This window comes from Clostridiaceae bacterium (assembly GCA_012840395.1).
GTDB lineage: Bacteria > Bacillota > Clostridia > Acetivibrionales > DULL01 > DULL01.
Map to the genome: position 1 here is coordinate 1 of DULL01000057.1, position 51,124 is coordinate 51,124.

The following is a 51,124-nucleotide window of genomic DNA, read 5'->3' on the forward strand; positions in this document are numbered from 1 at the left end:
TACATAGAAGATGATCTCCTTTTCTGTTATTTTTTGTTGAGAACTATATTTTAACAGGATTTCATCTTCTTTTCTATTTATTTGGAACTATATTCCAATTTATCCCTACAGTAATTTTACTCTATGCAACCAAATTAATACATGCCGTTGGCAATTAAATAAATTTGATTTAATATTATTGATACATTATCATATATAGTCAAATAGTATAATGAATATATTATGAAATCCAAGGAAAAAGATTTGATGGATGAGGCATCAAATGTTTGGAAGGAGGAGATTTCATGGCTGATAAATTCAAAATCGGAGATATTGTAGAACTGAAAAAGGAACATCCTTGTGGCAGCAAACAATGGGAAATAACAAGAACAGGAGTGGATTTTAAAATAAAATGCCTGGGCTGCTCTCATTTAGTAATGCTTCCCAGGACTAAATTTGAAAAAAGTGTAAAGAAAATAGTAAAACCTTATATGTGAGACTTTGTATCTTTTACTCATTTTTTGAAATAATAAGTATGAATGCTTAAGTATAAATACTATAAGTAAAAATACTTATTATGAAGGATGGTAAAATGTACGAAAGAAAAAGAAGATACAATTTTTTAGGGATATTAATTACCTCTCTTGTAACTTCATTTATTACGAGTATACTCGTTTTTTATTTTGTATCAGGCTACTACCAGAGACGGGACTATTCTCCCGATAATAGCAGCCGTAATACTGTGGATATGCCTCAACCTCAGCAAATGGCAGTTCAGACACAGGTTGATGAGCATGTAATTGCAACAGTGGCAAAAATGGCTACTCCTGGAGTAGTGGGAATATCAGTATTAAGGGTGGACGGAAATAGTATATTTGAGCAAAATGCCGCTGAAAAATGGGGAGTAGGTTCAGGGGTTATTATAAGCTCTGACGGCTATATTCTGACAAACAATCACGTTGTTGGCGGAAAAAGCAAACGAATTATCGTTTCTTTAGCAGATGGCAGAGAGGTTGAGGGAGTAGTTTTATGGACTGAGCCAGTATTGGATCTGGCAGTGATAAAAATTAATCTTACGGGACTGACTCCAATTCCTTTTGGAGACTCGAACGAATTACAGGTGGGTGAACCTGCAATAGCCATAGGTAATCCGCTGGGACTTATTTTCCAGAGAACTGTTACATCAGGTATTATCAGTGCTCTAAACAGGACAATTAAAATCGATACCGAACAGGGTCCTAATTATATGGAGGATTTAATTCAAACAGATGCAAGCATAAACCCCGGAAACAGCGGAGGCCCGCTTCTTAATTCAAAAGGCCAGGTAATAGGTATCAATACTATTAAAGTTACCAGCGCAGAAGCAATTGGTTTTGCAATACCAATAAATGTAGCAATTCCAGTGATTAAGCAGTTTATAGAAAGAGGAGAGTTTATAGAGCCTTATCTGGGTATTTTTGCATATGATAAAGAAATTATACCTTATGTTAATAAAAATATCAGTGTAGATAATGGTATATACGTTGCAAATGTAGATAAAAATGGTCCCGCCTTCCAAAAGGGTATTGACGTGGGCTGCATAATTAGACAGGTAGATGGTAGGGATATTAATACAATGATCCAATTAAGAACATATTTATACTCAAAGAGACCAGGAGATGTGATAAACGTTACTCATATCTCCAAAAAAGATGGAAAAATAGTTACAGTGCCCATAAGACTTGCTGCCAAAGAGAGAGATGGGCTGATCACCAGATAATACTTGCTGCTTTGGGCAAAAGGGCTTGTCTGCTGATTTTATAGCAATAAACATTATAAAAAAATATATTAAATGAGCAAGAAACATATAAAAATTAGCTTGACACTGGTTTTGAAGCTTTGATACAATATTAGTCAATTACACAAAAATTTGACTCTGAATTAAACTTTGCGGGAATCATATATACAAATAGTTTATGAGAATTAAATAACTGGGTATTTAGTAATGAAGGAGAAAAGATGCATCCAAAGTGTACAAGAGAGCCGGTGGATGGTGTAAACCGGTACACGGGATTGCATGTATAGCTCACTCCGGAACTCTACCATTGAAAGCTTTAACTTGTTAAGGCAGATAGATGATAGCGGTGACTACGTTATAGTCGAGTACTGACTGTACTACTGAGAATACACAAGCAATTGTGTGTTTAAGTAGGGTGGTACCACGTAGAGGATCTATTCCCTTCGTCCCTGCATCATATTCTGCAAGGATGAAGGGTTTTTTACTATACAAAGGGGTAGGATTATGAAGATAACAGGTGCGGAAGCAATTCTGAGGTCGTTGGAAAAAGAAAATATTGAAGTAATATTCGGATATCCTGGTGCTGCAATATGTCCATTTTATAATTATTTGATAGACAGCAAAATAAAACATATATTAACAAGACATGAGCAAGGAGCTGTACATGCTGCAAGCGGTTATGCAAGAATTACAGGTAAAACGGGAGTATGCGTGGCTACATCGGGTCCTGGGGCAACCAATCTGATTACAGGTATTGCAACAGCTTATATGGATTCTATTCCTATTGTGGCTATTACAGGTCAGGTTCCCACAGACCAGATAGGGAAAGATGTTTTCCAGGAAGCAGATATAACTGGAGCCACTGCTCCTTTTTGCAAGCATAATTATCTTGTAAGCAGTGCAAATGATTTGCCCAGGATTTTAAAGGAGGCTTTCCATATTGCTTCTACAGGAAGGCCGGGACCAGTGCTGATTGATGTTCCTATTGATATCCAGGAAAGCATGATTGATTACGAATATCCTCAAAGCCTTGATATGAAAGGTTATAAGCCAACTTATAAAGGTCATGTGCTTCAGATAAGAAAAATATCCGAGGCTATTGAAAAGGCAAAAGCGCCGGTAATTTGCGCCGGTGGAGGAATAATAAACGCTGATGCATCTGATCTGCTTATAAGGCTTGCAGAGAAGTGCAGGATTCCTGTAACTACAACTTTAATGGGAATAGGTGCTATTCCTTCCTGTCATGAATTAAACCTGGGTATGATAGGTTCCCATGGCAGCTATATAGCAAACTATGCAGTAAACAACTGTGATTTATTAATAATCATAGGTGCCAGGGTTGGCGACAGGGCAATGGGATCGGCCAGCAGGATAGCTAAAAAGGCTAAGATTGTTCATATCGATATTGATCCGGCAGAAATTGGGAAAAACGTAGAGGTTTCTATACCAGTAGTGGGAGATGCCAGGTATATACTTGAAGAACTATTGGAGATAGTTGAAAAAGGTGATACTGAACATTGGGAAACAATAATTGCAGAGAAAAAACGGGAGCATCCTTTGTCAAAGGGTAGCTTTTCCCATAAAAATCAAGAACAGTCTGAAACTATAGATCCGAGATACTTAATTGATTTGCTTTCTGACATGGCCGGAGATAATGGGGTTATTACAACAGAAGTAGGACAGAACCAGATATGGGCGGCGAATTATTTTAAAATAAAGAAACCAAGGACATTTGTTACCTCAGGTGGAATGGGTACTATGGGATACGGACTTCCTGCAGCCATAGGAGTAAAAATAGGAAGCCCCGAATCAAAAGTAATAACCATAAGCGGAGATGGAAGTTTCCAGATGTCCATGCAGGAGCTGGGAACCATAAAGCAATATAAGCTTGGAATTAAACTGGTTATTTTAAATAATTCCAGGTTAGGTATGGTCAGAGAGGTACAAAAAAAGAAATATTGCGGACGTTATTCCCAGGTTTTTCTGGATGATAACCCTGATTTCATAAAACTGGCAGAGGCATACGGTTTCAGGGGCCAGAGAATTAACAGCAACCATCAGGTTCCTGAAACGCTGGAAAAAATGCTATCTGACGATAAACCCTTTATTCTGGAATGTATCGTGGATCCAGAAGAACCAACTCTTTAGGTCAAATAGAGATACTATCACATGACCGAAGTAAAGACGACAACATAGCGGAAATGGAGGAAAAGACATTGAGTGGATTAAATAATTCTAAAGGGGGTAGCAAAGTGGGAAAGCATACCTTGTCAGTATTGGTTGAAAACAATGCTGGAGTACTTTCAAGAGTATCCGGCTTATTTAGCAGAAGAGGTTTTAACATTGACAGTCTTGCTGTTGGAGTTACAGAAAATCCGGAAATATCAAGGATGACAATAGTAGTCAATGGAGATAACCACGTTGTTGAACAGGTTTGCAAACAGCTTAATAAACTTATAAATGTCATAAAGGTAAAAGAATTAAACGAAGCAGATTCAGTAAGCAGAGAACTTGCCCTTATTAAAGTTTCTGCAAATGCTGCCACAAGGTCTGAGATTATTCAGATAGTTGAAATATTCAGGGCTAAAATTGTAGATGTATCAAAGACAACTTTGACCATTGAAGCTTCAGGAAGCAATGAGAAAGTAGCTGCACTGGAAGATATGCTTAAACAGTTTGGCATAAAAGAAATAGTTAGAACCGGTACAATAGCAATTGATAGAGGTAATAAACAAATAAAAGCAACAAATAATGAGGAGGAATGATTTTAATGGCAAGATTGTACTATGATAGAGACGGAGATTTAGGATTAATAAAGGATAAAACTATTGCAATAATAGGCTACGGGAGCCAAGGTCATGCACATGCCCAGAACCTGAGGGATTCCGGCATGAATGTAGTGGTTGGTTTAACACCTTCTTCAAGAAGAAGAACCCAGGCTGAAAAAGATGGATTGAAAGTTCTTGATACTGCTGAAGCTGCAAAAGTTGCAGATATAATAATGATTCTTATTCCTGATGAGCTCCAGGCGGGAGTTTATAAGGAAAGCATAGAGCCTTATCTGGAAGAAGGAAATGTACTGGCCTTTGCACATGGTTTTAACATCCATTTCAATCAAATAATACCTCCTGAAAATATTGATGTAATAATGATAGCTCCTAAAGGCCCTGGCCATACAGTAAGAAGCCAGTATGTTGAAGGAAAAGGTGTTCCCTCATTAATAGCAGTGCACCAGGATGCATCCGGAAAAGCAAAGCAGTATGCTCTTGCTTATGCTATCGCAATAGGTGCAGGTAGGGCAGGGATACTTGAAACTACCTTTAAAGAAGAGACAGAAACCGACCTTTTCGGAGAACAGGCAGTACTTTGCGGAGGGGTAACCGAGTTGATGAAAGCAGGTTTTGAGACATTAGTAGAAGCAGGATACCAACCTGAAAGCGCTTATTTCGAATGCATACATGAAATGAAGCTGATTGTAGACCTGATAAATCAGGGCGGATTTTCCTATATGAGATACTCTATAAGTGATACGGCTGAGTATGGAGATTATATGACCGGAAAGAGAATTATAACAGAAGAGACAAGGAAAGAAATGAAGAAAATTCTTAAAGAAATACAAAATGGTACTTTTGCATCAAAATGGATAGCTGAGAACAGAGCAGGTGGCAGGGCGGAGTTCCTGGCTACAAGAAGGAAAGAATCCCAGCACCAGCTTGAAAAGGTAGGAGCAGAACTGAGAAAAATGATGGGATGGCTGAAGTAATTGGTTTTAACCTAAAAGCTCATTACATGTCAGCATATTGAATTTTGTAACACTTCATCTTACATTTTATGGGCCCGTGCTGATTCAACATCGTGTTTCAACAGCACTTTCTACGCCATCCGTGGCGTTTCAACCCTTAAAATACTGCGATTTCAGTGACAAATTTTGCAATATGCTTCCAATTTCATTCGCTTTTAGATCAAACCTGACTTAATGGAGAAATTTATCTTGTATGGAAGAGGAGGTCTTATATGCCTGCAAAAATAAAAATATTCGATACTACATTAAGAGATGGGGAACAAACTCCGGGTGTTAACCTTAATATACATGAGAAATTAGAAATCGCAAGACAGCTTGCCCGACTGGGAGTTGATATTATAGAAGCGGGCTTTGCCATAGCCTCTCCTGGAGATTTTGAGGCTGTAAAAACCATAGCACAAAATGTGAAGGGAGTTGTTGTTGCAAGCCTAAGCAGAGCTGTTCAAAAAGATATAGACAGGGCTTGGGAAGCTCTGCAATATGCAGAGAATCCAAGAATACACACATTTATAGCAACATCTGATATTCATATGAAATATAAGCTTAAAATGTCAGAAGAAGAAGTACTGGACAGAGCTGTAGCTATGGTCAAATATGCCAGGAAATACTGCAGTGATGTAGAATTTTCAGCTGAAGATGCCAGCAGGACAAGGGAAGAGTTCCTTTACAGAGTATTTGAAGCTGTTATCAATGCCGGGGCAACAGTTATTAATATACCGGATACGGTAGGTTATGCTGCACCCAAAGAGTTTGGAAGACTTATTAGGAATATTAAAGAAAACGTTTCTAATATTCATAGGGCAGAAATAAGTGTTCACTGCCATAATGATTTAGGACTCGCTGTGGCAAACACTCTTGCAGCTATGGAAAATGGAGCAACCCAGTTGGAGTGTACGATTAACGGCCTTGGAGAAAGAGCTGGAAATGCTGCTCTAGAAGAAATAGTTATGGGAATTGAAACAAGAAAGGATTATTACAATGTCACTCATAGTATAGATACCACTCAAATATATAGAACCAGTAAGCTAATCAGCAGCTATACAGGAATTAATGTACAGCCCAATAAGGCAATTGTAGGAGCAAATGCATTTGCCCATGAATCGGGTATTCATCAGCATGGTCTGCTGGCAGAAAAGTCAACTTATGAGATAATGAGACCAGAATCGATCGGTCTTCCCAAAAATAAAATGGTATTAGGCAAGCTTTCTGGAAGACATGCTTTTGAGGAGAAAGTAAAGGAAATGGGTTACGTTCTGACAGAAGAAAAGTTGAAAGATGCATTTGAAAAGTTTAAAAATCTGGCCGACAGGAAGAAGGAAGTTACTGACCGGGATATTGAAGCATTAATAGGTGAGAAATAATTTGAAGTTCCTGAAATCTTTGAACTGGAAAGTTTCCAAATAAGCAGCGGTAATAGAGTTGTAGCTACTTCCACAATATCTATTAAAAGAGAAGGCAAAACCATTACTGAGGCAGCCACCGGTTCAGGTCCCGTTGATGCCGCATTTAATGCTTTGGACAGAGCCGTAGGAATTAGCTTTAAATTGGAAGAATACAGGATTAGAGCTGTTACAGAAGGAAAAGATGCCCTGGGTGAGGTCACTGTAAGAATTTCTAAAAATGATGAGAATTTTCTTGGGAAAGGTGTAAGTACCGATATTATTGAGGCAAGCGTAAGGGCTTATTTGAATGCAATTAATAAAGCTATCAGTGAATTTGGAGAAGAAATAATAGGAACAAACGGAAATGAGAATGGTGGCAGAAATGACAATAGTGTTGCACAGGCAATCAACTAAATAGGAAGGGGTGATTCCTATGAAAAAAATAGTTATATATGATACAACATTAAGAGACGGAGCTCAAGCTCAGGGAGTATCCTTTACCGTTGAAGATAAGCTGAAAATTGCCAAGGCATTAGATAGGTTGGGAATAAGCTATATTGAAGCCGGTAACCCAGGTTCAAATCCTAAGGACTTGGAGTTTTTTGAAAGAGTTAAAAAGATGAATTTTAAAAATGCAAAAATTATTGCTTTTGGAAGCACCAGGAGAGTAAATATAAATGTAAAAGATGATGAAAACGTAAAATCCTTGCTTAAAGCTGGTACAGATGCCGTGGCAATATTTGGAAAGTCCTGGGATTTTCAGGTTACCGAGATACTAAAGACTACTCTGGAAGAAAATTTAAACATGATATATGATACCATTAAGTACTTTAAAGATCTTGGAAAAGAAGTTGTATATGACGCTGAGCATTTCTTCGACGGATATAGGGCAAATCCTGAATATACAATGAAAACTTTGGAATATGCCGCAAAAGCCGGAGCTGACAGCATATGTCTTTGTGACACAAAAGGAGGCTCACTGCCTCTTGAGATATATAATATTACCAAGATGGTTGTTGAGAAATTTCCGATACCAATTGGCATACATTGTCACAATGATAATGGCATGGGAGTGGCTGGATCTATAATTGGTGTAGAAGCCGGAGCTACTCAAGTCCAGGGTACTATCAATGGTTATGGTGAAAGATGCGGAAATGCTAATTTATGTACAATAATTCCTACTTTGCAATTACAAATGGGATATAACTGCATACCTGAAGAAAATATGAAGACACTGACACCATTTGCCAGATATATTAGCGAAATAGCAAATATAATTCATGATGAAAGAGCACCTTTTGTAGGGAACGCAGCTTTTGCCCATAAAGCTGGTATGCATGCTGACGCTGTAAACAAAAACACTTTTGCCTATGAGTTAATAGATCCTGAAGCTGTGGGCAATAAGAGAATTTTCCTTATGTCAGAGGTAGCAGGCCGCAGTGCAGTTCTGCATACTTTAAATGAAGTTGATCCGGATATTAAAAAGGATTCACCTGAGACAAAAGCCGTGATTGAAAAACTTAAAGAAATGGAATTTAAAGGATATCAGTATGAAGGGGCTGAAGGATCATTTAAACTTCTTGCAAGAAAAATTTTGGGCAAATATATACCTTCTTTCGAATTAAAGGAGTTTAAAGTTATTGTTAACATGCCTTCTGTAGGTAAATACAGTTCCTCAGCAATGATAAAGATAAAGGTTGGAGACCAGGAGGAAATAACCGCCGCAGAGGGAGAAGGTCCGGTTAACGCACTGGATTATGCTGTGAGAAAAGCTCTGGGCAAATTCTATCCTCAGATTCAGAATATGAAATTAACGGATTACAAGGTTAGAGTATTAGATTCAGAGGCAGCCACAGCAGCAAAGGTAAGGGTATTAATTGAATCAACAAATGGCAAAGAAGTATGGAGTACCATAGGTGTATCTACAGACATTATTAATGCCAGCTGGATAGCCCTGGTAGATTCAATAGAATATATGCTGAGTGCCGAGAGAAAAAATGGCGCAAACGGTATGAATGGCGCAAACGGTATGTTTGAATAAAGTCAAAACATTTTTACCAAGCGTCAAGAAGTCTCTCGCTTCTGTAAGCGGAAACTAAGCGGGAACTGAATTAATGTAAATTATATAATAAAAACCTTTTTCAGTGGAAACTGCAAGACCCCCACTGAATCCCGGGAGAAGCGAGTCTGCTGAAGAAGGAATATAATGTCAGATTATTTGAAGGTAGTCTGCTGGTTTGGCTATTCCAGACCGGGGACTACTTTTATGTTTTCAATATTCTGTTTAAATAAATACTATTAATGTAAAACTCTATTGAGTCAAGCTTCTATGTTTTATAGAGTAATGTGCTTATTGCATTTTTTCACTCCAATAGGAAACTTGTACTCTGGAAACATTGCTTTCTATATGGTAATATGTAATGAGCTATAGAGTTTAAAAATAATATTGGCCTTCTAATATTATTCTAAAGTTTAGTAATATGCAGGGAGGTAAAAAATGTCCAAGCATGAGAAGATAGAAGATTTCGCTGTGAATCTAAGGAAAGTTTTTCACTATCCTAAAATAAATGAAAACCGCTATGAACGCCGGACTACTTCAACAGTGGATTCTGAAGGTAACATCTGGAGTTTAATAAGTTTTGAAGAAGAGGGACAACGTAAGTTATTACTTAGATATACAACTGATAGTAAAGGCTTGGAAAGTACATGCAAGATACTTGCTGACAAGTTTTTACCTTCCAGACCTTTCATTATTGCCAGGGATAAGGGAAGGATATCCGCCAGTTGGATTGAAATTGACCAGGGAGAATGGAAGGTTGTATATGCAGAAATAGGAGAGAATGGAAATATCCTGAGCCATGAGTATGTTCATATTAGCGCTTATGCATGTATGCACCCCACAATATGCATAGCAGCAAATAAGCCATATGTGATATGGGCTGGCTGCGATGAGTCAGATAATTCATTTGCCATATATTCTTCTGTATTGGGTCCCCAGGGCTGGAGTAAGCCCAGAAGGCATTCAAATGGACAGGGGAATTGTTTCAGGCCGGCTGCCTGCAGTAATGGCAAAAGTATTCTTATTGCCTGGGATCAGTGTATGGGAGGATTGCAGCATGTAATGATTCAGGAAATCTCCATGGATGGCAGCAAAATATGTGAATATACCATTAGCCGGGAATCTGAGAGAGTATTATATCCTCAGGTGGCGGTCCGGGACAATACAACTTATTCTATAGCATGCATTGCTATTTCTGATATAGTAGATGAGGAATTAGGAATAGTTGATCATAGCACAGGAATAGTGTTTTCAGAGATAAGCAATGGCATACATAATATAAATCCTGACTGGATTGCATATTTAAATGAAGGATTATTGGGAATAGAAAACTATACACCCTATTTTGGCATCCGGCGGAAATGCAGCCTCGTAGCAGAAGAACAGGGAAGTTTATGGCTGCTGTGGGAAATGCGCTTTGAAAAGGAACGGGAAGATATTATTATAGATTTCGAAAAAGACAAGCTTTGTTATGAACATTATGGTTATCTTGTTGGAGAAAGGTTTAATGGACAGAACTGGGAAAAGCCAGTAATACTGCACCAGGGAGGAACTTGTTATAGCGTTGCCGGGTTTACGAATGAAAGGAAACTAGGCATTGCATATTTGGATCAGGCAAATGTATACGAGTTGCCTTATTTAAAACAAAAATATATAGATGTTAACAATGGTATTAAGCTTGAAATCAACAGAGAGGGAGAGACACGCTGGAATAAGAAATTAGAGCCAGAGATAAATGAAAATAAAGATCAACGTTATTTTGCAGTAATAAAAGAGGAAAAACTAAACCTTTATTGGGCCGATACTCATGTCCATTCAAATTTCAGCCCCGATGCAGAGGGAGAGCCGGATGAACTAATTCATTTTGGAAGGGATATTGCAGGTCTGGATGTAATGGCCATGGTTGATAATGATTATTATCCTCATGCCGGTTTAATGTCAGCCGAATGGCTGATACAGCGGGAACTTGCCAGGGTTTATACTGTGCCAGGAAAGTTTGTTGTTTTTCCCGGTTATGAATTTACCTGCCATGAAAAGGAATTGGAGCCTAACTTTAATCACAGGTATGTAATATTTCCTGAGAAGGGACTATATTTTAGCAGGCTTGATCCGGAAACAAGGGATGTAAAATCTCTGGCAAGAAAAATTAGCAAGACCGATGGTATTATGGTCGCCCATCATCCAAGCTGGAAACTTACAGGAGAGCAAGCAGACCAGTTTGTAGAGGTATGTTCATCCTGGAGAATATCAATTGAAGAGAAGAATTTTATTAAGAAGAGACTTTTGGAAGGACAAAAATTTGCATTTATAGGTTCGAGTGATACTCACAGAGCCTGCCCAGGTCTGGGAGGCGCTTTAACCGGCATTTTTGCGGAGGAACTGGAACCCAAAAAACTTTTTGAAGCCTATAAGAAAAGAAGAACTATTGCTACGCAAGGATTGCGCATACTGATAGATTTTAGAATTGGTAACTTGTTTATCGGAGATGAAGGCATAATTAATAAAAATACTCCTGCCAGGATTAAAGTAGTTTCTCCTGAGGAACTTGAATATATAGAGGTATTTTGTGATGACAGGATAGTAAGAAGATATGAAAGACCTGGCAAAAAACTTATTGATGAGTTTATTGACCCTTATTTATTCAGTGGACAGCATTTTTATTATGTACGCGTAAAAGCAATAGGAGATCCATCATTTAATGAACCTGACAGCAATAGAAACCAATATAGCGGACCATTTATAAGGGAAGGAAAATATTCCTTTAACTTCGCCAGAGCTAAAGGACCCTTTGCCTGGAGCACTCCAATATGGGTAAGTAAAAGTTAATGATGTTTTGAAAATTGAACAAGCGACTTTGTCAAGGAATATTGAAACTATAATAAAAATATTGTAATATTCATAACTAAAATACAATTTTTTGGGAAAGAGAATATTAAATGCCTCCTTTAAGTGTGCTTATAAAGCCTTCATCCAGTATGTGCAATTTAAGATGTAAATACTGTTTTTATCATGATGTGAGTGAAAGAAGAGAGATTAAATCTTTTGGTTATATGAATTATGATGTTATGGAAGAACTAATAAGAAAATCTCTTAACTTTGCAGATCTGTATTGTACATTTGCCTTTCAGGGAGGAGAGCCGACCCTTTCAGGTTTGCAGTTTTATAAGGATTTTTGTGCTGTTGCTGACAGATATAATAGAAAAAATATTGATATACACTATTCTATTCAGACTAATGGAATGCTGATTGACGACAACTGGGCGAATTTTTTTAAGGAACATAATTTTCTTGTGGGGCTTTCCCTTGATGGGTATAAGGATATAAATGATTCCTTGAGGATAAGGCCTGATGGAAAAGGCACTTTCAATCAGATAATGAAAACTGTATCAATTTTCAAAAAATATAAAGTGGACTATAATATCCTCTGCGTGGTTACAGGTTATGTGGCAAGACATATAAGAAAAATCTATTCTTTTTTTAAAGAATGTGATTTTAGATATCTTCAGTTTATACCATGTATTTCTCCTCTTGAAACTGATGAAGAAGAGGGGTTTTTTCTTTCCTCTAAGAGATATGAATATTTTCTGAACACTCTGTTTGACGATTGGTACAATGATTTTGTAAAAGGAAATTATGTAAGCATACAGCACATTGATAATAATATCCTAGCTTTAAACGGTCAGCCACCTTTGCTTTGCGCCCTGACAGGCAAGTGCTCCTGTCAGTTCGTTATAGAAGCCGATGGAGGGGTATACCCTTGCGACTTCTATGTAACAGACCAGTGGTGTCTGGGCAATATCACTGATTTGACAATGAGTTTTAAAGAATTCAGAGAAAGTGATAAGGGACAGAAGTTTTTATCTGTCAACGATAACCCTGTCAATGAGTGTACCGGCTGCAAGTGGTTTTTTATATGCAGGGGAGGATGCAGAAGATACCGGGAACCTGTTAAAGGAAATACCATGTCTCAAAATAAATTCTGTGAAGCATATAAAAGTTACTATACTTATACTTTTGAAAGAATGCTGCAGGTCGCGAAAATAGTAAGAAGATAAATAGCAGAATTTAAAGAAGGATAAATGCGAAAGAATTACCCTAATGAAAATAACAAATTGGATGTAATAATAGAAAGGTATTCAGAAAAAGGTAAATAAACATAATCTTTATTGATAATTAAAAATATGTTATGATACCTGTATATGCAAATATGCAGGTATTTTATGTTTATATGGCATGGTTGAAAGAACAACTTACTCTAAAGGAGAAAAACCACCTATAGATATAGGAAGTCTGTTTTACGGAATAATAAGTTCAGGTTTCTGTGCGGCCTAATTAAGTGTAAGGGGGGATTAATAAGTAACAAAATATTGCAGAATGACAGAATAAGAAGAAAAATATAGTTGACAAGCATTAACAGTAAACATTGATAGCTAATGTGATTTAAAACATAAGAGTACAAAAATAAGTGTACAATAATAAGAATACAACTGCAAGGAGACTATTGTGATGGATCAAAAGATTGGTATTAAAGATTTGTTTAAAATATTTATAACTTTCTTTAGAATTGGTGCTTTTACTTTCGGTGGAGGATATGCTATGCTTCCTATTATGCAAAGAGAAGTAATCGATAGAAAAAACTGGATAAAGGAAGAGGAACTAATTGATATTTATGCAGTTTCACAATCTCTGCCTGGTGTTATTGCAATTAATTCTTCTACCTTTATTGGTTATAAATTAGCCAAGAAAAAAGGTGCAGTTGCAGCAACTTTAGGGATGATAATGCCCTCATTTATTATTATTACTATTATTGCTATGCTTTTTAAAAGGCTTGAGGATATACCTATTGTTCAGGCTATATTTAGAGGAATCAGACCTACAGTGGTTGCTTTAATTTCTACAGCAGCCATAAAAATTGCGAAATCAGCCATAAAAGACAAGGTAGCTTTACTTATAGCAGTTGCAGCTTTTATAACCTCCATTGTATTTGATATTCATGTAATATTCATAATAATAGCAGGAGCAATTCTTGGGATAGTACTGTGCAATTTATTCCCCGGTTTGCTTAACTCCAATGCTAAGAAAGGAGTTAAGAATAAATGATTTTTATAAAACTCATATATGTATTTTTCAAGATAGGGTTATTCAGCTTTGGGGGAGGGTATGCCATGCTCCCCTTAATCCAGAAAGAAATTGAGATTAACGGATGGTTAACAAGTTCAGAATTTGCAGATATTATAGCTATAGCAGAAATGACACCAGGTCCTGTTGCGATTAACACTGCTACTTTTGTAGGATATAAAGCTGCAGGTATACTTGGAGGCGCACTGGCAACAACCAGTGTTGCATTGCCATCTCTCATACTGGCTTTATTGGTTTCGAGAATATTTTTTAAATTTCAGAAACATCCACTAAAAGAGACTTTCTTTTATGGGATAAGGCCGACAATTTCAGCACTTATTATGACAGCGGCTATATTTGTGGCAGAAACCTGTATTTTTACACAGAAGTTTTCATTAGAACTTTTCAAGCTTCTGTTTACAAAGCCATTTGAAGCAATAGATATACCAAGTGTAATTATTTTTATAACAGCAATTATTGCATTGAAAAAGTTTAAGATTCATCCTATACTCGTCATTATTGGCTCAGGGATACTTGGCGGTATAGTTTTTGGATTTGTGGGAATATAATGGAATATATTGACCTAATTACATAATATAACAACCTTGTTCAGTGGGGGATTGCAAGATCCCCACTGAAAACCCCGGGCGAAGCGAGGTTGCTTCAACATTTTTATATTATTTCAAATACATTTTTATTACTTGTTTTTGGAATATTGGTCTTGTATTTTCCGTCGAAACAGGCGGTACAGTAGCCGTGAGTACCTGTTTCATCAACAAATCTGCTTAAATATTTTAATTTCAGATATCCAAGGCTGTCTGCGCCTATAATTTTTCTAATTTCCTCTTCTGTATACTTGCATGCAATAAGGTTTTCACGGGAATCTACATCAGTTCCGTAATAGCAGGGGTTAGTAAAAGGAGGAGATGTAATTCTCATATGCACCTCTTTCGCTCCTGCATCCCTTAAAAGCTTTACAATTCTTGCACTGGTTGTACCACGAACAATTGAATCATCTACAAGCACAACCCGTTTTCCACTTATTGTTTCCGAGAGCGGGTTCAGTTTAATCCGTACCTTATCTTCGCGAGTTTTCTGCCCTGGTGAAATAAATGTTCTTCCTATATATTTGTTCTTGATAAAACCAATTCCATAAGGAATACCGGAGCGGCGTGAATAACCTATGGCAGCGTCAATTCCTGAATCAGGCACACCAATAACCACATCGGCATTTACAGGATATTCTTCTGCCAGAAATTCTCCTGCCTTGAGTCTTGAATGGTGTACGGAGACGCCATCAATCACCGAATCAGGACGAGCAAAGTAAATATATTCAAAAATGCATATAGATTCTTCTGCTTTTCCACAGTTTATGTCTACACTGTGGACACCTGCTTTGTCAAATACAACTATTTCTCCTGGCTTAATATCTCTTATAAATTCTGCATCTACCGCATTCAGGGCACAGCTTTCAGAGGCTATTATATAATCGCCATTTTCATTCTTTCCAAAACAGAGAGGGCGGAAGCCATTTTTATCTCTCAATGCAATCAATTTATCTGATAACATTAAAATAAGGGAATAGGCACCTTCAAGCAAATTCATTGCTGAAAGTACAGCCTCTATATCTGAACCGCACCGGATTCTTTCTCGGGTTATAATATAAGAAATAATTTCAGTATCACTGGTGGTGTGAAAGATGGAACCTGAAAGCTCAAGCTCCCTGCGGAGCTCTGCCGCATTTACCAGGTTGCCATTGTGTACGGTGGCCATATTGCCTACTCTGTGACGGACAAATATGGGTTGGGCGTTGGCCCGTCCTGAATCACCAGTGGTGCCATAACGTACATGTCCTACTGCTATGGTTCCCTTACTGAAGTTTTCCATACAGTCAGGTGTAAAAACTTCATTGACAAGCCCTATGTCTTTATGAATTTGTATATTGTCCGGACCACATACTGCTATGCCACAGCTTTCCTGGCCTCTGTGCTGAAGGGCGTAAAGCCCGTAATAAACGGTATGGGCAACATTGGAAGGAACTGAGGAATAAATGCCAAAGACACCACACTCCTCATGAAGTTCACCGGTCACCCCGTTCACCTCCTAAAAGGCGCTTCATTATCTCCTTATATGCCTCTTCAACATCGCCAAGATCAAACCTGAAGCGGTCTTTGTCCAGTTTTTTACCGGTTTTGGAATCCCAGAAACGACAGGTATCAGGAGATATTTCGTCTGCCAATAGGATGGTTCCATCTTCTGTTCTGCCGAACTCAATTTTAAAATCAATAAGATCGATATGGATATCCTTCAAATAATTACGCAGGAAATCATTGATTTTAAAGGAATAACCGGCAATAAGCTCCAATTCCTCTTCGGTTGCCAAACCAAGGGCTTTAATATGTGATTCATTGACCATGGGGTCACCAAGGGCATCATTTTTATAGCAGTATTCAAGAACCGGGTGTTTCAAAGGAGTACCTTCCGGCAGCCCAAGGCGTTTGGTAAGTGAACCAGCGGCAATATTGCGTATAATTACTTCCAGAGGAATAATAATGACCTTTTTTACAAGTGTTTCCCTATCACTAAGTTCTTTTACGAAATGGGTGGGTATGCCTTCCTTTTCAAGAAGGCCCATTAGATGATTGCTTATAAGGTTATTGATTGCGCCTTTTTCTTTAATACTACCTTTCTTAAGACCATTGAAGGCAGTGGCATCATCCTTATAGGAAATAATGTATAAGTTTTTATCCTCAGTTGTATACACTTTCTTAGCTTTACCCTCGTATAAAAGTTCTTTTTTTGTCATATTTATTACCTCACTTTTCACATTTCAAAATATTCGTCCCTTCCGGCACCTACAGAAACATACTTTATTTTGCAGTTGACAGAATCCTGCAGGAACATGATGTAATCCCTTGCAGCCTTTGGCAGATCATTGAAGCTTCTGCATCCAGATATGTCTGTTATCCAGCCTTCCAGATATTCATAAACTGGCTTTGCGCGGAAAAGGGCTTCTCCGGTGGGAAACTTGTCTGTAATTACACCATCTATATCATATTTGACACATACAGGTATTTTTTTCATATATGACAATACATCTAGTTTTGTAAGAGCTATTGCATCAGCCCCTTGTATTAATACGCCATATTTTGAAGCGGGGACATCAAATCCTCCTACTCTTCTGGGTCTTCCTGTGGCCGCTCCATATTCTGCACCGGCTTCCCGCAGTTTATCACCTTCCGGTCCGAACAGTTCACAGGTGAAAGGTCCTTCTCCAACACAACTGGAATAAGCTTTCATAACACCTATTACGTTAGTTAACTTCTGGGCAGGAATTCCGGAACCTATACTTGCATATGCAGCAATGGTAGAAGAAGATGTAGTATAAGGGTAAATACCATAATCTATATCACGTAGCGCACCCAGTTGTGCTTCAAATAAGATGGATTTTCCCGAATTTATTGCTTCAGTCAGAAATTGGGTGGTATCACAAATATAATCTTTAAACGGCATGCCATAAGCATCCAGCCATTTAAGCATATCTTCCCATTTTAGAGCTTCAGCTTTATATCCCTCATGAACAATAAGGTTTTTCCATTCAATAATATCAGGAAGTTTTGTCTTTAATGCGTCATAATAAAAAAGGTCACCCATGCGCAGAGCTTTTTTCATAAACTTATCTGCGTATACAGGAGCAATTCCACGCCTTGTTGATCCAAATTTTTTATCTCCAAGCCTGTTTTCTTCCAGACAGTCCAATAATTTATGGTACGGCATACTAATTACTGCTTTGTCACTGATTTTTAAATTTTCGGGAGATATTTTAATGCCTGCATCCACTAATTTCTTTATTTCATAAAAAAGGTGTTCAACATCAATTACCATGCCAGGACCCATAACGTTAATGGTCTTGTCTCTTAAAATACCTGACGGAAGAAGATTTAGTATAAATTTTCCTTTTTCATTTACAACAGTATGTCCTGCATTGTTTCCACCCTGATAACGGACAACAATATCATATTTTTCCGACAGTAAATCAACCATACGACCTTTTCCTTCGTCTCCCCAATTAATACCAACAATAGCTGTTAACATCATGATCATCTCCTTATACGCGAACTTCAACGGATAATCCCAACAGGTTTTTATTTTTCTCCAGTAATGGATTCACATAGTTTTCGATAAATTCTTCAGTCTGTGAGGGAGCGCATCCTATAAACTTTTTGATATCCAGTATCTCCTTAAGAGTTTCTTTGTCCAGGGAGAACTGAGGATCATTAAGAAGATTTTCCAGTAAATTATTATCCTCACCATAAATCTTTACACGCTGAGCAGCCTCTACTGAATATCTGCGGATAGCTTCATGTAATGCCTGACGGTCTCCACCACAGCTTACTGCATGCATAAGAATATTTTCACTGGCAATAAAGGGCATTTCCTCTGCAATATGTTTCTCCATAACTTTAGGATATATACGTCCTCCCCGAATTATATTTATAACAAGTGAAAGGATAGAATCTGTTGCAAGGAATGCCTCAGGAATGCAAATACGCCTGTTCGCAGAATCATCCAGTGTACGTTCCAGCCACTGGTTGGCTGCCGTAAAAGCAGGATTCTGGGAATTGGTAATAACATATCTTGCCAGTGAAACAATGCGCTCACATCTCATGGGATTACGCTTATAGGCCATTGCTGATGAACCTACCTGTCCGGTTTCAAAAGGCTCATCAAATTCTTTTAAATGTGCAAGCAGCCGGAGGTCAGTGGCAAATTTTGATGCGCTTTGTGCAATTCCTGAAAGAACGTTAAGTATAAAAGAGTCTACTTTTCTGGTATAGGTTTGCCCGGAAACGGCTATACAATCTTTAAAGCCAACTTTTTCAGCTATTTTCTTTTCCAGTATCTTAACCTTTTCAATATCTCCATCGAAAAGTGCAAGGAAACTGGCTCCGGTCCCAGTGGTACCTTTACATCCCAGTAATTTAAGGTGAGATAGCTCAAAATCTAACCTTTCAAGATCAAACATGAAATCCTGAATCCATAAGGTTGCTCTTTTTCCAACCGTAGTGGGCTGAGCTGCCTGAAAATGTGTGTAGGCAAGAGTAGGAATGTCCTTGTATTTAATAGCAAATTCTGCAATAGCTGAAATTGCATTTATAAGCAATGTACGAATTTGCAACAAGCCTTCCCGCATTTGTATAATATCTGTATTATCTCCTACATAACAGGATGTTGCCCCTAAATGAATTATTGGTTTAGCCTTTGGGCAGACTTCTCCAAAGGCATGTACGTGAGCCATAACATCATGGCGCAGGATTTTTTCATATTTAGAGGCTGTATCATAGTCGATATCTGATACATGAGCTTTCATTTCAGCTATCTGTTCATCTGTTATTGGAAGCCCAAGTTCTTTCTCACTTTCTGCCAGGGCAATCCATAGCCTACGCCATGTTGAAAACTTAAAGTCAGGTGAAAATATATATTGCATCTTTTCAGAAGAATAACGTGAACATAAAGGATTTTCGTATTTGGTTTTCATATTGACTCCTTTCTTTTATACTTATTCCCATTCTATTGTTGCCGGAGGTTTGCCTGTAATATCATATACAACACGGTTTATGCCTTTAACTTCATTAGTTATCCTTGAAGATATCCGGCTAAGTAGTGAAAAGGGAAGTTTGGCGAATTCACATGTCATAAAATCATTGGTTCGTACTGCACGTACTGCAAGTGTATATTCATAGGTGCGTCCATCGCCCATTACACCTACGCTTTTTGTATCTGTCAGCACCGCAAAATATTGATCAACCTTACACCGTGAACTTTCTATTTCCTGCCGTAGTATAAAATCAGCTTCACGCAGCATAGAAAGTTTCTCTTCAGTTACTTTACCTATTATACGGATGGCTAGTCCCGGGCCGGGAAAAGGCTGACGGAATACGAGTTTTCGGGGAAGCCCCAACAAAAGGCCAAGTTTTCGCACTTCATCCTTGAACAACCCACTGAGAGGCTCTATTATTCCTTGGAATTTAAGATCTTCAGGAAGACCTCCTACATTATGATGGCTTTTGATAGTAGCAGATTTATTTTTACCTGATTCTACTATATCAGGATAGATAGTACCCTGAGCCAGAAATTCAGGGTAGCCGTGCTTTCTTGCCTCATCTTCAAAAGCTCTGGCAAACTCATCTCCGATAAGTTTGCGTTTTGCTTCAGGGTCTGTAATACCTTTTATCCTTTCCATAAAACGTTCCTTTGCGTCTATATAGAAGACATTCAGATTTCTTTTTCTGAATGCTGTCCGGATTTCATCTGTTTCACCTTTGCGCATAAAGCCATGATCTATATAAATGCAGATCAATTGATTTTGAATGGCTTTAGATAGAAGAGCAGCACACACAGAAGAGTCTACTCCTCCGGAAAGGCCCAATAAAACCCTTTTTTTCCCAATTCTCTCACGTACATTATTGATCTGACATTGCAGATAGTCTTCCACGGAATAGTCACCAATGGCCTTACAGATAACATAAAGAAAGTTTCTTAGAATTTGTTTCCCGTTAGTTGTGTTTTCTACTTCAGGATGGAACTGTAATCCATAAATTTGTTTTGAAGGATTCTCAAAGGCAGCAATGGAACAATGAGGTGTTTGCGCAATTGGATGAAACCCATCCGGAAGCTTTTCTACCATGTCTGAATGACTCATTAGTACAGGCTGATTTCTGTCAAGACCGGAAAACAGTTCAGAAGACTGGTCAAGGCAACACATAACAACTCCATACTCACTTTTTTCACAGGGAATTACTTTTCCTTTCAGAAGATGGCATATAAGCTGCATGCCATAGCAAATGCCCAGTATTGGAATCCCAAGGTTAAGAATTTCCGGCTGGCAGGTAGGTGCGCCTGGTTTGTAAACACTGTCGGGTCCTCCGGTGAAAATAATACCGATAGGATTAATACTTCTTATTTCATCAACTGTAATTGTATTTGGCTTTATGATTGAGTACACTCCACACTCGCGAACCCGGCGTGCAATAAGTTCCTTATATTGGCCTCCGAAATCTATTATCAAAATAGTCTGATTACTCATTTTTTCTCTCCAAGCAAAAAGATTAAGATCCATAATTTTCTGAATCATCTAATTAAAGAAGATTATGGATCGAAAAATAAAAAACAGAATTATTTTAAGCAGAAATCTGTCTGTTTGTCCGTTAATGAGCACTGTTACTGCTGATATAACACGTATAATATACTAAAATACCTGGGCTCTGTCAATGGTTTTTGCAGGATATAAATATAATTCTTGCATTATAAACATATTTTTAATATGATTTTGTTCGGGCAATTATATAAATTGAAGTTTACTTTTAACTAAAATTCATTTGACTTAACCAAAATTAACTCGACTTAACTAAAATCAACTCGACACAGCTTCATTTATGAGAGGTAAAAGTCATATCCCAATTGCATATGTTTTAAACTTCAAAGGTAAAAGAACCTATGTTCGCATATAAATATAATGCCATATATGGTATTATAAAACAATAAGATATTTTTGCTCGAGTAATTCTTGTGTATCAACAGAGGTGGATTATTTTGAAACTAAACGGTAAATTAATTCAAGGTACAAAAATATTAAAGGAAGCAACAGTAGAGTCAAAACCCCATGAAAAAGAAAATTCTTTTAGAGAAACTCTGGAAGAATGCTTAATTTCTGTATGCAAAGAATTGGATATTCAGGTGCCAATATGGCTTAAGAAAAACACAACCGAGTTTGTAAATTATGGCAGAACCTCTTTTACTGAAGAGCAATTTATTGAAAAAGTTAATTTTCAAAGACTAGAAATCAAATACATTAGGTAAGCCTGGATATTATCATATAAATCTGACTGACATGTACTTAATATAGCAGATGAGAATATATTAAGGGGGTAAGGTCATGAGTTTAAAGGTAGAATATGAATGCACAACTGATATTTTAATTATCGGTGGAGGAGCAGCAGGGATAAAGGCCGCTATTAAAGCCGTAGAAAGTGGAGCAGAGGTTCTTATTGTTTCAAAATTCCCTTTTGGCCGCACTGGAGCGACTTTCTATCCAGGAACACCTGGCTGGGGTATGAACGCAATTATATTCGAAGGAGATTCGGCTGATTATTACTATGAAGAAATTTTGGAGGCAGGAGCAGGAGCTGCAAACAGATCTCTTGCCAGAATACTGGCGGATGAATGCACAGCACGTTTTCATGAATTGGAGGATTATGGTCTTGAATTTTCAAAGGATCCCCTGACAGGGGAATACAATGGTGTAATACCTTGTTTCGGAAAGAGAAAAAGAGGATCTTCTACATATGGTATGGATAAAATACGGAACGTCATGTGGACTCAGTTAAAAAAGCTAAATGTGTCCGTAAGGACAGGTATTAATATAATTTCACTCGTCATGGACGGAGAAACTTGCGTTGGAGCAGTTGGCTTTGACGAACTTTCCCATGTAGTTTTCTTCCGCTCAAAAGCTGTAATACTCTGTACCGGAGGGGGATGCGGCATATATAAATATGGCCTTGCGACTCCTGACCAGACTGGTGACGGGTATATGCTTGCCCTTGACGCTGGCGCTAGATTAACCAATCTGGAATTTATACAGTTTATACCCGGACTTACTTGGCCTGTAAAGAAGCTTTTATTCCAGGAAAAGAACTTAGATACAATACCAACCTTTACAAATAGAAATGGAGAAGATATATTAAAAAAATACCTTCCTTCCAACATTTCTGTTGAACATTGCCTTATTGAAAGAGCAAAACATGGTCCTTTTAGCAATGCCACAATAAGCCGTTATTTAGATATCGCAATGTATGAGGAATGGCTGAAGGGTTTGGCTTTTGATTCCGGCGGAATACATGTCCATTATTCTCCCAAAGTACTGGAAGATAAGCGTTGGGTAATTACTGCGTGGCTGAACTGGATGAATGAGAGAGGAGTGGACCCAGTAGGTCAGGGATTTGATATGATTCCTCATGCCCAGTGTTTTAATGGCGGAATATATATAACAGAGGATGCAGGCACAGGAGTTCCGGGACTTTATGCTGCCGGAGAAACTGCAGGGGGACCTCATGGTGCAGACAGGCTTGGAGGAGCAGCCATAGCTGCTACACAAGTATTCGGAGCCCGGGCGGGTTTATATGCTGCCAAATATGCAGCAGGCAGGACCCACAGCCAGTTAAGCATTAAAGATGCCGAAGCTTCTGTTTATGACCGTTATCAGAAAAAAGGAGGCGGAATAGTTGATATTAAAAAAGCCTTTGAAGAAATCCGTGAAATAATGTGGAGAAATGGGGCTATAGTAAGAAATGAAGTCAGATGCAGGGAAGGCCTTGCCCAGATAAGCAGGATAGAATCTGCTTTTAATCCTATGGCTCACTTTGAGAAAGGCTGTCAGATAAGAAATGTAAGTGAATTATGCAGTTATATTGAATTAGGTAAGTGTATTCTCCAGCTTATTGCCTACAGAAAAGAAAGCAGAGGTCCTCATTATAGGGATGACTACCCTGAAATGAATGATGCCTACAGAGGAATGGCTACCATTTATAAGAAGGAAGGAGAAATAAAAATTGACTTTATCAGGGCAGATTATTAATGAGGAAGCAAGGAATCATTAAGGCAGTCGCCCATTTACAAAGGGCCATTGCCTATTTGCGGCAGGCACATTGAAAACAGCAGCATTAATTCATATAATAAAAATATACAGATATAAAAAACATACAGAGTATAAAGCACAAAATAATAAGAAGCATAAATTTACATACAACATAGTTTATGCTTGATGCCATTGAGGAGATGAAAAAATGAAATACGGAATTCTAGGTACTACCGGACTTAAAGTATCTTTAATCGGCTTTGGGGGTATACCTATTCAAAGATGTTCAAAGGAAGAAGCAGTCAAAACTATTTCCAGAGCCCAGGAACTAGGAGTAAATTTTATTGATACCGCAAGGGGGTACACAGTATCTGAAAGTTATATTGGAGAGGCGTTGAAAGGCAATAGAGACAAGTGGATAATTGCCAGCAAGTCAATGGCCAGGGACAGAAACTCCATGGATAAAGATATTGAGACTACCTTGAAGAACCTTAATACCGATTACATTGATTTATATCAATTACATAATGTAAGAACAGAAGAGGAGCTTAATAAAGTATTAGATGAAGAGGGCGCATACCGCTCACTGGAAAGAGCTAAGGAGAAAGGGTTGATAGGCCATATTGGCATAACATCCCACAGTGTGGATGCTCTTGAACTTGCTTTGGATACCGGCAAATTTGAAACTATAATGTATCCTTATAATATAGTTGAAACTCAGGCGAGGGCTTTATTTAAAAGAGCATCAGGACTTGGTGTAGGAGTAATAGCAATGAAACCTCTTGCAGGTGGACTTTTACAGGATGTTTTGCTGGCTTTGAAGTTTGTGCTGGAAAACCAGGACATTAGTGTAGCTATCCCCGGCATGGCTACTGTTGAGGAGTTGGAAGCCAATTTAAAGGTGTTTGACAATGATATGTTCCTTTCGGAGGATGAAAAGATTAAAGTACAAAAAATGGCTGAGGAACTTGGATCTGATTTTTGCAGAAGATGCGGATATTGCCAGCCTTGTCCTGCAGGGATTGATATGCCGTCTATATTCACATTTCAGGCCTATAAAGAAAGATATGACCTTGCTGACTGGGCAGAGGGGAGATATTTCAATCTGAAAAAAACGGCAAAGGATTGCGCCAAATGCGGTGAATGTGAAACAAAGTGCCCATACAATCTGCCAATAAGGAATATGCTGGAAAAAGTGAAAGAAGTATTTGGAGGATAATTGATTTTTAATAATAAAAAATAAAAATAAAAAACTTAAAAAACTGAATGAAATAAGAAAGAAATAAGAACAAGAAAAAATGAACAAGAGAAATTACAGGAGGTTGAGACAGGTGTTAAGCCAGGAATGGAAAGAATTACAAAATGGAAGTGATATACGAGGAGTTGCTTTGGAGGGTGTTGAAGGAGAGAAGGTTAACCTTACTCCGGAAAAATGCAGAAGAATTGCCTGTGCTTTCGGTATATGGCTTTCAAGGAATAAAGGCAAGGGTTTACAGGACTTGCGGGTTTCTATTGGAAATGATTCAAGGTTATCTGCCCAGTCACTCAGAGAGGCAGCAATTGAAGGTTTGACTGGCATGGGTATAAAAGTTTTTAATTTTGGATTATCTTCTACTCCGGCGATGTTTATGTCCACTATTTTTGAGGGATACCAGTATGATGGTGCAATAATGCTTACAGCAAGCCATCTTCCCTTTAACAGAAATGGAATGAAATTCTTTACCCGGGAGGGAGGCCTTGAAAAACAAGATATTACTGCTATTTTGGAGTTGGCAGAGACAGAAGAGTTTCCGGAGGCAAAATTTAAAGGGACTGTTCAGGAAGTGGATTTTATATCAGTTTATGCAAAAGACCTGGTGGAGAAAATCCGGAAAGGCGCGAATGACCCTGAGAATTATGAGCAGCCATTAAAAGGACTACGGATTATAGTTGATGCAGGAAATGGCGCCGGAGGTTTTTTTGCGAGTAAAGTTCTTGAGCCATTAGGAGCAGATACCAAAGGGAGCCAGTTCCTTGAACCTGACGGTTCATTCCCGAATCATATACCAAACCCTGAAGATAAAAAAGCAATTGAATCTATAAAAGAGGCAGTCCTTAAAAATAAGGCCGATTTTGGAATAATTTTTGATACAGATGTAGACAGGGCAGGAGCGGTAGATAAAAACGGAAAAGAAATCAACAGGAACAGAATTATTGCCCTAATGGCTTCTATCGTCCTTGAAGAGCATCCGTCCTCTGTGATTGTTACCGATTCAATAACTTCTGACGAATTAAAAGTTTTCATTGAAGAAAAACTGGGAGGAATACACCATAGATTTAAAAGAGGATACAAAAATGTTATTAATGAAGCTATAAGACTAAACAATGAGGGCAAAGAATGCCATTTGGCAATAGAAACTTCAGGCCATGGTGCTCTTAAGGAAAACTATTTCCTTGATGATGGTGCATATCTTATTGCGAAAATACTTATTAAAATATCAAAGCTCAAGAGAATAGGAAAAACTGTGGATATTCTGCTGGAAGAGCTGGAGGAACCTGCAGAAGCAAAAGAGTTCAGAATGAATATATTAGAAAAAGATTTTAAAACTTATGGCAATAAAATAATCGAAGATTTAACTAAATATGCTGATGAGAAAGAAGGCTGGATGCCTGCCGCGGAAAATTATGAAGGAATAAGGGTTTCTTTTGGGAAAAATGAAGGAGATGGATGGTTCCTGCTAAGAATGTCTTTACATGATCCCTTAATGCCTCTGAATATTGAATCCAGGGTTTCCGGAGGAATAAAGACCATAGCTTCCAAACTGGTTCCATTTTTAAGTAATTATTCACAATTGGACATAATTCCACTAAAAAAATATTTGAATGAATAACCTGATTTTTTCTTCCTTTAAATTAATAATGGGGGTGCTGCGTGTGAAGAGGTTAGGAATTATTGGTACCGGGATAATAGCTCATGAGAATTATAAAGGTATTGAGCAGACAGGCAAGGCTGAGGTCGTTGCCCTTTGCAACAGAACATACAGTAAGGGAGTGGACTTTGCCAATAAATACGGCCTTAAATGTCCGGTATATTCCGATTACCGTAAGATGGTAGATGAAGTGAAACCTGATATTGTCTTAATAAATACACCTCATGACCTGCATGAAGAGATGTTTATTTATTGTGCGGACAGGAAAATTGACATAATAATTGAAAAACCTCTTTCGGATACCGCAGCATCTTCTGAAGCTATTGTAGAATCTGCAAATAAAAATGGTATTAAGGCAGCAGTATGCCATACTCAGAGATTTAATACAGCTTTTATTACAGCAAAGAAATTTATTAAAAATAATAATCTGGGTAAATTGATAGCCATTAGCGACTTTATTACATACAATTACTTCTGGGAAGGAAGGCCGGAGTGGTTTCTTGAGCCTGCAAGGGCCGGAGGAGGAATTGTAATGAACTATGGAGTCCACCAGTTTGACAGGGTACATTATATGGCTGAAGGAAAAACGGTAAGCCTTTTTGCCCATATTGACTGGGAGAAAGAAGGAATTGCCGTGGACAGCTCCTACCAGATAATGGGTATAATGGATAACGGAGTGACCTATACAATTGCTTGTACAGGATATACAGGACCATTTGCCAACGGAATGGAGCTGCGTTTTACAGGTGGTATCTTAAGGGTGTATCTTTGCGATACCGGCATAGAATCCTATGGCGTGTATTATGGTGATAATAATTTTAAAAACTTTGTGAAACTTCCTCTGGTTGAGAGTGAAAACAGACCGTATTATAATGAGATGAAAGCCATAATGGATTACATGGAGGGAAGCACAGAGGAAACTCCTGTAAGCGTTGAATATGCTGCCCAAATGGTAAAGTTGGTAGAGGCAGCCAAAATGTCACATGAGCGGCAAGTTTCAATTAATACATTATAAATTTCAACTCGTATAAATTATTATTTTCCTTCATATATTTACTAAGTGAAATATATGGAGGAGAGGAACTTTGGCAAGCAGGATAATTATATTCTCAAAAAGGAATATATTATTAATTAATATTATAATTTTTGTATTGGCATGTACTCAGATAATGCTGGATCTAAAGTATTCTGAAGACTTAAGGCATACTGATTTAGAGCAGGAAACCAACAGTGTTCTTAAAGAAAAAGGATACTGTATATTTATTGAGATCGAAGACAAACGGTTATACCTTCTTTATGACGGAAAATGTATCAAAGAATATGTGATAGCTACAGGGAAGTCTGGATTGCCCTCTCCCATTGGATATTGGAAGATAATACAAAAGGCAGACTGGGGAGAAGGTTTCGGTGGAAGATGGATGGGTCTAAATGTTCCCTGGGGAATGTACGGTATACATGGAACCATATATAGTGAATCTATAGGAAGCGCATCCAGCCATGGATGCATAAGAATGTATAATAAAGATGTTGCTGAACTTTACAGCATTGTTCCCCATGGTACTCCCGTGGTAATAGTCAACGGTTCTTTTGGCCCTTTTGGAAGAGGTTTTGATGACATAAACCCTGGAGACAGGGGAGCTGATGTGAGAGCCATACAAATAAGGCTTAAACAATTAGGATATTTTAATGGTTATGCTTCAGGCATTTATGAAGATGATTTAAAATATGCCCTTCACAGATTTCAGAAGGATAAAGGCCTGGAGGTGAAGAATACCATATCAAGAGAAGACTGGCTTGAAATGGGATTTATGGAATTTGAATAGAGTGTCCTCTAAAAATATATATTTCTTTTATAGCTTTTTCTTCTGATATTCTTTTTTTATATGCTTGTTATTTTCATTATAAGCTATTTCATGAATTTATTTTCAAATCTGTTTTCACATTTTTTGATAAAAAATTGCCAAATAATAAGAAATATGTTTTAACAAACAGGACAACAGATTATTTTTATTTATTATTACTAAAAATATGCAAAGATCTTACTTGAAAATAAAACTAATTAGGCATAAAATATTTTAACGTTCATTTTGTGAACATGTTTTTTATTATTTACATGAAAATAAAGCGAATAATAAATGTTGAAAAAAATAAAGGATATAAATATATGACAAAAAAAATAATAAAAAAATCTATAGAAAAAAATAGATATCCCTATGAATTTTTGCTGATGTACGCAATTTACTTTGGAGGAAGTGCCGCCTTCTCACCATATATTCCTTTGTATTTGAAAGAGATTGGCCTTACTCAGGTTCTTATTGGGATATTGTTTGCCATAGGTCCGCTGGTAGCCATGCTAAGCCAGCCGGTCTGGGGGATTGTTGGAGACAGGTCAAAATCAAAGAACAGGGTTCTCTTAATTTTATTGGCAGGAGCTGCAGTTTCAATAATCATTTTTCCAGTTTCAACCGCAGTATGGTATGTGTTTTTTGCATATATTATGTTTACTTTTTTTAATTCTTCCATTAATCCGCTTATTGATACAATTGCCCTTGAAGGGATTGAAAAAACCAAGTGGAAATTTGGTCCAATAAGAATGGGAGGAGTATACGGCTATTCTTTAGTAGCTATATTGTCCGGAATAGTATTGAAGAACAATTTAAGCTGGATGTTTTTAATATATGCCATAATTTTAATGTTAAATTTTGCCATGGTTTTTAAACTTCCTGTAGTTGAGGGACACCAGCATGGAGATAAAAAAGTATCACTCTGGGTGCTTTTAAAGAATAAGAGACTTGTGCTAATGCTTGCTTTTGGACTTATAATCCAGTCAACATTAGGCTTTTACTTCAGCTTTTTTTCAATTTATTTTGAAGAGTTGGGAGGAGACAGCGCTCTTCTGGGATGGGCAATGAGTGTATCGGCTTTAGCAGAAATACCTTTTTTAATGTTTGCAGATAAGATTGTTAATAAACTGGGTATTATAAAAACAATGACACTTGCTTCCATTGTAACTTCAGCAAGATGGGTGGTGTTTTTCTTCCTAAATTCTGCCATGCAGGCAGTTTTTGTTAACCTTTTGCATGGATTTACCTATATTGTGGTAATTTATTGTATGGCAATATATATCAATGAGAATGTACAAAAGGAGCTGAGGGCTTCAGGTCAGGCTCTTAACGGAGTTGTGACGGTAGGCATTTCAAGAATAATTGGAAGTGTGATAGGAGGCTATTTCAGCGATATTGTAGGTTTAAGGGAAATGTTCTTATATTGTTCAGTATTTGGATTTATTGCAACGCTGGTAATCAATTATTTGTTCCTCAGAATAAATAAAGTATCAAAAGCAAGCTTTGCTGCGGAATTTCAGTGTAGTACGGATATCATGGCATAAGGGAGAGGATTGGATGGAAAGCATAATTAAAAGAGTAATAGAAAGTGAATATAGAGCTCAGAGACTAATTGATGATGCCAAGGAAGAAAGCAAAAAAATGCTTATTAAAGCTGAAGAAGACATAAAAAAAATTGAGCAGGATATGTTGGAATCAGTAAAAAAAAGAATTAAGGAAATAAAGATTGAAAAGCAAAAACAAGCATCTGAGCAGGTGGAGAAAATACGTTCCGAAACTGAAAGAAAATGTGAAGCTATGCATTCGAAGTTCAACAAAAATAAAAATAAATGGGTGCAAGAAATTCTGCAGGAAATTATAAGTAGGTGAAAGTGTGGCTTTGGCACTGTTAAATTATATTTCGACTAATACAAAAGCAAGGGTATTATATGGCAGGCTGCTGTCTATGGAGGACTATAATAACCTGCTTGAGAAAAGAACTGTCCGCGAAGTGGCAGCTTATCTTAAAAAGCATACATATTGTAAAGAAATATTCGGCCAGGTAAACGAAAATAATATTCATAGGAGCGAACTGGAGGTATTACTTAAGGTTTCACTTTATGATGATTTTGCAAAACTGCTTAAGCATTTAAGAGGTAATGCTAAAAAATATCTGCAGGCGGCTTTTTTAAGGCATGAAATCGAAGACTTAAAAGTACTTCTCAGGAGAGTAAGTGTACAAAAATCGGGAAGTAATCCTGACTACCTTCTGAGCTTTCTGAATGATTTAAGTTCTCTTGACTATTATAAGCTTGCAGGCTCAAAAGATATTACAGAGTTTATATACAATTTAAGGGATACTCAGTATTATAGGGCTCTTCGCACTTTTGCAGATAATAAGGAACGCCAAAATCTTTTTGATATGGAAAAGGCCCTTGATCTCCATTATTATTCGAACATTATGGACCTGAAAAACAAATTGTTGGGCAGTTCTGATAACAAGGCTGTTACCAGAATATATGGCACAGAAATTGATATTATGAATCTGATGCTTATATACAGGTGTAAGAAGCTTTTCAATCTTCCAAAAGAACTGACCTTAAATCGTATAGTTCCTTATTGGTGCTATTTAAGCAGAAAAAAACTTGTAGAATTAGCTGAATGCAGGGATGTCCAGGAATTTAGAGAATCGGTTTCAAATACAAGGTACTCTTTTATTTTTAAGGTAGAGAAAGAGCAATTGTGGGAAATAAATGCAAAAACTTACTTATATAATTTTTACAGAAGAATATTGAAAAGAGGAAAATTTTCAATGGGATCGATAATAGCCTATATACATCTTAAAGAGTTTGATATTAGTAATATAATTACGATAATTGAAGGAGTAAGATATCAATTGCCCCCTGAAGAAATAAAAAGTTATTTGATTGGTATTAAAGGGCAATAAAAAGCGAGGTGATATTATTGTCAATATTAAAAATGAAATTTATAAGCATAGTGGGGAAAAGGGAGTTCTTTAACGACTTTGTTACAAAATATATTATTAACAGCGGAATACAATTGGAAAATGCCATGTTGTTTCTTGATGGAATCAAGGGATTGTCGCACTATGTAGATGAAGATTATTATAGCGATATATTGAAGCAAAGCACCAACCTTTTAGAACGTATGGGAATTAAAGCAGAAAGAAGCATTATAAAGGTTTCAGAAGCCTGTGAAGAGAGGTATAAGTCGCTGTCTTTGGAAGAAATCAGCCAGGAGCTTGCAGAGCTTGAGAATGAACTTAATGGTTACAGTGAAAAGATAGAAAAAATTAATGAGAAGCTGAAACAGTATACCCATATGAAAAAGCAGCTGGAGCTGTTGTCTAGTTATGATATAGATGTTGATCTGTATACTTTTTTTAATTTTAAATTTATAAAATTCCGGTTTGGTAGAATATCGAGAAAGCTATATCAGCAGTTGCAGCTATATCTTGAAGATCTCCAGGTAATTGCCTTACCAATATCACAGGATAAAGATTATGTGTGGATGATTTATTTTACTCCAGAAACATATAGTGAAAGAATTGATGGGATTTTTTCCTCTTTACATTTTGAAAGAATCTGGCTGCCGGGAGAGTTTAAAGGGACTCCGGCTGAGGCCTTGATTCAGTTACAAGAAAAAATTGAGGCTTACCAGAAAGAACTTGAAAGTACCAGGGAAAAGATAAAGAATTTTAATGATACAAATAAAGAAAAAGTCTTATGTATACATGATATGGCAGTAAAATTAAACCGTATAGTAGAAGTAAGGAAATATGCCGCATATACAAAAGAATCTTTTTATCTGACAGGTTGGATACCTGAAGATGAACTGGAGGTTCTTAAACCTGTTCTGGATAAATTGAAAGATATAACATTTATTGAGAGAGAACCGGAAGCAATTTCCGAATCCCAGCCGCCAACTCAACTGAAAAACAACAGGCTCATAAAACCTTTTGAAACCCTGGTGAAAATGTATGGGCTTCCGTCCTACAATGAAGTAGATCCTTCATTCTTTATAGCTGCAACATATTTTATAATGTTCGGCTTCATGTTTGGAGATGTGGGACAAGGACTTATACTCCTTGCAGCAGGCTTATTTGCATTAAAACGGGGGGTATCTTTGGGAGGAGTGGCTGCAGGAGTTGGTATTTCTTCTATAATTTTTGGATTTGTATATGGAAGTGTATTTGGTTTTGAGGATTGGCTTCCTGTAAGACTAATAAGTCCTATGGAAGACACCAATACAATGTTGGTTATAGGCGTGATCATTGGTGTACTCATGATGACAATTGCTATGGGGATTAATATTGTAAATGGCATTAGAAGGAAGAATTTTTCTAAAATCTTTCTTGATCGAAACGGTGTTGCAGGATTTTGCTTTTACTGGATTATATTATTGACTGTTTTGTATTATGTTTTAAAGCAAAAACTGCCCTTTTCCACAGGAATTTTGTTGATATTATTGATACTTCCAATTTTAGCCATGATTTTTAAAGAACCTTTAGAAGAATATATTCATAACAGAAAGATTTCTGTTGAAGGAAAAGGCATGTTTCTTGTGGAGGCATTCTTTGAAATGTTTGATACTGTATTGTCCTTTATGAGCAATACTATATCTTTTATAAGGTTAAGCGCTTTTGCGTTAAACCATATCGGACTGTTTATGGCTGTCAGGATACTTGCGGAAATGTCCAGGGGTTCAGGAAAGGTAGTTACCATTATAATAGGCAATATAATAATTATTGGACTGGAAGGATTGATTGTGGCCATCCAGGCTCTCAGGCTTGAATATTATGAATTATTCAGCAGATTTTTTACAGGTGGCGGGAGAATCTACGAGCCAATAAAGGATAAGACTTATTAAAAAGTATTTTCAGGAGGGACAGTATTATGGGTTTTATATTAACAACAACTATTTTTCTAGTATTATCTGTTATAGGAATGGGATTATATTGTATTAAAAAAGGTATTTCAGGCAAATCCGGAAAAAGAATACTGGGAATTAATATTTTGAGTGTCTTCGGGCTGCTGGTTATTACTACTGTTTTAGTTTTTTCAGGAACAGTATTTGCACAGGGAGAAGAAGCTGCAGCGGCCGGAGAGGTAAATGGGCTGGGACTTTTAGCGGCTGCTTTGTCAACCGGGCTTGCCACAATAGGCGCGGGAATTGCTGTTGCAGTTTCAGCTTCTGCAGCGCTGGGAGCAATAAGTGAAGATTCCAGCCTTCTTGGTAAAACCTTGATATTCGTCGGGCTGGCTGAAGGTATTGCTATTTATGGATTAATAGTATCAATTCTTATTTTGGGAAGGTTGTAAAATGAGATTATTTTTGATTAGTGACAATATTGATACCAAAATGGGAATGCGGTTAGCGGGAATAGAAGGTGTTGTGGTACACCAAAAGGAAGAAGTTATAGAAGCACTGGAAAAAGCCCTGCAGGAAAAAGACATTGGCATAATTATGATAACTGAAAAACTTGCAGGTCTTATACCTGAACGTATTAAGAATATGAAAATTGATACCAGTCTTCCATTAATCATCGAAATACCTGACAGACATGGCACCAGCAGGCCTCGGGACTCTATAACCAGGTATGTTAAAGAGTCTATTGGTTTAAAGATATGAGGTGATTTTTTTGAATACTTTTGAAAAAAAACTACGGCATTTCAATAAGGTTATCTTAAGAGATGCAAATAGCATAAGAGATGAAATACTAAAACGTACCAGCGAAGATATTGAGAAGCAAAAAGAACGCAGGCGAAATGAAATGCAGGCGTTGGCTGAAGAAACCCTAAAAAAAGAAATCAGCAAGGCAGAAAAGGAAAAAAACTATGCTATTTCAAAAGCTATTATTGAAAGCAGGCAAAAATTAATGAAAACCAGGGACGAAGTTATCGAACAGGTTTTTGAGCAGGTAATGGTGAAGCTTTATGATTTCATTCAGGGAGATGATTATTATACTTTTCTGGCTGGCTTGATCAGAGAATCCTGCACAATAGCAGGGCAAGGTGAATTATTAGTTTATATTACTTCACGGGACATGGAAAAATACAAAGACAGAATTGATGAATTATCAAAGTCAATGCCTTATACACCTGTATTTCATGAAGCAGAAGAAGATATTATCGGAGGATGCAGAGTAATAAACAAGACCTTGAATATTGTAGTGGATAATACAATAATAAGAAAGCTTAATGAATCACGGGAAAAATTTTTTGAATCCTCTGGTCTTATAATGAGTGAAGTAATATGATTCGAATTGGTTAAAGTGGGTGAATTGAAGTTGATTTTAAATAATAAAACCGGTAGCGGTACTATATGCAGAATTAACGGCCCTGTTGTTAAGGCTGCAAATGCTGCAGAGTTTAGAATGCATGAAACAGTTTTAGTAGGAGAGATGAAGCTGATAGGCGAAGTTATAGGCCTTGATGAGGACATAGCTACTATTCAGGTATATGAAGTAACTACAGGCCTTAAGACAGGGGAACCTGTTGTTCCCACAGGAAAGCCATTGTCTGTTACGCTTGCACCAGGGTTAATAGGAAATATTTTTGATGGAATAGGAAGGCCTTTAATTATCCTTGAAGAGAAATCAGGGAGTTTTATTGCCAGGGGAATAGATGTTGAACAGCTAAATACAGATATTAAATGGCCTGTTAGAATTCTTGTGAAACCTGGAGATAGAATTTTTGAAGGTATGATCATTGCTGAAGTAAATGAAACTTCTCTTATAAAACACAAGGTCCTTGCGCCTGTACATGTTGAAGGTACGGTGATGGAAACAGTCCCTGATGGTGAGTATACTATACAGGATGTTCTGATGAAAGTATCTTCTGCTTCAGGTAAGATACATGAAATAAAGATGGCTCAGGAGTGGCCTGTCAGGAAACCAAGGCCTTACAGGGACAGGCTCCCTATTGACGAGCCTCTGATAACCGGCCAGCGGGTAATCGATACATTTTTCCCCATAGGAAAGGGCGGAGCAGCAGCTATCCCGGGCAGCTTTGGAACCGGAAAGACCATGACCCAGCATCAGCTTGCGAAATGGTCCAATGCAGATATTATTGTCTATATCGGCTGCGGTGAAAGGGGAAACGAAATGACAGAAGTGTTGGAGGATTTTCCTAAACTAATAGATCCTAAATCAGGGAGACCTCTTATGGAAAGGACCATATTGATTGCCAATACTTCTAATATGCCTGTCGCTGCAAGGGAAGCTTCTATATATACCGGAATTACCATTGCTGAATATTACAGGGATATGGGATATGACGTGGCTGTAATGGCTGATTCTACTTCAAGATGGGCGGAAGCATTAAGGGAAATATCCGGAAGACTTGAAGAAATGCCTGCAGAGGAAGGATTCCCGGCTTACTTGTCTTCCAGATTGTCTGAATTTTATGAGCGTGCAGGAAAAACAGAGAATTTATGTGGATTTCCAGGTTCAGTTACCATAATTGGTGCTGTGTCGCCTCAAGGAGGAGATTTTTCTGAGCCGGTAACCCAGAATACCCGCCGGTATACAAGGTGTTTCTGGGCACTGGACAGGCAGCTTGCTTATTCAAGACATTATCCTGCCATTAACTGGTTGTCCAGCTATAGTGAATATACTGCTTCATTAAGTGAGTGGTACGAGAAAAATATAAACCCCCTTTTCGACAACCATAGGAAACAGATGATGGGGATTCTTCAAGAAGAAAGCAGGCTTATAGAGATAGTCAAGTTAATAGGAAGTGACATTTTGCCGGATGAACAAAAACTAATACTTGAAATTGGCAGGGTTATCAGGCTTGGTTTTCTACAACAGGTTGCATCTCATTCTGTGGATACATATGTTCCAATGGCAAAACAGTTTGCTATGATGGATGTTATTTTGTATTTGTACAACCAGGTAAATGATATAGTAAAAGAAGGAACTCCTGTTTCCATAATTAAGGGAACGGGAATTTTTGAAGAAATAATTAATATGAAATATACAATCGGTAATGAAGAACCTGATAAATTTAGTGATTTAAAAGAAAAGATACGCAGGGTGCTGCTGGAAATTAAGCAAATATAACTAAGCAAACTAAACGGACAAGGTAAGTTTGCTGCAAGGAGGTAAAATCGTGGCTGTTGAATTTTTGGGTTTGAAAAATATAAATGGTCCATTGCTTGTAATTGAGGGATTAAAGGGAGCTTCATATGAAGAATTGGTTGAAGTTGTAATTGATGGTAAGGATACCCGCCTTGGCAGGATTATGGATATATCTGATGACGTAGCTGTTATACAGGTTTTTGAAGGAACTTCTGAAATATCTTTAAAGAATACAAGCATTAGACTAAAAGGGCATCCTTTGGAAATTCCTTTATCCGGTGAGATTTTAGGAAGAACCTTTGATGGTTTGGGACGGCCTATTGATGGCCTGGGAAAAGTGTATCCAAAAGTACGCCGTGATGTTAATGGTACTCCTATGAATCCCGTATCCAGGAAATATCCCAAAGATTATATAGAAACAGGTATCTCTGCTATAGATGGACTTACTACTCTTATCAGGGGACAGAAATTGCCGGTTTTTTCAGGTAACGGCCTTCCTCATAATGAACTTGCAGTTCAGATTGTACGCCAGGCTAAGCTACCGAGAGAAAAAAACAGCGGTTTTGCTATAGTATTTGCTGCAATGGGAGTTAAACATGATGTTGCTGAATATTTCAGAAAATCCTTCGAACAAAGTGGAGTGCTTGAAAGGGTGGTAATGTTTTTAAACCTTGCCAGTGATCCTCCTGTAGAAAGAATAGTTACACCACGATGTGCCCTTACAGCAGCAGAATATCTGGCTTTTGAAATGGGAATGCACATACTGGTTATACTTACTGATATGACGGCATACTCTGAGGCTTTAAGAGAAATATCATCTACAAAAGGCGAAATACCCAGCAGAAAAGGGTTTCCCGGCTATATGTACAGTGATTTGGCTTCTATATATGAAAGAGCAGGAATGCTTAAGGATAGGGAAGGTTCTATTACTCAGATACCAATATTAACTCTTCCTAATGATGATATTACTCATCCTGTACCTGATCTTACAGGTTATATAACTGAAGGACAAATTGTTCTGGACAGAGGGCTATACCAGAGCGGCATTTATCCTCCGATTTCAGTACTTCCATCTCTTTCCAGACTGATGAAAAGCGGAATAGGGGAAGGATATACCAGAGAAGACCATGCTTCCTGTGCAACCCAGTTATTTGCCTCTTATGCGAGAGTCCATGAAGTAAGAGCTCTTGCATCGGTTATCGGGGAGGAAGAATTAAATAATACTGACAAGCTTTACATGGAATTTGGAAAACGTTTTGAAAGAGAATTTATTTCCCAGGGATTTGATGAAGACAGAACCATCGAGCAAACCCTTGATTTGGGGTGGAAACTCCTTGGAATTTTGCCGGAAAGTGAACTTGACAGGGTGGACAGGGGAATACTTGAAAAATACTACAAGCCAAAAGAGAGATAGGGGGCAGGGACAGAGGGACACTCCTTTACTTTTATGGAACATAAGTAAAGGAGTGTCCCTCTACCACAGCACCTCCTGCTCGAGAAAGGAGTGTCCCTATACCTTAGTACCTTAGAAAGGAGTTAAAATGGACGTTTCAACCTTTCCTACTAAATCTAATCTTATATGTGCAATTAGAAAACTTGAGCTTTCAAAGCAAGGTTATAGCTTGCTGGACAAGAAGAGGAACATCCTGATAAATGAAATGATGTCACTTATAGAAAAGGCGGAGGAAATACAATCCAGTATAGATAGTACCTTCAGTAATGCATATAGGGCTTTGCAAAGGGCAAATGTTTCACTTGGAGCCAGTACAGTCCAGCAAGTAGGTTATTCCATACCTGAAGAAACTAATGTAGAAATAAGACTGAGAAGTGTAATGGGAGTTGAAATACCAAAAGTAATAATTAAAGAACATAATGCTGCACCTGTCAGTTATAGTTTTTTCGGAACTAATTACTTTTTTGATGAAGCTTACGAAAATTTTAACCGTGTAAAAAAACTCACTATAGAGTTAGCAGAAATTGAAAATACTATTTGCAGGCTGGCAGATCATATAAAAAAGACTCAGAAAAGGGCAAATGCACTAAAAAGTATAATAATACCCAGATATCAGTCGCTGGTAAAATTCATACAAGATTCCATTGAAGAAAAGGAACGAGAGGAATTTACCAGACTTCATGTGATAAAAGAAAGAAATAGCAAGTAACATTTTTATACTTAAGCAATTTATCATTAATTTTACCACCCTGTAGATTTCTGTTTAATAAAATACTTGAAAATGCAACCATCCTCATATTTAAACCTGAGAGGGGCATATAATAAGATGTGGGGGAATACCACTCCCGTGCCGGGAATGTCCTCAACAATAATATTGATCATCAATAATATTGAGGAGCAGAAAGTTGAAAAGAAAACAATCCTTTTTTATGGGGGTAATTCTTCTTGCCTCGGCAGGTATTATCGTAAAGTTGCTGGGTTTCGTCTATAGAGTTGCACTTACCAACCTCCCAGGTTATGGAGATGAAGGCAATGGTATATATGGAGCCGGTTTTCAAGTATATCTTCTCCTTTACGCTTTTTGCTCTACAGGTTTTTCATCTGCCATTTCAAAGATGATTGCTGAGAGGATGGCAGTGGGCAATTGGAGAGCAGCCCATAAAGTATTCAAAGTTGGTTTCTGGCTTCTTTTCATGACAGGTTTGGTATGTTCTACCTTATTTTTTACTAGTGCAGAATATATTGCAAACCTTATTTCTAATCCCAGAGCCTTTTTCACTATGGCTGCACTTTCACCGACAATATTTTTTGTATCAGTCATGTCTGCACTTAAGGGATATTTCCAGGGAATGCAGAATATGGCTCCTCTGGCAGTGTCTCAGATTCTTGAGCAGATGGTAAAAACAGTAGTTGCCATTTTCCTGGCCTACCTGCTTATACCTCATGGGGCAGAAATAGCCGCGGCAGGTGCAACTGCAGGTACTACAATTGGGGCTGCAGCAGGAGCATCTTATCTATGGGGCCTGTATTATATTAAAAAAAGAGAGCTTTGGACGAATATAAGGAATTTTTCTATCAGAAAAAAGAGTGAATCAATATTACATATAATAAAGAATATTATTAAAATATCCTTTCCCATTTCTCTGGGCGCCATAGTTATGACTGCTGCAAATATAATTGACTTGGCAACGGTAATGAGGTTGCTGGAGAAGGCAGGTATGGACAATGATACTGCAAACAGGCTGTATGGCATATTAACAGGAAAGTGCTATGTTCTAACAAATTTTCCTGTATCTATAACAATGGCTCTTTCCACAAGCCTTGTTCCTGCGATAGCGTGGGCAGTAGCGAAGAAGGACCTGAAGTCAGCTTCAGAAAAAATAATTGCGGCAGTAAGATTAACATTAATAATCTGTCTGCCTTCCTCCGTGGGCATGGCAATACTATCTAAACCAATACTGCTGATGTTATTCCCAAGTTCAAGTGATGGTGCGTATCTTCTATCAGCCAGCGCTTCAGTTATAGTTTTTATAGGACTAACACAGATTATGTCAGGTGTGCTTCAAGGCTTAGGAAAGCCTTATATTCCTACAATAGGGCTTTTCGCAGGAGCGTTGGTTAAGTTGTCTGTAAATTATTATCTTATGCCTGTGCCATCCATAAATATAAAGGGTGCTGTATACGGAACTCTTGCATGCTACATTGTTTCTACACTAATATGTATTATAGGACTAATTTTTAATTTCAGGTTGAATCTGGATACAAGAAACTCTATAATTAAACCAATGATTGCAGCTGCTTTGATGGGTATTGCAACATATTATACATACTTCTGCCTGTATGATGTAACAGGCAGCAATACAGTAGCTGCAATAATTTCCATATTAATATCTGCATGTGTGTTTTTTATACTTTTATTTGTTTTTGGTGCCTTGAATAAAAAGGATTTATCAAGGATATCTTTTGGAAATAATATAGCGAGACGGTAAAAATTTACCGCTGTGTTAAAACCAGACTGATAAAGAATGGAAAATAACAAGGAGATGAAAAAATGCTTAAGGATAAATATACATTTTCCGACTTGAAGGAAATAATGGCTTTGCTCAGGAGTGAAAAAGGATGTCCCTGGGATAGGGAGCAAACTCATGAAAGTCTCAAAAAATACCTGATAGAAGAAACCTATGAAGTACTTGAAGCTATAGATTTAAATGATAAGAAAAAGGTATGCGAGGAATTGGGAGATCTGCTTCTTCAGATTGTATTCCATGCCCAAATAGGAGCTGAAGAGGGCACTTTTAATATGGATGATGTTATTACCGGCATATGCCGTAAAATGATATTAAGACATACCCATGTTTTTGGACATGCCAAGGCAGATACGCCAGAAGAAGTTATTGAGAATTGGGAGAGCATAAAGAAGAAAGAAAAGGGTATAACTAACCATACCGGAATACTGAAAGATGTACCTGCCAATCTTCCTGCCCTTATGAGAAGTTATAAGGTGCAACAAAAAGCAGCTCAGGTAGGTTTTGACTGGGATAATATAGAAGATGTTTTTGCAAAGGTTGATGAAGAAATACAGGAGCTGAAGGATGTATATAAAAGTAAAAATGTGGAAAGAATAACAGATGAGACAGGAGATGTATTATTTGCACTTGTAAATCTGGCAAGGTTTCTTAATGTCCAGCCTGAACTTGCCTTAACAAAGACAATAAATAAGTTCATTAACAGGTTTGAATATATTGAAAAAGAAAGTGTCAGGATGGGTAAAAAACTTGAGGATATGAACCTTGCTGAGATGGACAAGTTATGGAATGAGGCAAAAGTACATATTTCCGGTGATACCAAATAAATATTCTATAGAAAGGAAGGAATGTGTATGAATAAAGCTGAATTAGTAGCAAAAATGGCTGAAAAGAGCCAGATGTCTAAAAAAGATGCTGAGAAAGCACTTAATGCTTTTATGGAAAGTGTGCAGGAAGCCCTTAGCAAAAACGATAAAGTACAGCTTGTTGGTTTTGGTACTTTTGAGGTAAGGCATAGGGCTGCAAGAAAGGGAAGAAATCCCCAGACTAAAGAAGAAATTATTATACAAGCTACAAAAGTACCTGTTTTCAGGGTTGGTAAAGCTTTGAAGGAGGCAGTTCATAAATAATCCTGACAACCTTGAATTATTTACAAGGGGGATATTAAAGTGAGGATAGATAAATATTTAAAAGTATCAAGACTTATAAAAAGACGTACGTTAGCTAATGAAGCCTGTGAAAATGGCCGGGTAAAAATTAATGGAAAAATTGCCAAACCCGGCTCGGAAGTTAAAGTCGGAGATATTGTAGAGATACAATTTGGAAGTGGTACGGTTAAGGTAAGAGTTAATTCGGTATCTGAACATGTTACTAAAGATGAGGCAAAGGAGATGTATACAAACTTATAAGGATACTTCAGATGCCTCGGTAAAGATATTTGCTAATATGTTTTTACAAAGTAAAAAAATGGCCTCAATTTATAATATAGAGGTCATTTTTTTGTGTCTGCATACATATCTATTAATGGACATGGTTTTACATACAAAAAAGTCGGAAGGAGGATTAAAAGTGGCTGATGAAAAAAAGATAGTGAAAGCAAAGGCACAGAATCTGATACTGGAAAACAGAGAAAAGCTAAGCATAACAGGCGTTATTGATGTGGAGAGTTTTAATGATGAATGTGTAGTAATAGATACTGAACTTGGAATACTGATAATAAGAGGGGAAGATTTAAGAATCAACAAGCTAAATATTGATAATTCAGAACTGAATATTGAAGGAGATATATATTTATTAGAATACAGTGACAAGGACGGTTCAAGGTCTAAAGGCGGTTTCTTCGGGAAAATGTTCAGGTAAAATGTTTTGTGAGGGGCCGGTGATTATTAATTGCCAATTCCAGTTAGCATCCAGGCACTTATATTTCTATATTCAGTTGCCGGAGGAATAGCAATAGCCTTTGTTTATGATATCTTCAGAATTAAGAGAAAGACTGTAAAAACAAGTAATTTCATTACCTATGTTGAGGATATTATATATTGGCTAATAGTAGCTTTAATAATGTTTGTTGTTCTATACTATGGAAATGAAGGGGAAATAAGAGGATACATTTTCATAGGTGCAATAATAGGTGTAATACTTTATGCATTGCTTCTCAGCAGAATTATTATGAAAATACTTCTTACGACAATAAAAATATTGGGTATTATTATAAGGGAAACATGGAGAGTCATATCTTATCCTTTTAAAATAATATTCAGAATACTGAGGATCCCTGCAAGATTTCTATTAAGGCAATCCAAAAAAATTTTCCGGAAGGCAAGAAAATTGGGACGAAAAGGGGCAGATAAGGCAGCTCTTTGGAAAAGAATTTTCAGAAACACTTTAAAAAAAATATGATATTAATATAGAAGGAATTATCATTTTTATATAGAATATTAAACACCAGATAATAAAGGTTTGTTATGAAATATACTTTAAGCACATATATCAGGAGTGCATTAAAATGAGCAAAAGAAAAAAACCAATGCTATCTTTAATATTGGTTACGGGCTTTTTTATATACTTTATTATTACGCTGATAGAGCAGCAAAGAATAATTAATTTTAAAAATAATGAGGCAAAGAATATTCGTGCAAAAATTCAATCAGAGATGCAGTTAAATGAAGAACTAAAGAAGTTTAAGGAGAATCTTTACAGTGATGAGTACATAGAAAAAATTGCCCGTGAAAAATTAGGAATGGTTAAACCAGGCGAAAAGATATTTTTTGATATTGATAAATAACTTTTGGCAGTATATTTTAATATATTAATATAGATAATTTTTAATAATAAAAGTTTAAATTATATTGATGTAAAAAAATGGATGGTCTCTTTATGGAAACCTTCCCAAATATGCCGAAATGGTTTAAAAAGGTTTGGGAATCCTTATATTAGGTGCTTGACGAAATATTAGGCATGCTATATAATCAAATTACTTTATAAACATAAAGAGACGGTTCATAAGCATAATTAAGGAGGATTTTTTATTTTATGCTGCTCGAAGTAGATAAAATAGTTGAAGGGAAAGTTTCCGGTATTACGAATTTCGGAGCCTTCATTCAACTACCTGGTGGGAAAACAGGGTTAGTGCATATCTCTGAGATTGCTGAGGAATATGTGAAAGACATTAAGACACATCTAAAAGAAAATCAAACAGTAAAAGTTAAAATTTTATCGGTAGACAGTAATGGAAAGATAAGCTTATCCATCAAGAAAGCCTTACCAAGTACTCCAAAGGTCAAATCAAGCAGGCCAGTAGAAATTGACTGGACCAAACCCACTTCTGAAGACCTATCTTTTGAAGATCGGTTGGCTAAGTTCATGAAGGATAGTGATGAAAAACTTCAAGACTTAAGAAAAAGTTTTGAATCTAAGAGAGGTAGCGGTAGTTATAGAAGGTCTGCACAATTTTATTAATTCTCTCACTGTTATATTAATATCGTTAATATTTTAAAAAAGGTTAATATAAAAACCTGCTGTATTTGTATAAGAAAAACAGGTGAAGATTGTTTATTCCCCACCTGTTAGTTCTTAAGTCAGGTTCAAGCTGCTCTTTTTTTGGGATAGACATTTCTATTCTTCAGGAGTATTTTCTTCTTCTGGTGTTTCAGATTCTGCTGTTTCAGATTTAGCAACTATAATTGATAACACTATTTGTTCAGGTTCGGTTAAAAGAGTAACTGATTCAGGCAGTTTTAAATCACCAGCAGTTAATGCCTGGCCGGGAATTAAGTTGGAAATATCTGCTTCAATATATTGAGGTGTGTCCTGGGGCAAACATTCTATTTCAACGCTATTTATTTGTTGTGCTACCACTCCTCCTGCTCTTTCAACGGATTCCCTGCCTATAACTCTGATTGGGACTTCACTACGTACCTTTTCATTCATAGAAACTTGATGAAGATCTATGCTAAGGTATTCGTCTTTCAGTATGCCATATTGAATTTCCTTAATCAGAGCAGGAACACTCTCGCCATTTTCAAATGTAGCTGTGATTAATGATGTTTTACCATGTGCAGATAATAAAGTTCTTAAATCAGAAGCTTTTACTTTAATGGACCTGGATCCTATCCCTTTTCCATAAATAACTCCAGGCACATAACCTTCTCTACGTAATTTATTGGCTTTATTACTGGCATCATTAAGCCTTTCTTCAAGCTTTAAAGTAATTGCCATAAGCATACCTCCTATTCTATTACTTTAATAGCTTATTGCATACTGAAAAACTTATCCTAAATAATTTTACCATAACAGAACAAATTTTGTATAACTTACTATATATTATTACCAACAGTTGAACACTCATTATCAAAATTATGGACAAAAAATGGTACAATTATAGCAAAATAATAATATAAATTTTGATACATTGGAAATATTTATAAAAAATGAATTAAATGCCTTAAAATTCATATATATTTATGTATATTGATTAAGCAATAGTATAAAGATATAATATTTATTGTAAGCAGGCAATCAGATTGTGCATATTGAAGATTAAATATTAAAACGGGAGGAGTTCTAGGGATGGCTAAAGAAATAATGGATAGGAGGGCCTCTGACAACAAGTATCTGCACAGGGATTTCCATAATTTTATGAACCTTGGTATAAATTATGTGCAGGAACTTTACGGAGAAGAAGGAGTACGGGAGTATCTGAGGGATTTTGCAATGGCTTTCTATGCTCCTTTAAAAGAAGACATCAAAAAAAGAGGGCTTGCGGCAATAAAAGACCATTATGAAAAAATATATGCAATTGAGGAAGCTTCAAATGATGTAGAATTTACACTTTCTGAGGATGAATTAATCATAAAAGTAAATAAATGTCCGGCTGTAACACATATAAGAAGCTGCGGAATTGAAATGGCGCCATTATATTATGAAACCTTTAAGACCACCAATGAAGTTATTTGTGAAGGAAGCCCATTTGCTTATGAGTTGGTGGAATACGATAAAGATACCGGAAGATCTTTGGAACGTTTTTATAGGAAGGAGAAATGATATATGATATCATGTACTGAATTTATACCGGCATATAGCGAGCTTTTTAAATTCCTGGAAAAAAAGGGAGGAAAAGAAGCTGTAATTGCTTATTGGGAGTACATCGCAAAGAATGGGCTGAATAATTTAAGGGACCTTGTTAAAGAAAATGGTATTCGCGGATGCTTTATGTATTGGTCACATACTTTGAATGAAGAAGCTGCCGATTTTACAATGACCCTTGATGAAGAAGAAGGTACTTTTAGAATTGATATGCATTATTGTCCCTCAAAAGGAAGATTGCTGGAGTTTAAACATATAGAACCATATCGTGATTATTGTGAACATTGTGATTTACTGTATCGGCGTGTTCTTGAGCCTATGGGATACAAGTATGACTATGATATGAGCCAGGTAGATAAGGCAAAATGCAGCCTTAAAGTTACAAAATTAAATTCTCAGCAGGAATAAGGACTTATAGGAAAATTGTAAAATAAGAATTTATTAATAAATTCTGAGCAGAGACAGGATATTAATAACCAGAAAAAGTCTCTGCTTCTTCGTTTTTTGATTAACTTAATGAACGAGAGGAAAAATGCAAGACTATTCTCGGCAGAACAGTTAAAGCCGGGATATTCCAGGTAAACTTGTCAACAATTGAGTAAAAATAACACTTGACAGCTAAGGATAATAGTGTTACTATATTAGAGCAATGCGCCGGAGTGGCGGAACTGGCAGACGCACAGGACTTAAAATCCTGCGGTCCGTGAGGGCTGTACCGGTTCGAGTCCGGTTTCCGGCACCAATTGCATTCAATCATTATAAATATATTAAAAGCACTTGATATTTAAGTGCTTTTATGTTATTATAAATGATGTGGCTTTTAAATTGAATATTATTATATATCGCGGGGTGGAGCAGTACGGTAGCTCGTCGGGCTCATAACCCGAAGGTCGTGGGTTCAAATCCCTCCCCCGCAACCAAAATTTACAAAAAGTAGCTAAAATCATTAAGATTTTAGCTACTTTTTTACTACATTATGTCTATATCTGTACGCAGTCTCAGCAAATTTATCATACATTGACAAATAATAACATTAACAATAGAATAAAATCGCAGATTTAATATAAACGTGATGGTAAGAAGTTAACAATGGGTTTTTCAATACATGATAATGTTAATTAATTTCTTTTTTATATTAGGAAGAAGCTCTATGGAGAAGAAAATATTATACACGACTTCATTTGAAGATATAATTGAATCAATTTCAAATATCTGTAATTGTAGTGAAACTGAATATGAAGGTTGTAAAGGAGATTGAGGAATCTACGGATCCAAATAGCAGGTGGCCTTATATAATAACATTGGAATGGGAAATCGGACCGAAGCAGGGGATAACCTTTGCAGATGCCGGCCTTGATATTCGTCCAAGGGTAGGGGATACCCTTTATGCTATTACTTATGACAAAGCAAAAGAAATTATTGACCTCTTAAATGACCAACCTGACCTACCAAAGAGTACTATTGAATTTTTGGCAAACGAGTATAAAGAATAGGTTTGCTGGGAGAAAATTGTATATATGATATCAAAAGACGTATTAAAAGTATTGAAAATAACCAGACCCACACTTACGAAGTATGTAAAAGACGGCATAATTTGAAATTCCGTATTCAGACTGGATGGACACACCTCATTTTGTGTACAAGCTGAGCTCTGGGTTTACTCCAAACAAAATAGTCAAGACCGGTACTATTTATAAAAACGGCAGAGTCTGGTGTATGTTGGACACCTTGTTTATCTGCGATACTATTTCAGAAGCTCGGTATGAAACAAAGAGAAGACTACAACAGTAGTTTATACATGCACAGATAGATTTCTGATAACGATGTTAACGAAAGCAATGTAAGGACTACGTAATTAATGGTATTTACTTTCTTTATTACATGCATTGTTAAATGAGGGTGATGATTACATGAGAAATAGTACACAAGTAACGAAGAATCAGCGCTATGTTCCATGTTGTGTACTTAAGTTTTTAAAGAATCAGATGAAGCCTTTAAGAAAAAGAAAAAGCGGATATTTCATGTAATCCACAAGAAAAATAAGATTTTTCCATCAACAATAAATGATGTGATGTCAGCTCAATTGTTTTATGAACATGGTAAGCTCCAGAATAATGAAATTGAAAAAAGACTTAAGAAGTTTGAAGCATGGTACAATAAAAAACATGGATAAATGATAACATTAATTGAAGAATACGAAGCGGGGAAAGTAAAATTCAGTAAAGTAAGGCACAAGCTTTCAATTTGATTGAGCCAATGATTAAAATGCATTTAAGAAGTGGCGCAATAATGTATGAACTTAACTATTGGCAAGAAAGAAACCACTCGAATTATAGTTTATTCCGGATGCTTGACAGGTTATTAAATCATAATTATTCTATTAGATTTGCTAATGCACTTATCAATTTTCATGAATTCTTTATAATAAAAAGTTCTAGTAAAAATTTTATAATATCGGATCAATTCATAGCAACAGCTTCACTTTCCTTTAAAGCACATTTTATGAATGCTACAAATCGAACAATTGGGTTAAGAGACGTTATAGTATTTTTACCTTTGTCAAAGGTATATTACATTTGTTTTTATAACGGAAACAAGCCCACATATATTAAAGAAAATCAGCTTAAGCAATTAACAATTGACCAAACAAATGAAGTTAATAGCGTTATAATGAATAATTCATATATGCAAACAGCAGGGCCAACTTATGATACGCTAGATAGAGCTCTACAGAAATTTAAAGATGATGAACCTACCGCTATCTATTATGGTGGCGGCAAGGTAAGTGGTGGAGTGGAACGCCGCAAAGAGGTTTTCTATTATGATAGAGATAGGTTAATATATGACTTTGTGGTATCAGCGTTTGATTATCATCGATTTTTTGGAGTTAAAAAAAGTGAACCTTGTCCATGTGGAAGTGGAAACTCGTTTGGAGAGTGTTGCAGGTTTAAAGTGAGACAATTTGACAAGTTTTTGGAGAGGGTAAAGCTGCAGAGTGAGAATAAATATTATGACCCTTATGGCATTCCGGATTGTGATTTTCATCAAGAAAATATAATTGAATATCATACTAGAAACAGAGATTAATTACATTATATTGCAGATAATTTTCATAACAAATTATAATTGACTAATCAGTTACTAATTAGTATAGCATGAGTATCTTATAAGATGAGGAGGCATTTTCATGGCACAAACAAGAGTTGTGGTATTAAACGAAACTAAAAAAGGGAATCCCGGTGAATGGACACTTTGTTTCCAATATTGTCGTTATGAGTATGAAGATGGGACTGAGGAAAATGGTTATAGGTTTATCTGGCAACGGCCGGATGGAACTTTACAAGCAGCAAGAGGCCAGTCGCGGATACCGTCTATCGCTGATATCCTTTTGTTGGTGAGTGAGGCGATTAAAGGTGGATGGGGAAATCATTGTGAGTAACTTTTAAAAGGTATAGAATAGACGATAGGGGGGTCTGAGGTCATGAAGCTATTGTCTGAAGGTATAATTGAAAAGTATCTTATTAAGTATATAAACAACAAATGGACAAGCATGCAACTGGAAGATTTTCAATATCCAGGGAGAAGATTTCCGTTTGTTATTGAAGAAGCAGTTTTAAATACTGCTCTTACCGGAAGCATCTTCCAATATATGCATGATAATAACGATTATTCTTCTACATTGGTATCTGAAGCGAAGGTTAAACGGACAGGAGATAGAAACGGTCGATGTGACATCATTTGGTATTCCGGTGACACAGTACACTATATTGAGCTTAAAAGTGTATTTTTATATGATACAGCTGAAGAAAATCTAAATAAAGCCTTGTATTTTCTTAATGAAGCAGTTGAGCAAGCATATTCAATTGTTCCAAAGGACATGTTTAAAGATGGCGTGACAGAAAATGAACGTTGGTATGGATACACCCCTAAACACCGATATGGATTTGTGGGTGGGTTTATATTCTCTGAGATAAATAATAGAGATAAGAGCTTCATCAATTATCAGAAATTACTTAATAATGATAAATTAGTAATCGGAAGCAGCATTAAACCAATTGTTTATGAAAACCAGTTTACAGGTGAACCTTTAGACATTTCGTATTACAGGCAAGAAGGCCAAAAAGTAACTATTAAATCAGATGGTTATTTCTTTATATGTGCAGAGTTTGAAATCTGAGATACAATGGAGAGAAGGTGATTGAATAATTGGGTTGAGAATGTAATTTCATAATTTTTCACACAGACCTTTATTCTAATCCATCCATACATTTTTTGCATACATTTTTTGCCTTTATATTCTTTTACATCTCTTGCCTCACCACAAAATATGCAACTGGATTATATTTTTTAGAACTATATGGATTATTGTTTTTGTCTAAGCAATTTAACACATCCCAATATTACGAACATGAATCCCAGAAGCATAAAAACAACATAGACCACAGGAATTATCGGATGACCCCAAGGACCAATATATGAAGTGTCTCTTCCACTTTCTTCAAGCAATTGCCAAAGCAAATACATTGACAAACCAGAGCACACAGATGTAAAAATTCCAAATATTATACTTATCAAAGGTTTATCTTTCATAGCGATGGCAGAAATACAAAAACATGTGAAAGCAAAAAAAGCGAACATAATAGCTTCCATAACTATCCCTCTACCACAGTTGATATTTTAGCGGCTTCCTTCATGCAGTTTTTGCATACAGTCTTATTCCTATAAGTTCCAACATATCTTGCCTCACCGCAAAATACTCAACCTGGATAATATTTTTCAGTATAATGTTATTTCCATCTATAAATATTTATAAAGGGTCATTTATTGCATAAAAAGTCTCTTCTAGTTTCTAGCAGTGGATTTTTGTCATTTTCGACTATGGCAAATACTTTATAATTTTAATAGTACTAATAATATTAAATATTATGCCGATAGCTCCTAATATTGACCAAAATATCATCAGCCATTTTATTATATTGATTGATGACAATAATGATGATAAATAATACTTGTTTATATCCAGCAAATCATTTATCCCTGATGCAGTCTTTATCCTAGTATGGAGTATAATGTCTTCATTGGATATGTCGCTTGTATTGACATTAGGATAACTTCCTTCGTAAATTCCATTATTTTTTATGTAGTCATCAATAATTATTTTGAGTTTACGGTTCATATCGGTACCTCACTTTTTGCTTATATCATTTGTTTATATCATATAACAAAATTTTACATATAACAATAATAGGGAAGAATGTATTTAAAAGGTTTTATTTTTGACAACTATTTGACTACTATAAACGCAAAATAGAGGTCAAAAATGCTAAAAAATAAAACGTGCTACAAAATATAATGATACCAGAAATTAAGACAGACAAAACGGCCAAAATAAGTTAGTATGGAACTATGGAAAAGAGAAGAAATTTTACACCGGAAGAAAAAGCAAAAATAGTGATTGAGGTCTTAAGGGAAGA

General features: G+C 36.7%; 48 protein-coding genes, 2 tRNA genes, 2 pseudogenes and 1 other annotated feature. Of the genes and pseudogenes, 44 read left to right on the top strand and 8 right to left on the bottom strand.

Going from position 1 to position 51,124, the window contains the following annotated elements:
- The first annotated feature begins 284 nt into the window (after positions 1 to 284).
- From GXX20_06855 to GXX20_06905, 11 genes and pseudogenes are all read left to right on the top strand, one after another.
- On the top strand, positions 285 to 476 hold the full coding sequence (locus GXX20_06855) for a DUF951 domain-containing protein (GenBank protein ID HHW31378.1): 192 nt from the start codon (positions 285 to 287) through the stop codon (positions 474 to 476).
- A gap of 95 nt (positions 477 to 571) precedes the next feature.
- Positions 572 to 1,738, top strand: a complete 1,167-nt coding sequence (locus tag GXX20_06860) for a trypsin-like serine protease (GenBank protein HHW31379.1) — start codon at positions 572 to 574, stop codon at positions 1,736 to 1,738.
- 216 nt (positions 1,739 to 1,954) lie between these two features.
- Positions 1,955 to 2,210, top strand: a binding site (T-box leader).
- A 50-nt stretch (positions 2,211 to 2,260) separates the two neighbouring features.
- On the top strand, positions 2,261 to 3,904 hold the full coding sequence (ilvB, locus tag GXX20_06865) for a biosynthetic-type acetolactate synthase large subunit (protein HHW31380.1): 1,644 nt from the start codon (positions 2,261 to 2,263) through the stop codon (positions 3,902 to 3,904).
- Between the two features lie 104 nt (positions 3,905 to 4,008).
- Positions 4,009 to 4,521 carry an acetolactate synthase small subunit gene (gene ilvN / locus GXX20_06870; GenBank protein ID HHW31381.1) on the top strand — a complete coding sequence of 171 codons (513 nt, stop codon included), beginning with the start codon at positions 4,009 to 4,011 and terminating at the stop codon, positions 4,519 to 4,521.
- Between the two features lie 5 nt (positions 4,522 to 4,526).
- The gene (gene ilvC / locus GXX20_06875) at positions 4,527 to 5,519 is read left to right on the top strand and encodes a ketol-acid reductoisomerase (protein ID HHW31382.1); all 993 of its coding nucleotides are present in this window, start codon (positions 4,527 to 4,529) and stop codon (positions 5,517 to 5,519) included.
- Between the two features lie 251 nt (positions 5,520 to 5,770).
- A pseudogene (locus GXX20_06880) lies at positions 5,771 to 7,354 on the top strand (2-isopropylmalate synthase).
- A 19-nt stretch (positions 7,355 to 7,373) separates the two neighbouring features.
- A complete protein-coding gene (locus GXX20_06885; GenBank protein HHW31383.1) occupies positions 7,374 to 8,981 on the top strand; it encodes a citramalate synthase in 1,608 nt (535 codons plus the stop codon).
- A 456-nt stretch (positions 8,982 to 9,437) separates the two neighbouring features.
- A complete protein-coding gene (locus tag GXX20_06890; protein HHW31384.1) occupies positions 9,438 to 11,825 on the top strand; it encodes a hypothetical protein in 2,388 nt (795 codons plus the stop codon).
- Positions 11,826 to 11,935: 110 nt separating this feature from the next.
- A complete protein-coding gene (locus tag GXX20_06895) occupies positions 11,936 to 13,054 on the top strand; it encodes an anaerobic sulfatase maturase (GenBank protein HHW31385.1) in 1,119 nt (372 codons plus the stop codon).
- Between the two features lie 451 nt (positions 13,055 to 13,505).
- Positions 13,506 to 14,099: a chromate transporter gene (locus GXX20_06900; GenBank protein ID HHW31386.1), complete on the top strand. Its 594-nt coding sequence runs from the start codon at positions 13,506 to 13,508 to the stop codon at positions 14,097 to 14,099.
- Positions 14,096 to 14,686 (top strand): chromate transporter, encoded by a 591-nt coding sequence (locus tag GXX20_06905; protein ID HHW31387.1) that lies wholly within the window; start codon positions 14,096 to 14,098, stop codon positions 14,684 to 14,686. The genes GXX20_06900 and GXX20_06905 overlap by 4 nt, the downstream gene beginning before the upstream one ends.
- 103 nt (positions 14,687 to 14,789) lie before the next feature.
- Here GXX20_06905 and GXX20_06910 read toward each other — a convergent pair whose 3' ends face one another.
- Genes GXX20_06910 through guaA form a run of 5 tightly spaced genes read right to left on the bottom strand, consistent with a single transcriptional unit; the run spans position 14,790 to position 21,204 of the window.
- Positions 14,790 to 16,217, bottom strand: a complete 1,428-nt coding sequence (locus tag GXX20_06910) for an amidophosphoribosyltransferase (GenBank protein ID HHW31388.1) — start codon at positions 16,215 to 16,217, stop codon at positions 14,790 to 14,792.
- Positions 16,198 to 16,923: a phosphoribosylaminoimidazolesuccinocarboxamide synthase gene (locus GXX20_06915; GenBank protein HHW31389.1), complete on the bottom strand. Its 726-nt coding sequence runs from the start codon at positions 16,921 to 16,923 to the stop codon at positions 16,198 to 16,200. Before GXX20_06915 ends, GXX20_06910 begins: the two co-directional genes overlap by 20 nt.
- Before the next feature lie 17 nt (positions 16,924 to 16,940).
- Entirely contained in the window at positions 16,941 to 18,212 is a 1,272-nt protein-coding gene (locus GXX20_06920) for an adenylosuccinate synthase (protein HHW31390.1), read from the bottom strand.
- A gap of 13 nt (positions 18,213 to 18,225) precedes the next feature.
- Complete coding sequence (locus GXX20_06925) at positions 18,226 to 19,656, bottom strand: adenylosuccinate lyase (GenBank protein HHW31391.1); 1,431 nt, start codon at positions 19,654 to 19,656, stop codon at positions 18,226 to 18,228.
- Between the two features lie 21 nt (positions 19,657 to 19,677).
- Positions 19,678 to 21,204: a glutamine-hydrolyzing GMP synthase gene (guaA, locus tag GXX20_06930; GenBank protein ID HHW31392.1), complete on the bottom strand. Its 1,527-nt coding sequence runs from the start codon at positions 21,202 to 21,204 to the stop codon at positions 19,678 to 19,680.
- A 506-nt stretch (positions 21,205 to 21,710) separates the two neighbouring features.
- Here guaA and GXX20_06935 point away from each other — a divergent pair.
- From GXX20_06935 to GXX20_07050, 24 genes are all read left to right on the top strand, one after another.
- Positions 21,711 to 21,977, top strand: a complete 267-nt coding sequence (locus GXX20_06935) for a hypothetical protein (protein HHW31393.1) — start codon at positions 21,711 to 21,713, stop codon at positions 21,975 to 21,977.
- 76 nt (positions 21,978 to 22,053) lie between these two features.
- Positions 22,054 to 23,751 carry an FAD-binding protein gene (locus GXX20_06940; protein HHW31394.1) on the top strand — a complete coding sequence of 566 codons (1,698 nt, stop codon included), beginning with the start codon at positions 22,054 to 22,056 and terminating at the stop codon, positions 23,749 to 23,751.
- Positions 23,752 to 23,959: 208 nt separating this feature from the next.
- Positions 23,960 to 24,970 carry an aldo/keto reductase gene (locus tag GXX20_06945; GenBank protein HHW31395.1) on the top strand — a complete coding sequence of 337 codons (1,011 nt, stop codon included), beginning with the start codon at positions 23,960 to 23,962 and terminating at the stop codon, positions 24,968 to 24,970.
- Positions 24,971 to 25,049: 79 nt separating this feature from the next.
- Entirely contained in the window at positions 25,050 to 26,621 is a 1,572-nt protein-coding gene (locus tag GXX20_06950) for a phosphomannomutase/phosphoglucomutase (GenBank protein HHW31396.1), read from the top strand.
- A gap of 43 nt (positions 26,622 to 26,664) precedes the next feature.
- A complete protein-coding gene (locus tag GXX20_06955; GenBank protein ID HHW31397.1) occupies positions 26,665 to 27,675 on the top strand; it encodes a Gfo/Idh/MocA family oxidoreductase in 1,011 nt (336 codons plus the stop codon).
- Between the two features lie 154 nt (positions 27,676 to 27,829).
- A complete protein-coding gene (locus tag GXX20_06960; protein ID HHW31398.1) occupies positions 27,830 to 28,483 on the top strand; it encodes a L,D-transpeptidase family protein in 654 nt (217 codons plus the stop codon).
- A 341-nt stretch (positions 28,484 to 28,824) separates the two neighbouring features.
- Positions 28,825 to 30,048 carry an MFS transporter gene (locus tag GXX20_06965; protein ID HHW31399.1) on the top strand — a complete coding sequence of 408 codons (1,224 nt, stop codon included), beginning with the start codon at positions 28,825 to 28,827 and terminating at the stop codon, positions 30,046 to 30,048.
- A 13-nt stretch (positions 30,049 to 30,061) separates the two neighbouring features.
- A complete protein-coding gene (locus GXX20_06970; GenBank protein HHW31400.1) occupies positions 30,062 to 30,373 on the top strand; it encodes a hypothetical protein in 312 nt (103 codons plus the stop codon).
- A 10-nt stretch (positions 30,374 to 30,383) separates the two neighbouring features.
- Positions 30,384 to 31,430, top strand: coding sequence for a V-type ATPase subunit (locus tag GXX20_06975; protein HHW31401.1), 1,047 nt, complete (start codon positions 30,384 to 30,386; stop codon positions 31,428 to 31,430).
- Between the two features lie 17 nt (positions 31,431 to 31,447).
- Positions 31,448 to 33,373 carry a V-type ATP synthase subunit I gene (locus GXX20_06980; GenBank protein ID HHW31402.1) on the top strand — a complete coding sequence of 642 codons (1,926 nt, stop codon included), beginning with the start codon at positions 31,448 to 31,450 and terminating at the stop codon, positions 33,371 to 33,373.
- A 26-nt stretch (positions 33,374 to 33,399) separates the two neighbouring features.
- On the top strand, positions 33,400 to 33,825 hold the full coding sequence (locus GXX20_06985) for an ATPase (protein HHW31403.1): 426 nt from the start codon (positions 33,400 to 33,402) through the stop codon (positions 33,823 to 33,825).
- Position 33,826: 1 nt separating this feature from the next.
- Entirely contained in the window at positions 33,827 to 34,135 is a 309-nt protein-coding gene (locus GXX20_06990; GenBank protein HHW31404.1) for an ATP synthase subunit F, read from the top strand.
- Positions 34,136 to 34,145: 10 nt separating this feature from the next.
- Positions 34,146 to 34,763, top strand: a complete 618-nt coding sequence (locus GXX20_06995) for a hypothetical protein (protein ID HHW31405.1) — start codon at positions 34,146 to 34,148, stop codon at positions 34,761 to 34,763.
- 63 nt (positions 34,764 to 34,826) lie between these two features.
- Positions 34,827 to 36,569, top strand: coding sequence for a V-type ATP synthase subunit A (locus GXX20_07000; protein HHW31406.1), 1,743 nt, complete (start codon positions 34,827 to 34,829; stop codon positions 36,567 to 36,569).
- Between the two features lie 49 nt (positions 36,570 to 36,618).
- The gene (locus GXX20_07005; GenBank protein HHW31407.1) at positions 36,619 to 38,001 is read left to right on the top strand and encodes a V-type ATP synthase subunit B; all 1,383 of its coding nucleotides are present in this window, start codon (positions 36,619 to 36,621) and stop codon (positions 37,999 to 38,001) included.
- Between the two features lie 127 nt (positions 38,002 to 38,128).
- Positions 38,129 to 38,749, top strand: coding sequence for a V-type ATP synthase subunit D (locus GXX20_07010; GenBank protein ID HHW31408.1), 621 nt, complete (start codon positions 38,129 to 38,131; stop codon positions 38,747 to 38,749).
- A 196-nt stretch (positions 38,750 to 38,945) separates the two neighbouring features.
- The gene (locus GXX20_07015) at positions 38,946 to 40,529 is read left to right on the top strand and encodes a polysaccharide biosynthesis protein (protein ID HHW31409.1); all 1,584 of its coding nucleotides are present in this window, start codon (positions 38,946 to 38,948) and stop codon (positions 40,527 to 40,529) included.
- A 62-nt stretch (positions 40,530 to 40,591) separates the two neighbouring features.
- Positions 40,592 to 41,392 (top strand): nucleoside triphosphate pyrophosphohydrolase, encoded by an 801-nt coding sequence (gene mazG / locus GXX20_07020; protein HHW31410.1) that lies wholly within the window; start codon positions 40,592 to 40,594, stop codon positions 41,390 to 41,392.
- Positions 41,393 to 41,419: 27 nt separating this feature from the next.
- Entirely contained in the window at positions 41,420 to 41,695 is a 276-nt protein-coding gene (locus tag GXX20_07025) for an HU family DNA-binding protein (GenBank protein HHW31411.1), read from the top strand.
- A 39-nt stretch (positions 41,696 to 41,734) separates the two neighbouring features.
- The gene (locus tag GXX20_07030; protein HHW31412.1) at positions 41,735 to 41,974 is read left to right on the top strand and encodes an RNA-binding S4 domain-containing protein; all 240 of its coding nucleotides are present in this window, start codon (positions 41,735 to 41,737) and stop codon (positions 41,972 to 41,974) included.
- A 121-nt stretch (positions 41,975 to 42,095) separates the two neighbouring features.
- A complete protein-coding gene (yabP, locus tag GXX20_07035; protein HHW31413.1) occupies positions 42,096 to 42,425 on the top strand; it encodes a sporulation protein YabP in 330 nt (109 codons plus the stop codon).
- 30 nt (positions 42,426 to 42,455) lie between these two features.
- Entirely contained in the window at positions 42,456 to 42,965 is a 510-nt protein-coding gene (yabQ, locus tag GXX20_07040; GenBank protein HHW31414.1) for a spore cortex biosynthesis protein YabQ, read from the top strand.
- A gap of 106 nt (positions 42,966 to 43,071) precedes the next feature.
- Entirely contained in the window at positions 43,072 to 43,350 is a 279-nt protein-coding gene (locus tag GXX20_07045; protein HHW31415.1) for a septum formation initiator family protein, read from the top strand.
- Between the two features lie 248 nt (positions 43,351 to 43,598).
- Positions 43,599 to 44,024, top strand: coding sequence for a S1 RNA-binding domain-containing protein (locus tag GXX20_07050; GenBank protein ID HHW31416.1), 426 nt, complete (start codon positions 43,599 to 43,601; stop codon positions 44,022 to 44,024).
- 156 nt (positions 44,025 to 44,180) lie between these two features.
- Here the strand turns inward: GXX20_07050 and GXX20_07055 are convergent, their stop codons facing one another.
- A complete protein-coding gene (locus GXX20_07055) occupies positions 44,181 to 44,783 on the bottom strand; it encodes a 50S ribosomal protein L25 (GenBank protein ID HHW31417.1) in 603 nt (200 codons plus the stop codon).
- A gap of 351 nt (positions 44,784 to 45,134) precedes the next feature.
- Here GXX20_07055 and GXX20_07060 point away from each other — a divergent pair, with 351 nt between their 5' ends.
- From GXX20_07060 to GXX20_07100, 9 genes and pseudogenes are all read left to right on the top strand, one after another.
- Positions 45,135 to 45,608 carry a hypothetical protein gene (locus GXX20_07060; protein ID HHW31418.1) on the top strand — a complete coding sequence of 158 codons (474 nt, stop codon included), beginning with the start codon at positions 45,135 to 45,137 and terminating at the stop codon, positions 45,606 to 45,608.
- Between the two features lie 3 nt (positions 45,609 to 45,611).
- Positions 45,612 to 46,058: a hypothetical protein gene (locus GXX20_07065; GenBank protein HHW31419.1), complete on the top strand. Its 447-nt coding sequence runs from the start codon at positions 45,612 to 45,614 to the stop codon at positions 46,056 to 46,058.
- A gap of 245 nt (positions 46,059 to 46,303) precedes the next feature.
- Positions 46,304 to 46,392: transfer RNA gene (locus tag GXX20_07070), tRNA-Leu, on the top strand.
- Between the two features lie 101 nt (positions 46,393 to 46,493).
- Positions 46,494 to 46,570: transfer RNA gene (locus GXX20_07075), tRNA-Met, on the top strand.
- Between the two features lie 315 nt (positions 46,571 to 46,885).
- Positions 46,886 to 47,143 carry a hypothetical protein gene (locus tag GXX20_07080; GenBank protein ID HHW31420.1) on the top strand — a complete coding sequence of 86 codons (258 nt, stop codon included), beginning with the start codon at positions 46,886 to 46,888 and terminating at the stop codon, positions 47,141 to 47,143.
- A 24-nt stretch (positions 47,144 to 47,167) separates the two neighbouring features.
- Positions 47,168 to 47,245, top strand: a pseudogene (locus tag GXX20_07085) (IS607 family transposase).
- A gap of 694 nt (positions 47,246 to 47,939) precedes the next feature.
- Entirely contained in the window at positions 47,940 to 48,737 is a 798-nt protein-coding gene (locus GXX20_07090) for an SEC-C domain-containing protein (GenBank protein HHW31421.1), read from the top strand.
- Positions 48,738 to 48,837: 100 nt separating this feature from the next.
- Complete coding sequence (locus GXX20_07095; protein ID HHW31422.1) at positions 48,838 to 49,089, top strand: hypothetical protein; 252 nt, start codon at positions 48,838 to 48,840, stop codon at positions 49,087 to 49,089.
- 42 nt (positions 49,090 to 49,131) lie between these two features.
- Positions 49,132 to 49,827: a hypothetical protein gene (locus GXX20_07100; protein ID HHW31423.1), complete on the top strand. Its 696-nt coding sequence runs from the start codon at positions 49,132 to 49,134 to the stop codon at positions 49,825 to 49,827.
- Between the two features lie 185 nt (positions 49,828 to 50,012).
- On the opposite strand, the gene GXX20_07105 is transcribed toward GXX20_07100, so the two are convergent.
- On the bottom strand, positions 50,013 to 50,300 hold the full coding sequence (locus GXX20_07105; protein ID HHW31424.1) for a hypothetical protein: 288 nt from the start codon (positions 50,298 to 50,300) through the stop codon (positions 50,013 to 50,015).
- A gap of 226 nt (positions 50,301 to 50,526) precedes the next feature.
- Positions 50,527 to 50,826 carry a hypothetical protein gene (locus GXX20_07110; protein ID HHW31425.1) on the bottom strand — a complete coding sequence of 100 codons (300 nt, stop codon included), beginning with the start codon at positions 50,824 to 50,826 and terminating at the stop codon, positions 50,527 to 50,529.
- Positions 50,827 to 51,124: the final 298 nt, after the last annotated feature.

Coding starts and splice junctions, on each gene's coding strand:
- GXX20_07060 (HHW31418.1), top strand. CDS start 45,135: ATGGCTAAAGAAATAATGGATAGGAGGGCCTCTGACAACAAGTATCTG.
- GXX20_06940 (HHW31394.1), top strand. CDS start 22,054: ATGAGTTTAAAGGTAGAATATGAATGCACAACTGATATTTTAATTATC.
- GXX20_06965 (HHW31399.1), top strand. CDS start 28,825: ATGACAAAAAAAATAATAAAAAAATCTATAGAAAAAAATAGATATCCC.
- GXX20_07065 (HHW31419.1), top strand. CDS start 45,612: ATGATATCATGTACTGAATTTATACCGGCATATAGCGAGCTTTTTAAA.
- mazG (HHW31410.1), top strand. CDS start 40,592: ATGCTTAAGGATAAATATACATTTTCCGACTTGAAGGAAATAATGGCT.
- GXX20_07025 (HHW31411.1), top strand. CDS start 41,420: ATGAATAAAGCTGAATTAGTAGCAAAAATGGCTGAAAAGAGCCAGATG.
- GXX20_06960 (HHW31398.1), top strand. CDS start 27,830: ATGCTGGATCTAAAGTATTCTGAAGACTTAAGGCATACTGATTTAGAG.
- GXX20_06915 (HHW31389.1), bottom strand. CDS start 16,923: ATGACAAAAAAAGAACTTTTATACGAGGGTAAAGCTAAGAAAGTGTAT.
- GXX20_06945 (HHW31395.1), top strand. CDS start 23,960: ATGAAATACGGAATTCTAGGTACTACCGGACTTAAAGTATCTTTAATC.
- GXX20_07010 (HHW31408.1), top strand. CDS start 38,129: ATGGACGTTTCAACCTTTCCTACTAAATCTAATCTTATATGTGCAATT.
- GXX20_07050 (HHW31416.1), top strand. CDS start 43,599: ATGCTGCTCGAAGTAGATAAAATAGTTGAAGGGAAAGTTTCCGGTATT.
- GXX20_06985 (HHW31403.1), top strand. CDS start 33,400: ATGGGTTTTATATTAACAACAACTATTTTTCTAGTATTATCTGTTATA.
- GXX20_07090 (HHW31421.1), top strand. CDS start 47,940: ATGTATGAACTTAACTATTGGCAAGAAAGAAACCACTCGAATTATAGT.
- GXX20_06920 (HHW31390.1), bottom strand. CDS start 18,212: ATGTTAACAGCTATTGTTGGTATTAATTGGGGAGACGAAGGAAAAGGT.
- GXX20_06855 (HHW31378.1), top strand. CDS start 285: ATGGCTGATAAATTCAAAATCGGAGATATTGTAGAACTGAAAAAGGAA.
- guaA (HHW31392.1), bottom strand. CDS start 21,204: ATGAGTAATCAGACTATTTTGATAATAGATTTCGGAGGCCAATATAAG.
- GXX20_06925 (HHW31391.1), bottom strand. CDS start 19,656: ATGAAAACCAAATACGAAAATCCTTTATGTTCACGTTATTCTTCTGAA.
- GXX20_06860 (HHW31379.1), top strand. CDS start 572: ATGTACGAAAGAAAAAGAAGATACAATTTTTTAGGGATATTAATTACC.
- GXX20_07080 (HHW31420.1), top strand. CDS start 46,886: ATGAAGGTTGTAAAGGAGATTGAGGAATCTACGGATCCAAATAGCAGG.
- GXX20_07055 (HHW31417.1), bottom strand. CDS start 44,783: ATGGCAATTACTTTAAAGCTTGAAGAAAGGCTTAATGATGCCAGTAAT.
- GXX20_07110 (HHW31425.1), bottom strand. CDS start 50,826: ATGAACCGTAAACTCAAAATAATTATTGATGACTACATAAAAAATAAT.
- GXX20_06900 (HHW31386.1), top strand. CDS start 13,506: ATGGATCAAAAGATTGGTATTAAAGATTTGTTTAAAATATTTATAACT.
- GXX20_07105 (HHW31424.1), bottom strand. CDS start 50,300: ATGGAAGCTATTATGTTCGCTTTTTTTGCTTTCACATGTTTTTGTATT.
- GXX20_07100 (HHW31423.1), top strand. CDS start 49,132: ATGAAGCTATTGTCTGAAGGTATAATTGAAAAGTATCTTATTAAGTAT.
- GXX20_06895 (HHW31385.1), top strand. CDS start 11,936: ATGCCTCCTTTAAGTGTGCTTATAAAGCCTTCATCCAGTATGTGCAAT.
- ilvC (HHW31382.1), top strand. CDS start 4,527: ATGGCAAGATTGTACTATGATAGAGACGGAGATTTAGGATTAATAAAG.
- GXX20_07045 (HHW31415.1), top strand. CDS start 43,072: ATGAGCAAAAGAAAAAAACCAATGCTATCTTTAATATTGGTTACGGGC.
- GXX20_06885 (HHW31383.1), top strand. CDS start 7,374: ATGAAAAAAATAGTTATATATGATACAACATTAAGAGACGGAGCTCAA.
- yabP (HHW31413.1), top strand. CDS start 42,096: ATGGTTTTACATACAAAAAAGTCGGAAGGAGGATTAAAAGTGGCTGAT.
- GXX20_06970 (HHW31400.1), top strand. CDS start 30,062: ATGGAAAGCATAATTAAAAGAGTAATAGAAAGTGAATATAGAGCTCAG.
- GXX20_06905 (HHW31387.1), top strand. CDS start 14,096: ATGATTTTTATAAAACTCATATATGTATTTTTCAAGATAGGGTTATTC.
- GXX20_06990 (HHW31404.1), top strand. CDS start 33,827: ATGAGATTATTTTTGATTAGTGACAATATTGATACCAAAATGGGAATG.
- ilvB (HHW31380.1), top strand. CDS start 2,261: ATGAAGATAACAGGTGCGGAAGCAATTCTGAGGTCGTTGGAAAAAGAA.
- GXX20_06950 (HHW31396.1), top strand. CDS start 25,050: ATGAACAAGAGAAATTACAGGAGGTTGAGACAGGTGTTAAGCCAGGAA.
- GXX20_06890 (HHW31384.1), top strand. CDS start 9,438: ATGTCCAAGCATGAGAAGATAGAAGATTTCGCTGTGAATCTAAGGAAA.
- GXX20_07095 (HHW31422.1), top strand. CDS start 48,838: ATGGCACAAACAAGAGTTGTGGTATTAAACGAAACTAAAAAAGGGAAT.